Origin of the sequence: Salinisphaera sp. C84B14 (assembly GCF_040361435.1) — a bacterium.
Classification (GTDB): domain Bacteria; phylum Pseudomonadota; class Gammaproteobacteria; order Nevskiales; family Salinisphaeraceae; genus Salinisphaera.
The window spans coordinates 56,274-112,336 of record NZ_APNL01000012.1; the positions used below are offsets into that span (position 1 = coordinate 56,274).

57 protein-coding genes and 2 rRNA genes (2 of these 59 cut by a window edge) are annotated in these 56,063 nt (G+C 63.6%); 21 read left to right on the forward strand and 38 right to left on the reverse strand.

The window, feature by feature from the left end; translation table 11 throughout:
* The 4 genes from C84B14_RS11650 to ppk1 form a co-directional block, all read right to left on the reverse strand.
* A protein-coding gene (locus C84B14_RS11650) for a hydrolase (RefSeq protein WP_353224265.1) crosses the window boundary here: on the reverse strand, positions 1–378 show its beginning. The gene continues 639 nt to the left of window position 1, outside the view; the window shows 378 of its 1,017 coding nt (coding positions 1–378); its start codon is at positions 376–378; its stop codon lies beyond the left edge, outside the window.
* Between the two features lie 45 nt (positions 379–423).
* Positions 424–1,131 (reverse strand): monofunctional biosynthetic peptidoglycan transglycosylase, encoded by a 708-nt coding sequence (gene mtgA / locus C84B14_RS11655; protein ID WP_353224267.1) that lies wholly within the window; start codon positions 1,129–1,131, stop codon positions 424–426.
* Positions 1,128–2,096 carry a lipid-binding SYLF domain-containing protein gene (locus C84B14_RS11660; protein ID WP_353224269.1) on the reverse strand — a complete coding sequence of 323 codons (969 nt, stop codon included), beginning with the start codon at positions 2,094–2,096 and terminating at the stop codon, positions 1,128–1,130. Before C84B14_RS11660 ends, mtgA begins: the two co-directional genes overlap by 4 nt.
* Positions 2,097–2,215: 119 nt before the next feature.
* Positions 2,216–4,303 carry a polyphosphate kinase 1 gene (ppk1, locus tag C84B14_RS11665; protein WP_348766199.1) on the reverse strand — a complete coding sequence of 696 codons (2,088 nt, stop codon included), beginning with the start codon at positions 4,301–4,303 and terminating at the stop codon, positions 2,216–2,218.
* 76 nt (positions 4,304–4,379) lie between these two features.
* On the opposite strand from ppk1, the gene C84B14_RS11670 reads away from it, so the two are divergent.
* The gene (locus tag C84B14_RS11670; protein ID WP_353224271.1) at positions 4,380–5,216 is read left to right on the forward strand and encodes a PhzF family phenazine biosynthesis protein; all 837 of its coding nucleotides are present in this window, start codon (positions 4,380–4,382) and stop codon (positions 5,214–5,216) included.
* Positions 5,213–5,584, forward strand: a complete 372-nt coding sequence (locus tag C84B14_RS11675) for a DUF423 domain-containing protein (RefSeq protein WP_353224273.1) — start codon at positions 5,213–5,215, stop codon at positions 5,582–5,584. The genes C84B14_RS11670 and C84B14_RS11675 overlap by 4 nt, the downstream gene beginning before the upstream one ends.
* Here C84B14_RS11675 and C84B14_RS11680 read toward each other — a convergent pair.
* Both C84B14_RS11680 and C84B14_RS11685 read right to left on the reverse strand, forming a co-directional pair.
* Positions 5,581–6,042, reverse strand: a complete 462-nt coding sequence (locus tag C84B14_RS11680) for a peroxiredoxin (protein ID WP_353224275.1) — start codon at positions 6,040–6,042, stop codon at positions 5,581–5,583. The genes C84B14_RS11675 and C84B14_RS11680 overlap by 4 nt on opposite strands.
* 5 nt (positions 6,043–6,047) lie before the next feature.
* A complete protein-coding gene (locus C84B14_RS11685; RefSeq protein ID WP_348766195.1) occupies positions 6,048–6,524 on the reverse strand; it encodes a DUF4112 domain-containing protein in 477 nt (158 codons plus the stop codon).
* Between the two features lie 125 nt (positions 6,525–6,649).
* Here C84B14_RS11685 and C84B14_RS11690 point away from each other — a divergent pair, with 125 nt between their 5' ends.
* Genes C84B14_RS11690 through C84B14_RS11700 form a run of 3 tightly spaced genes read left to right on the forward strand, consistent with a single transcriptional unit; the run spans position 6,650 to position 8,710 of the window.
* On the forward strand, positions 6,650–7,819 hold the full coding sequence (locus C84B14_RS11690; protein ID WP_353224277.1) for an SMP-30/gluconolactonase/LRE family protein: 1,170 nt from the start codon (positions 6,650–6,652) through the stop codon (positions 7,817–7,819).
* Positions 7,816–8,505, forward strand: a complete 690-nt coding sequence (locus C84B14_RS11695) for an FFLEELY motif protein (protein WP_353224279.1) — start codon at positions 7,816–7,818, stop codon at positions 8,503–8,505. The genes C84B14_RS11690 and C84B14_RS11695 overlap by 4 nt, the downstream gene beginning before the upstream one ends.
* A gap of 58 nt (positions 8,506–8,563) precedes the next feature.
* Positions 8,564–8,710 (forward strand): DUF3096 domain-containing protein, encoded by a 147-nt coding sequence (locus tag C84B14_RS11700; protein ID WP_293623448.1) that lies wholly within the window; start codon positions 8,564–8,566, stop codon positions 8,708–8,710.
* A 97-nt stretch (positions 8,711–8,807) separates the two neighbouring features.
* Here C84B14_RS11700 and sufT read toward each other — a convergent pair whose 3' ends face one another.
* Entirely contained in the window at positions 8,808–9,359 is a 552-nt protein-coding gene (gene sufT, locus C84B14_RS11705) for a putative Fe-S cluster assembly protein SufT (RefSeq protein ID WP_006912817.1), read from the reverse strand.
* 99 nt (positions 9,360–9,458) lie between these two features.
* Here sufT and C84B14_RS11710 point away from each other — a divergent pair, with 99 nt between their 5' ends.
* Genes C84B14_RS11710 through C84B14_RS11730 form a run of 5 tightly spaced genes read left to right on the forward strand, consistent with a single transcriptional unit; the run spans position 9,459 to position 12,348 of the window.
* Entirely contained in the window at positions 9,459–9,842 is a 384-nt protein-coding gene (locus C84B14_RS11710; protein ID WP_348766192.1) for a sirohydrochlorin chelatase, read from the forward strand.
* A complete protein-coding gene (locus tag C84B14_RS11715; protein WP_348766191.1) occupies positions 9,843–10,124 on the forward strand; it encodes a hypothetical protein in 282 nt (93 codons plus the stop codon).
* On the forward strand, positions 10,117–10,590 hold the full coding sequence (locus C84B14_RS11720) for a TspO/MBR family protein (protein WP_353224281.1): 474 nt from the start codon (positions 10,117–10,119) through the stop codon (positions 10,588–10,590). The genes C84B14_RS11715 and C84B14_RS11720 overlap by 8 nt, the downstream gene beginning before the upstream one ends.
* Positions 10,591–10,628: 38 nt before the next feature.
* Positions 10,629–11,447, forward strand: coding sequence for an SDR family NAD(P)-dependent oxidoreductase (locus C84B14_RS11725; RefSeq protein ID WP_353224283.1), 819 nt, complete (start codon positions 10,629–10,631; stop codon positions 11,445–11,447).
* Between the two features lie 22 nt (positions 11,448–11,469).
* Positions 11,470–12,348, forward strand: coding sequence for an SDR family oxidoreductase (locus C84B14_RS11730; RefSeq protein WP_353224285.1), 879 nt, complete (start codon positions 11,470–11,472; stop codon positions 12,346–12,348).
* Between the two features lie 52 nt (positions 12,349–12,400).
* Here C84B14_RS11730 and C84B14_RS11735 read toward each other — a convergent pair whose 3' ends face one another.
* The 9 genes from C84B14_RS11735 to C84B14_RS11775 form a co-directional block, all read right to left on the reverse strand.
* The gene (locus C84B14_RS11735) at positions 12,401–13,771 is read right to left on the reverse strand and encodes an alginate export family protein (protein ID WP_353224287.1); all 1,371 of its coding nucleotides are present in this window, start codon (positions 13,769–13,771) and stop codon (positions 12,401–12,403) included.
* Between the two features lie 70 nt (positions 13,772–13,841).
* Positions 13,842–14,384: a cytochrome C gene (locus C84B14_RS11740; RefSeq protein ID WP_353224289.1), complete on the reverse strand. Its 543-nt coding sequence runs from the start codon at positions 14,382–14,384 to the stop codon at positions 13,842–13,844.
* A 4-nt stretch (positions 14,385–14,388) separates the two neighbouring features.
* Positions 14,389–14,913, reverse strand: a complete 525-nt coding sequence (locus tag C84B14_RS11745) for a methylamine dehydrogenase light chain (protein WP_348766185.1) — start codon at positions 14,911–14,913, stop codon at positions 14,389–14,391.
* 15 nt (positions 14,914–14,928) lie between these two features.
* Positions 14,929–15,528: a methylamine dehydrogenase accessory protein MauD gene (gene mauD / locus C84B14_RS11750; protein ID WP_353224291.1), complete on the reverse strand. Its 600-nt coding sequence runs from the start codon at positions 15,526–15,528 to the stop codon at positions 14,929–14,931.
* 2 nt (positions 15,529–15,530) lie between these two features.
* Complete coding sequence (locus C84B14_RS11755; protein WP_353224293.1) at positions 15,531–16,067, reverse strand: MauE/DoxX family redox-associated membrane protein; 537 nt, start codon at positions 16,065–16,067, stop codon at positions 15,531–15,533.
* 9 nt (positions 16,068–16,076) lie between these two features.
* Positions 16,077–17,222 (reverse strand): amine dehydrogenase large subunit, encoded by a 1,146-nt coding sequence (locus tag C84B14_RS11760; RefSeq protein WP_353224295.1) that lies wholly within the window; start codon positions 17,220–17,222, stop codon positions 16,077–16,079.
* Between the two features lie 347 nt (positions 17,223–17,569).
* On the reverse strand, positions 17,570–19,687 hold the full coding sequence (locus tag C84B14_RS11765) for a PQQ-dependent dehydrogenase, methanol/ethanol family (protein WP_353224297.1): 2,118 nt from the start codon (positions 19,685–19,687) through the stop codon (positions 17,570–17,572).
* Positions 19,688–19,870: 183 nt separating this feature from the next.
* Positions 19,871–21,571, reverse strand: a complete 1,701-nt coding sequence (locus C84B14_RS11770) for an amidohydrolase (RefSeq protein ID WP_353224299.1) — start codon at positions 21,569–21,571, stop codon at positions 19,871–19,873.
* Between the two features lie 68 nt (positions 21,572–21,639).
* Positions 21,640–23,094: an aldehyde dehydrogenase family protein gene (locus C84B14_RS11775; RefSeq protein ID WP_353224301.1), complete on the reverse strand. Its 1,455-nt coding sequence runs from the start codon at positions 23,092–23,094 to the stop codon at positions 21,640–21,642.
* Positions 23,095–23,406: 312 nt separating this feature from the next.
* Here C84B14_RS11775 and C84B14_RS11780 point away from each other — a divergent pair, with 312 nt between their 5' ends.
* Positions 23,407–24,360, forward strand: a complete 954-nt coding sequence (locus C84B14_RS11780; RefSeq protein ID WP_353224302.1) for a helix-turn-helix domain-containing protein — start codon at positions 23,407–23,409, stop codon at positions 24,358–24,360.
* Positions 24,361–24,514: 154 nt separating this feature from the next.
* On the opposite strand, the gene paaK is transcribed toward C84B14_RS11780, so the two are convergent.
* The 17 genes from paaK to C84B14_RS11865 form a co-directional block, all read right to left on the reverse strand.
* Positions 24,515–25,831 (reverse strand): phenylacetate--CoA ligase PaaK, encoded by a 1,317-nt coding sequence (paaK, locus tag C84B14_RS11785; RefSeq protein WP_353224304.1) that lies wholly within the window; start codon positions 25,829–25,831, stop codon positions 24,515–24,517.
* 113 nt (positions 25,832–25,944) lie between these two features.
* Positions 25,945–26,421, reverse strand: coding sequence for a hydroxyphenylacetyl-CoA thioesterase PaaI (gene paaI, locus C84B14_RS11790; RefSeq protein ID WP_353224306.1), 477 nt, complete (start codon positions 26,419–26,421; stop codon positions 25,945–25,947).
* 85 nt (positions 26,422–26,506) lie between these two features.
* On the reverse strand, positions 26,507–27,298 hold the full coding sequence (gene paaG / locus C84B14_RS11795) for a 2-(1,2-epoxy-1,2-dihydrophenyl)acetyl-CoA isomerase PaaG (RefSeq protein ID WP_353224308.1): 792 nt from the start codon (positions 27,296–27,298) through the stop codon (positions 26,507–26,509).
* Positions 27,299–27,308: 10 nt separating this feature from the next.
* Complete coding sequence (paaZ, locus tag C84B14_RS11800; protein WP_353224310.1) at positions 27,309–29,369, reverse strand: phenylacetic acid degradation bifunctional protein PaaZ; 2,061 nt, start codon at positions 29,367–29,369, stop codon at positions 27,309–27,311.
* Between the two features lie 135 nt (positions 29,370–29,504).
* Positions 29,505–30,275, reverse strand: coding sequence for a Phenylacetic acid catabolic protein (locus tag C84B14_RS11805; protein WP_353224312.1), 771 nt, complete (start codon positions 30,273–30,275; stop codon positions 29,505–29,507).
* On the reverse strand, positions 30,265–31,341 hold the full coding sequence (gene paaE, locus C84B14_RS11810) for a 1,2-phenylacetyl-CoA epoxidase subunit PaaE (protein ID WP_353224314.1): 1,077 nt from the start codon (positions 31,339–31,341) through the stop codon (positions 30,265–30,267). The genes C84B14_RS11805 and paaE overlap by 11 nt, the downstream gene beginning before the upstream one ends.
* Before the next feature lie 27 nt (positions 31,342–31,368).
* Positions 31,369–31,905 (reverse strand): 1,2-phenylacetyl-CoA epoxidase subunit PaaD, encoded by a 537-nt coding sequence (gene paaD, locus C84B14_RS11815; protein WP_353224316.1) that lies wholly within the window; start codon positions 31,903–31,905, stop codon positions 31,369–31,371.
* A gap of 18 nt (positions 31,906–31,923) precedes the next feature.
* Complete coding sequence (gene paaC / locus C84B14_RS11820) at positions 31,924–32,775, reverse strand: 1,2-phenylacetyl-CoA epoxidase subunit PaaC (RefSeq protein WP_353224318.1); 852 nt, start codon at positions 32,773–32,775, stop codon at positions 31,924–31,926.
* Positions 32,775–33,059, reverse strand: coding sequence for a 1,2-phenylacetyl-CoA epoxidase subunit PaaB (gene paaB, locus C84B14_RS11825; protein ID WP_006913747.1), 285 nt, complete (start codon positions 33,057–33,059; stop codon positions 32,775–32,777). Before paaB ends, paaC begins: the two co-directional genes overlap by 1 nt.
* A gap of 42 nt (positions 33,060–33,101) precedes the next feature.
* Positions 33,102–34,091 carry a 1,2-phenylacetyl-CoA epoxidase subunit PaaA gene (gene paaA, locus C84B14_RS11830; protein ID WP_348766671.1) on the reverse strand — a complete coding sequence of 330 codons (990 nt, stop codon included), beginning with the start codon at positions 34,089–34,091 and terminating at the stop codon, positions 33,102–33,104.
* A 364-nt stretch (positions 34,092–34,455) separates the two neighbouring features.
* Complete coding sequence (gene paaX, locus C84B14_RS11835) at positions 34,456–35,376, reverse strand: phenylacetic acid degradation operon negative regulatory protein PaaX (protein WP_348766672.1); 921 nt, start codon at positions 35,374–35,376, stop codon at positions 34,456–34,458.
* Positions 35,377–35,545: 169 nt separating this feature from the next.
* A complete protein-coding gene (locus tag C84B14_RS11840) occupies positions 35,546–36,700 on the reverse strand; it encodes an ABC transporter substrate-binding protein (protein WP_353224320.1) in 1,155 nt (384 codons plus the stop codon).
* A 58-nt stretch (positions 36,701–36,758) separates the two neighbouring features.
* Complete coding sequence (locus tag C84B14_RS11845) at positions 36,759–37,517, reverse strand: ABC transporter ATP-binding protein (protein ID WP_353224322.1); 759 nt, start codon at positions 37,515–37,517, stop codon at positions 36,759–36,761.
* Positions 37,514–38,275 (reverse strand): ABC transporter ATP-binding protein, encoded by a 762-nt coding sequence (locus tag C84B14_RS11850; protein WP_353224323.1) that lies wholly within the window; start codon positions 38,273–38,275, stop codon positions 37,514–37,516. Before C84B14_RS11850 ends, C84B14_RS11845 begins: the two co-directional genes overlap by 4 nt.
* A complete protein-coding gene (locus C84B14_RS11855) occupies positions 38,272–39,216 on the reverse strand; it encodes a branched-chain amino acid ABC transporter permease (protein ID WP_353224325.1) in 945 nt (314 codons plus the stop codon). Before C84B14_RS11855 ends, C84B14_RS11850 begins: the two co-directional genes overlap by 4 nt.
* Positions 39,216–40,091: a branched-chain amino acid ABC transporter permease gene (locus C84B14_RS11860; protein ID WP_348766677.1), complete on the reverse strand. Its 876-nt coding sequence runs from the start codon at positions 40,089–40,091 to the stop codon at positions 39,216–39,218. The genes C84B14_RS11855 and C84B14_RS11860 overlap by 1 nt, the downstream gene beginning before the upstream one ends.
* Positions 40,081–40,209 (reverse strand): hypothetical protein, encoded by a 129-nt coding sequence (locus tag C84B14_RS11865; protein WP_348766678.1) that lies wholly within the window; start codon positions 40,207–40,209, stop codon positions 40,081–40,083. The genes C84B14_RS11860 and C84B14_RS11865 overlap by 11 nt, the downstream gene beginning before the upstream one ends.
* A 679-nt stretch (positions 40,210–40,888) precedes the next feature.
* Here C84B14_RS11865 and hpaD point away from each other — a divergent pair.
* From hpaD to C84B14_RS11915, 10 genes are all read left to right on the forward strand, one after another.
* Complete coding sequence (gene hpaD, locus C84B14_RS11870) at positions 40,889–42,028, forward strand: 3,4-dihydroxyphenylacetate 2,3-dioxygenase (RefSeq protein WP_353224328.1); 1,140 nt, start codon at positions 40,889–40,891, stop codon at positions 42,026–42,028.
* A 276-nt stretch (positions 42,029–42,304) separates the two neighbouring features.
* A complete protein-coding gene (hpaR, locus tag C84B14_RS11875; protein ID WP_348766680.1) occupies positions 42,305–42,772 on the forward strand; it encodes a homoprotocatechuate degradation operon regulator HpaR in 468 nt (155 codons plus the stop codon).
* Positions 42,773–42,965: 193 nt separating this feature from the next.
* On the forward strand, positions 42,966–43,355 hold the full coding sequence (locus tag C84B14_RS11880) for a 5-carboxymethyl-2-hydroxymuconate Delta-isomerase (protein ID WP_348766681.1): 390 nt from the start codon (positions 42,966–42,968) through the stop codon (positions 43,353–43,355).
* Positions 43,356–43,367: 12 nt separating this feature from the next.
* Complete coding sequence (gene hpaE, locus C84B14_RS11885) at positions 43,368–44,894, forward strand: 5-carboxymethyl-2-hydroxymuconate semialdehyde dehydrogenase (protein WP_353224330.1); 1,527 nt, start codon at positions 43,368–43,370, stop codon at positions 44,892–44,894.
* A 78-nt stretch (positions 44,895–44,972) separates the two neighbouring features.
* A complete protein-coding gene (locus C84B14_RS11890; RefSeq protein WP_353224332.1) occupies positions 44,973–45,851 on the forward strand; it encodes a fumarylacetoacetate hydrolase family protein in 879 nt (292 codons plus the stop codon).
* Entirely contained in the window at positions 45,848–46,651 is an 804-nt protein-coding gene (hpaH, locus tag C84B14_RS11895; protein ID WP_353224334.1) for a 2-oxo-hept-4-ene-1,7-dioate hydratase, read from the forward strand. Before C84B14_RS11890 ends, hpaH begins: the two co-directional genes overlap by 4 nt.
* Positions 46,652–46,658: 7 nt before the next feature.
* A complete protein-coding gene (locus C84B14_RS11900; protein ID WP_353224336.1) occupies positions 46,659–47,429 on the forward strand; it encodes an aldolase/citrate lyase family protein in 771 nt (256 codons plus the stop codon).
* Between the two features lie 102 nt (positions 47,430–47,531).
* The gene (locus tag C84B14_RS11905; protein ID WP_353224337.1) at positions 47,532–49,436 is read left to right on the forward strand and encodes an FAD-binding monooxygenase; all 1,905 of its coding nucleotides are present in this window, start codon (positions 47,532–47,534) and stop codon (positions 49,434–49,436) included.
* 140 nt (positions 49,437–49,576) lie between these two features.
* Positions 49,577–50,071 (forward strand): transcription elongation factor GreB, encoded by a 495-nt coding sequence (greB, locus tag C84B14_RS11910; protein WP_353224339.1) that lies wholly within the window; start codon positions 49,577–49,579, stop codon positions 50,069–50,071.
* Positions 50,072–50,108: 37 nt separating this feature from the next.
* Entirely contained in the window at positions 50,109–51,371 is a 1,263-nt protein-coding gene (locus C84B14_RS11915) for an MFS transporter (protein WP_353224341.1), read from the forward strand.
* Here the strand turns inward: C84B14_RS11915 and C84B14_RS11920 are convergent.
* The 5 genes from C84B14_RS11920 to C84B14_RS11940 all read right to left on the reverse strand — a co-directional run.
* Positions 51,368–52,381: an efflux RND transporter periplasmic adaptor subunit gene (locus C84B14_RS11920; protein WP_353224343.1), complete on the reverse strand. Its 1,014-nt coding sequence runs from the start codon at positions 52,379–52,381 to the stop codon at positions 51,368–51,370. The two genes, C84B14_RS11915 and C84B14_RS11920, sit on opposite strands and share 4 nt — an antisense overlap.
* Positions 52,382–52,429: 48 nt before the next feature.
* Positions 52,430–52,630 (reverse strand): DUF1656 domain-containing protein, encoded by a 201-nt coding sequence (locus tag C84B14_RS11925; RefSeq protein ID WP_502949906.1) that lies wholly within the window; start codon positions 52,628–52,630, stop codon positions 52,430–52,432.
* Positions 52,623–54,725, reverse strand: coding sequence for an FUSC family protein (locus C84B14_RS11930; protein WP_353224345.1), 2,103 nt, complete (start codon positions 54,723–54,725; stop codon positions 52,623–52,625). Before C84B14_RS11930 ends, C84B14_RS11925 begins: the two co-directional genes overlap by 8 nt.
* A 467-nt stretch (positions 54,726–55,192) precedes the next feature.
* Positions 55,193–55,308, reverse strand: a 5S ribosomal RNA gene (rrf, locus tag C84B14_RS11935).
* A gap of 70 nt (positions 55,309–55,378) precedes the next feature.
* Positions 55,379–56,063, reverse strand: a 23S ribosomal RNA gene (locus tag C84B14_RS11940) (it continues 2,212 nt past the right edge of the window).

A 56,063-nucleotide genomic window follows, 5' to 3' on the forward strand; every position in this document is an offset into this window, starting at 1 on the left:
TACGTGGCGTACAACGGTATCGAAATCCTCGGTTTCGCCCGAGTGATAGCTGCGGGCAAGACGGTTGGGCTCGGCCGCGCCGCGAAAATGCATCAGCACGCCACGCGCGCCGTGGGCGTCGGCCTGACGCAACAGCCCCCGTGCGTACTTGGATTCCAGCGAGCCGTTCAAGCCGTGAAGCACGATCACGATGGGTGCATCCGCATCGAGCCCGCGCTCGGGCAGCCACGACAGATCCAGAAAGTCGCCGTCGTCCAGCTCCAGGCGCTCGCGCTCGACTTCCAGCGCCGGCGAAGGCCTTACCTTGGACGCAAACACCGTCTGCGCATGCGCATTGCGTAGCCAGAACGCGGGCTCGAAGTCGCTGCGGGTCAGCATGATGCAGATCGAGGGTCGAAAATCGGGTACATATCGACGCCCAGTCTACCGCCCTAGCGTTTCAGCCAGATAACCATCCCCGAGCTGGCGCATCTGACGCATGATCCAGGCCGCCTGGCCCTGAACATAGGGCCCGGGCGACGCCGCGCTGTAGCGCACCGGGTTCGGCAGCACCGCGGCCAGCCTTGCACACTGGCCGGTACTGAGCCGGGCCGCGCTCACGCCGAACAGGCGCTGGGCCGCGGCGCCCACGCCGAACACCCGGTCGTCGAACTGGGCGATATTGAGATACACCTCGAGAATACGGCGCTTGGGCCAGAGCACTTCAAGCCAGAAGGTCAGATAGGCCTCTACGCCCTTGCGGATATAGCTCTTGGCCGGCCAGAGAAAAAGGTTCTTGGCCGTTTGCTGGCTGATGGTACTGGCACCGCGAATGGTGCCGCCCTCGGCGTTGTCGGCCAGCGCGTCGCCAATCGCAGCCCAGACAAAACCATGATGGGTCGGGAAGGTCTGATCTTCGGATGCGACCGCCGCCAGTGGCATGCAGGCCGCCATGTCGTCAATATCGGTCCAGCGATAGAAGATCGTCGGACCGTTGTCGCTGGCCTGACTTTCGAAGTGCACGCGTAGCATGTACGCGGTGACCGGCGGGTTGACCCAGCGCATGACCAGAATCATCGCTGCCGGCGCGAGCAAGAGCACGCCGACAGCGATCAGCACATAGCGAAAAGGGCGTTTAAACAGGACGCTCAATAGTTGCTGTTGCCGCTACCGTAGCCACCGCTGCCCTGCTGGTAGCTGTCGTCGTTGGCGCTGTTCGGCTGGTTGTAGCTGTTGTCGCCGCTGTTGCCGCTGTTGTCCTGGGCATCGTAGTTGCCCTGGCGTACTTCGACGCCGTTACCGCTATCGTAGGGCACGGCCTGGCCACGGCTGTAGTCGTCCTGCTGGCTGCCGCCGTTGCCGGCGTTGCCGTTGTTACCCGAGTCCATGCTGGTGCCACGGGTGGCGGCTTCGCGATCGAAATCTTCCGAGGCCGGCATGTAGCGATCCAGCGTATACACGAACTTCTGGCCCGCCTGGGGCAGCCCGGACTCGTTGCCGTTACGCAGAATCGAGTAGGCGTCGATGCCGGCCTTGTCGTAGAACAGCCAGTTCGCTTCGCGGTCGATGCTGATCTTGCCGCCTTCCAGGGAAACACCGGCGAACAGGCCACGGGCGCGCGAATAGGAATAAACTTCGGCATCGAAGCCCAGGTTGGTCGACGCCCCGGCGCTACGGCCGACCGGCCCGGCCGCCACGGCAGCATCGGCACCGAGATTGACCTGACCGTTGGCGATCTTGTCGATGCTGCGCTGGGTTTTGAATACCAGGATGATATCCGACGAGGAGGCACCGGCCTGCCAGCCGATCGAGCCGCCGGTCAGCGAGATGAACGTCGGATTCGACCAGCTGCCGTCCGCGGTGCGTACCGACAGCACGCCCTTGCCGTGGCGGCCGCCCAGAATGAAGCCGGCCTTGAATACGCTGGGGATGACGGCGATGCCATAGGCCTGCCCGAGCAGCGCCGGCGGGATGGCGTTTTCCGGGATATCGACGAACTGGCGCACCACGGTGGTGGCGTCGTCGAGCTTTTGCTCCTGTTCACTGGCCGCCAACGCGCCCGAGGTGGTCGACAGCAGCACGACCGCTGCCACGAACGCCGTGATCCATTGTTTCATCTATGCTTCCCCTGCTTTCGGAGTTGAGGTCGGCTCATGTGTGCCGACTCGAATCGAGTGTTACTCGCGATCAGACCGCTGCAACAACCACAGGTTCACACCGGCGGCATGCGCCGCGATCAGCCCGGGCCCTCCATCAGCCGTTTCTGGGCGGCCAGCGGCGCTTCGTCGCCGACGGGCTCGGCTTTCGTATAGCGCCCGTCGTTGCCGAGCAGCCAGGCCTGACTGTTGTCGGCGAGGTAGAGCGCGAGTTCACGCTGAACCCGATCATATAACGCCGGGCTGGTCACGGGAAAGCAGGTCTCGACCCGGCGGAAGAAATTGCGATCCATCCAGTCGGCGCTGGCCAGATACAGCTCGGGCGTATCGTCGTTGGCAAAATAGAATACCCGCGTGTGCTCCAGGAAACGCCCGACGATGGAACGCACCTCGATATTCTCGGATACACCCTCGACGCCGGGGCGCAGGCAGCAGATACCGCGCACGATGAGTTCGATCTTCACCCCGGCCTGGGATGCCGCATAGAGCGCACGAATGGCCTGGGGTTCCACCAGCGAATTCATCTTGGCGATGATATGCGCCGGTTTGCCGGCGCGGGCGTTCTCCGCCTCGCGATTGATCTTGTCGATGATCGCGGTATGCAGCCGAAACGGTGCGTCCAGCAACCGCTCCAGACCCGATACCTTGCCGAGGCTGGTGAGCTGCAGAAACATTTCGTGCACGTCGTTGCCCAGGGCATCGTCGCAGGAGAACAGGCCGTAGTCGGTATACAAACGCGCCGTCTTGGGATGATAGTTGCCCGTGCCCAGATGCACATAGTTGTGCAGGCCGTCGGTTTCGCGACGTACGATCAGCGTCATCTTGGCATGGGTCTTGTAGCCGACTACGCCATAGACCACATGCGCGCCGGCGGCCTGCAGACGGTTGGCCAACTCGATATTGTCGGCTTCGTCGAAGCGGGCGCGCAGTTCGACCACCACGGTGACTTCCTTGCCGGCACGGGCCGCTTCGACCAGGGCGTCCACCACGGCCGAATCCGGGCCGGTGCGATACAGCGTCTGCTTGATCGCCAGCACGCGCGAATCGGAGGCGGCCCGACGCACGAAGTCGATCACCGGCAGGAACGAATCGAAGGGGTGATGCAGCAGCACGTCCGCGGCACGGATTTCTGCAAACAGATCGCCGCTCGGCCCCAGCTCGCTGGGCAGGCGCGGTGAGAACGCCGGGTATTTGAGATCCGGCCGATCGACGGTATCCAGCAACGACATCAGGCGGTTGACGTTGACCGGCCCGTCGACCTGGAACAGATCCTCCTTGGACAGCAGAAACCGGTCGAGCAGGTACTTGCACAGCGATTCCGGGCAGTTGTGCGCCACTTCAAGACGCACACAGTCGCCGTAGCGGCGCGACGGCAGCTCGCCCTCGACCGCACGCAACAGATCGTCGACCTCTTCCTCGTCGACGAACAGATCGGAATTGCGGGTGACCCGGAACTGATAGCAGCCCCGCGTGCCCATGCTCGGAAACAGGTCACCCACGTGCTGATGGATGATCGACGACAGGAATACGAAGTCGTGATCGCCGCTGCCGGCCTCGCGCGGCAGCTGAATCACGCGCGGCAGCGCGCGCGGCGCCTGCACCACGGCATAGTCGATCTTGCGCCCGAAGGCATCGGTGCCGTCCAGCGACACGATGAAATTCAACGACTTGTTGAGAATGCGCGGGAAGGGATGGGCCGGATCGAGTCCCAGCGGGCTGATTACCGGCAGCAGCTCCTCCTCGAAGAACTCGGCCAGCCATGCACGCTGTTCCGGGTTCCATTCCGAACGTCGCAGAAAGCGGATGCCCTCGTGCTGCAAGGCCGGAATCAACTCGTCGTTGAGGGTGCTGTATTGTTTGGCCACCAGTTCATGCGCGCGGCTACTGATGGCACGCAGGGCTTCACTGGGGGTGCGGTTATCGGCTTCGGTCGGCGAGTTGACCAGCTCGGCCTTCTGCTTGAGCCCGGCCACCCGCACTTCGAAGAACTCGTCCAGATTGGTCGAGGAAATACACAGGAATTTCAGCCGTTCGAGCAGCGGCACGCGCCCATCGCGCGCCTGTTCGAGCACCCGGTCGTTAAACTCAAGCAGTGACAGCTCACGGTTGATGAACAGATCGGGGGCATCAAGCGTACGCTCTGCGCCGTCCTCTACATTTGCATTCATGCGTAATCGACTCGCAGCGCTCTGCGCCGACTGGACAAAATGGGCCTAACGGATAACAACAGCAGATGACAATTCCATGACAGACACCGTACTGCAACTTACGGCCTACCATATCGATGCCTTTACAGACCGGGTCTTTCGGGGCAATCCGGCATCGGTCGTTCTGCTCGATGAGTGGCTCGATGATACGACGCTCCAGGCCGTGGCGGCCGAGCATAACCTGGCAGAAACCGCGTTCGTGGTCGCCGGCGAGCCGGCGCACGCCCTGCGCTGGTTCACCCCGACCTGCGAAGTCGAGCTATGCGGCCATGCCACGCTGGCCACCGCCTACGCCCTGCTGCACTGCTGCAACGGCTTCAGCGCGCCGCTGCGGTTTCAGACCCGCCAGGCCGGCGAACTCGGCGTAAGCGAAAACGACGGCATGCTGTGGCTGGATTTCCCCAGCCGCCCGGCCGAGCGGCTCGCCCAGGCGCCAGCCGACGTCGAACAGGCCGTGGGCGCAGCCAGCCTGGAATGGTATGCCGGCGCCAATCATCTGGCCGTATATGAAAGTGCTGCCACGGTCGCCGCGCTTGCGCCTGATATGCGGGCACTGGCCGCCTGCAATCGACAGGACAACCGCGGCGTGATCGCCACCGCCCCCGCAGACGACGGCATCCATGATTTCGTGTCGCGTTATTTCGCCCCGGCCCACGGGATCGACGAAGATCCGGTTACCGGCTCGGCGCATTGCACCCTCGCGCCCTACTGGGCGGCGCGTCTGGGCAAAACGCAGTTGGCCGGCCGCCAGATCTCGCGCCGCGGGGGCACGGTCATCTGCCGGCTGGAAGGCGATCGCGTGCATCTGGGTGGACAGGCAGTACGCTATGCCGAAAGCCAACTATTCATCCCGATCGAAGGCCGCAAGACATGACCCAACTCGCACTCGTTGCCGGCAGCCTTTATGGCCTGATCGGCGTACTGCTGGGCGCATTCGGCGCGCATGCCCTGGCCGCGAGGCTCTCGGCCGACATGCAGGCAATCTGGCATACCGCAGTCCAGTACCAGTTCTATCACGCGCTGGCGCTGCTGGCGGTCGGGTTGCTGGCACGCCAGGGCATGACCGGCGCGGGCGTTGCCACCGCCACCGTCTGTTTTGCCGTCGGCACGCTCATTTTCTCCGGCAGCCTCTACGTACTGGCCTTTTCCGGTATTCGCTGGCTGGGTGCGATCACGCCGATCGGCGGCGTACTGCTGATCGTGGGCTGGGCGGCGCTGCTGTGGTCGATCGTGCGCGGCTAAGCCAGCTCTCGCAGGGTAGCCAACGCCTTGTCGACATGCCGGCCGGCGGCCAGCTGGGCCTGATAGCGCAGGCGTACGATGCCCTGACGATCGATCACGAACGTCACCCGGTTGCCGAGCACGCCCAGCGCCCGGCCGACGTCGAAGGCCTTCGACAGGCGGCCGTCGTGATCGGAAACCAGGGCGAACTCGAGGCCGTGTTTTTCCGCAAAGGCGCGATGGCTGGCATCATCGTCCGCGCTGATGCCGATCACTTCGGCATCAAGCGCGTTGAATGCCTCGAGCTGGTCGCGAAAGCTACAGGCCTGGCGGGTACACACCGGCGTATCGTCGCGCGGGTAGAAATAGACCACCAGCGGGCGCTGTCCGATCAGGGATTCGGTATCGATCGCGCGGCCATCGTGGGCGCTACGCTGAATAGTCGGGGCTCGATCGCCCGTATCCACTTTATGAGCCATGACAATTATCCAAACAGCGCGCGCCAGAGCGCGACGGTGACGATAGAGGCACAGGCGAGCCCGAGACTGATCCCGACCACGCCGCCCCAGCGGGACTTCTTCGTTTGTTCTGCGGTTTCCTGCTCCAGCCAGCGTCTGAGTACGCGCTCATTACGGCGATTGGCCTTCCAGGCGAAATCGAACAGATCGCCGACAAGTGGTACCAGACCGACCACAAAATCCACGCCCACGTTCGCGCCCATACGCATCCATACACGCTTTGGCGCGCCCAGCCGTAGCGCCTCGACAACGATCAGGCTCGAAAGGCCGGTGCCGACCAGGTCGCCGGCAAACGGGACGAGGCCGAAAAGACCGTCCAGACCGACGCGCTTGCGGATGATCGGCAGCTCGAAGGCATCGTCGAGCCACCAGGCCACCCGCTCGATACGACCCAGGCTGGCACGGCGCTTGGCCAGCAGTGCGGGCGAGACGGCATCGTTCATCGGGAACCTCGGGTCTGTCCATTCATGGTCGCGTATGGATAATGCGGCCGCGGATATTTGCGATCATTGTATGCCGATTGCCATGAGCTTAGATGTCCGAAGCCGTTTTCGGGCCAAGGAATGACATGAAGAACCTGTTGACCCTGATCTTGATCGCGCTGGTCGCGTTCGTTGGCTACGCCCTTTTCTGGCCGAGCGATTTCATGCCCCAGCCGTGGACCGTGGCAACGGCCACCACCGGCGATGCGCCGGTGCGAAGCGCGCCTTTGGCGCAGGCCGAACGAATGGGCGAAGACACGGCCACCGGTCCCGAAGACGTGGCGATCGATAACCAGGGACGGCTGTATGCGGGCTATGAAGACGGCACCATCCGCCGCTTCGACCCGGACGGCAGCAATGGCCAGGTATTCGCCACCACTAACGGGCGCCCGCTCGGGCTTGCCTTCAGCAGCAAGCCGGTTGCGCCTACCGATGACCAGGCAAGCACTGAATCGGGCGATGAAACGGGCGAGCAAGAGCAAGCGACCGACGCGCAGCCGCCGCAGACGCTGATCGTGGCCGATGCCGACAAGGGGCTGCTCGCGATCAACCCGGCCGGCGATATCAAAATCCTCGCCAGTGGCGCCGAAGGCCGCCCGTTCAAGTTCACCGACGACGTGGACGTCGGGCCCGATGGCACGATCTATTTCACCGACGCCTCGAGCAAATACGGGCATGACGCCTACCGCACCGATATTCTCGAACACGGCGGCCACGGCCGTCTGATGGAATACGATCCGACCACCGCCACGGTGACGGTCCTGCTGGGCGGCTTGCAGTTCGCCAACGGCGTCGCCGTCAGCGGCGACGGCGCCTATGTGCTGGTGACCGAAACCGGCAGCTATCGCGTGCTGCGCTACTGGCTGAGCGGCGATATGGCCGGCCAGAGCGATATCTTCATCGACCGGCTGCCCGGTTTTCCCGACGGCATTTCCCATGGCGCCGACAGCGACACGTTCTGGGTGGCGCTGTTCGCGCCCCGCAACCGGTTGCTGGACTTTACCGCCGACAAGCCCTGGCTTCGACGCATCATCTACCATCTGCCCAGAGCGCTGCAGCCGGAACCCGCGCATGTCGCCGGGCTGATGGGCATCAAGCCGGACGGTACCGTGGTAACCGATCTGCGGGACGACAGCACAGGCGCGTTTGCGCCGATCACAAGCGTCCAGGAACAGGGCAATAGCCTGTATCTGGGCAGTCTGAGCGCCGATGCGTTCGCGCGTATCCCGCGGCCCACGCCCGAAACCACGCCATGAGTTCGCGCCTGGAACAAGCGCTGGTCGATTTGCGCGAGGCCCGGGCCCGGCTCGAGCGACGCAGCGAGCCGGCGTTCGATGCCCGCCTCAAGGCGCTACGACGATGGCAGTCCGAACGCGCGGCAGCGCTGCACCGGCCGCTGGCCGAACGCTATGACGGTGAAAAGCTGCTGCACTTTCTGACCCGCAGCTTCTATCTCGAAGCCGACTGGTCGGAGCTGACCTCCGACCCGGCCAAGATTTCGTCGCGAATCGGGCGCATCATCGACGACGACCGGCCGCTGGTGATCGCGGTCCGCCTGCAACACACCGCGGACAGCCTCGATGCCGACATGGCCGCAGCGCTCGAGACCCGCCTGCCAGCGCGACCGATCACGCCGACCGCGTATGTGCGTGCCTTTCGCGAGGTCGGCCAGTTCGACGTTCGCGAACAACAGATCGGCTGGGTACGCGAACTGGTGGATCTGCTCGGCGGGTTTGCCGACAACCGGGCCGCCTACTGGGCGTTCAAGCTGGCCGGTTCGCCAGCCAAGGCACTCGGCATGGGACAGACCTATGGCCTGTTGGCAGAAGGCTTTGCCGCCATGCGCAGCACCCGCGACCTGGAAAACGCGACGCGCGAAGTCGTCACCGTTCAGCGCCGCGAACTCGATCGTCTCACCCGGCGCGCAGGCCCGGATCGATGATTGCGCGCGGCCGTGCCTTGACGCATTCTCAGCACAAACTCATCACCGCAACTATCCGATGACCATTACCATTTCCGACGCCAGCCTTGTGCCGATCGTTTCGCTGGCCGCGGGCATCGCCATTCTTGTCGTGCCGCGCCTGCTCAATTACATCGTCGCCGGCTATCTGATCCTGATCGGCGTGCTGGGGATCGTGAACTTCTAACCCAGGCCTTGTCCCGCCTGCCCGCGGCCTGGCTTAGAGCCGCAGCGCCCGCATCAGACGCCGCTGCCCACCGGCCCGAGCGCTGTGCCGGGCGACTTTAGAGCATGCCGACCTGAAGCTTGGCGGCATCGCTCATCATTTCCATCGTCCAGGGCGGGTCGAACACCAGTTCCACGCGTACCTGGGCAATGGTAGGCACCATTTTCACCTTGTTGCGCACATCGTCGACGAGAATATCGCCCATGCCACAGCCGGGGGCGGTCAGGGTCATGTCGATATCGACAATACGCGCCTGCGGGTCGCTGTGATCGAAATCGCACTGATAGACCAGGCCGAGATCGACCAAGTTGATGGGGATTTCGGGGTCGAAGACGGTGCGCATCTGCTCCCAGACCATGGCTTCGACATCGTCGTTGCCCGCGCCTTCGGGCAGGCGCAACGGCTCGGGCGGCTCCTGGCCGATGGCATCGGCATTCTCGCCGGCAATACGAATCAGGTTGCCGGCGATATAGACGGTGAACGATCCACCCAGCGCCTGGGTGATGTTGCCGTGGGTACCCACCGGAATTTCGACCGTGTCGCCGGCCGGGATCAGCACCGCCTCACAGTCGCGCTGGAAGGTTACGGGTTCATTGGAGGGCATCTGCATGGCGCGATACCTGCGTTGATGTATATCAACATAGTCTACCAACCGCGCTGTTAGCTGTCCGAAAGCCTTTGGCCGCCACGCTCTGATACGATTACCCCTATGAAGAAATCACTGCTTGTCGTCGCCCACGGCAGCCGCCGTCAGGCCTCCAATGATGAAGTGCGCGCGCTCACCGAACGCGTGCGCGCGGAGTCCAACGAACGCTTCGCGGCCATCGAATGCGCGTTCCTCGAACTCGCGGAGCCGTCCATCCCCGATGGGCTCGCCCGTCTGATCGCCGATGGCGCCGCGCATGTCACGGTTTTGCCTTATTTTCTGTCGGCCGGCCGTCATGTGGCCGAAGATATTCCTGAAGAGGTCGAGGCCGTACAGGCCGCACACCCGGACGTGCATATCGAGATTGCCCCTTATCTGGGCACCTCGGACGTCATGCCACGGCTGCTGCTGACCATGCTGGGCGACAGCGCGGCCGCGAGCGCCTGAATGATGGACCGGATCGCGGATAACCGCCGTTTCTGGCTCGGCCTCAACCTGTTGCTGCTGGTACTGCACGGCTTTGGCGTGTACTGCTACGTGATCGGCGGCTTCGCCCATCCGGTCACCCAGCTCTGGGCGATCGTGCTGCTGATTCATATCCTGGAATTCCCGCTGGCATTCATCGCGGTGCAGGGTCGTGGGGTCGGCTGGGGCACGACCATCATGGCCACCCTTATCTTCGGCTTCACCTGGTGGGTGCCGGCCCGCCGCGGCGTGTTTCATGCGTGAGTCGTTCAATGCCACGCGCGCCGCGCTGGTATGCGGCATTGCGGTAGCGCTCGTCTCGCTGACCGGCGCCGTGTTTCCGCCCGGGGCGTGGTACGAACAGCTCAACCAGCCCGCCGGCACCCCGCCCGATATCGCCTTCCCCATCGCCTGGACGCTGCTCTATATCGGCATGGCGGTCGCGGCATGGCGCGTCTGGCGTGCTGCCGGCATCGGTCGTGCACTGGCGTTGTTTGCGGCCCAACTGCTGCTCAACGCCCTGTGGATGCCGGTGGCGTTCGGTGCCCATGCCCTCGTCTGGGCCTTGATCGTGATCGTCGCGCTCTGGCTCGTGCTTGCGGCCACGTTCGCTGCATTCTGGCGGATCGACCGGCTGGCCGGCGCGCTGCTCGTGCCCTATCTGGCCTGGGTGAGCTATGCGGTCTATCTCAATGCCGGCCTGTTGCTGCTCAACTGGGGCAGCCTGTAATTCCTGATCGCGTCGCTCTATTCACCTAGGAGTTGTTCATGGCCTTTGTCGACAAATACGGCCCCTGGGCTCTGATTACCGGCGCATCGGCCGGCATCGGCGCGGAATTCGCCCGCCAGATCGCCGCCAAGGGCGTCAACGTGGCCCTGGTCGCACGCCGCCGCGAGCGCCTGGAAGCACTGGGCGCAGAACTGGAGTCCGAATACGGCGTGCGTTCCCTGGCCATCGCGGCCGACCTGTGCGCCGACGATTTTCTGACCACGATCACCGAAGCACTCGGCACCCGCCACGTCGGCCTGCTGGTCAACAACGCCGGCTCGGGCATGACCGGCGAATTCCTGGATCACGACCTCGACGCCGAGCTGCAGATGCTGGCGCTGAACTGCCGCGCGCCGCTGGTGCTGGCGCACCATTTCGGCCGGCGCATGCGCGACGATCGTCGTGGCGGCATCATCATGCTGGCCTCGGTGGCCGGCATCGTGCCCACACCGATGTTCGCCAACTACAGCGCCACCAAGGCATGGAACCGTTTTCTGGGCGAAGGGCTGCACGAGGAACTGGCGCGCGACGGGGTGGATGTCGTATCGCTGTGCCCGGGCCTGACCCAGAGCGAGTTCTTCGACCACGCCAACGTCGACCCCAGCAACTGGCCCGCGCCCATGCGGGCCACGATCATGAGCGCCGAAGACGTGGTCAAAGCCGCGCTGAAAGGTCTGGGCCGGCATTCGCAGGTGGTGCCCGGCCTGTCTTATCGCATGCTCATGCGCCTGTCGCGTCTGTCGCCCGGCTCACTCACGCCGTGGATGATCGATCGCGTCATGCGCCTGGCCCTGCCCAAGAGCGACAACTCACGCTAAAGCCGTCTAAAGGAGCCATACGATGGCCGATCTGAAGGACAAGACCCTGTTCATTTCCGGCGCCTCGCGGGGCATCGGTCTGGCGATCGCGCTGCGCGCGGCCGCCGACGGGGCCAACGTCGCCATTGCAGCCAAGACCGATACCCCGCACCCGAAGCTGCCGGGTACGATCCATACCGCAGCCGAGCAAATCGAGGCGGCCGGCGGCAAGGCGCTGCCGATCGTCTGCGATATTCGGGAAGAGGCGCAGGTCGAAGCCGCGGTGAAAAAGACCGCCGACGAGTTCGGCGGCATCGATATCTGCGTGAACAACGCCAGCGCGATCTCGCTGACCGGCACCGAAGAAACGCCGATGAAGCGCTACGATCTGATGAACCAGATCAACGCCCGCGGCACCTATCTGGTGAGCCAGAAATGCATTCCCTATCTCAAGGAATCGCAGAAAAAGGGCAATAATCCGCATGTGCTGATGCTGTCGCCGCCGCTGGACATGAAGCCCAAGTGGTTCGGCCCGCATGTGGCCTACTCGATCGCCAAGTACGGCATGAGCCTGTGCGTGCTCGGCATGGCCGAGGAATTCGCCGAAGACGGCATCGCCTTCAACGCGCTGTGGCCGCGCACCGGCATCGCCACCGCCGCGATCAACCTCATCGGCGGCGAAGAGATGATGGCGCATTGCCGCAAGCCCGAAATCATGGCCGACGCGGCCCACATCATCCTGACCCAGAACAGCCGCGACTTCACCGGCCGGTTCTGTATGGACGACGTCCTGCTGCACGAACACGGCGTCAACGATTTCGATCAGTACGCGGTGGACCCGAGCAAGGAACTCTGGCCCGACTTCTTCGTGCCGGACGACGTGCCGCCGCCGCCCGGCTCCATGGGCAATCGCACCGACTGACAGGCAACCGATCCGGGCCGGCAGACGGGTTCGTCTGCCGGCCCGAATTGCCTCAGAAACTCACGATCGCGATGACCTGCGAATAGATATTGGTATCGTCGTCGCCGAGCTGCGTGCCGCCTTCCGCCGCCGAGTTGTCCGGGGTGTAAAAGCCGACCAACGGACTGATCACGAGATGGTCGTTGACGACCCACTGGGCATAGAGATCGAACTCGTTGCCGTCCAGGAAACCGCGCCCTGCGTTGTCGAATTCAAAGAACAGTGCGCCCAGCTCGACGGTATCCGACGGCGCGAGTGAAACGCCGACGTGGTGTACATCGGTATCGCTGTTGAACGGCCCGGCATAGTTGGCGGCTACTTCCCCCTGGAACCAGGTGCCGTAGCCGCGGTTGAAGCCGAAGAACAGCGGATCGAAACCGCCCGAGAAGCTCGAGAAACGATAGCTGAGCTTCGGCGACCACGGCACGTCGGCAAAGGTCCAGCCCGCTTCGCCATACCAGGCATGATCGTCGCCGCCGCCCAGATAGTCGTCTCCGTTGTCCTGATCGACATATTCCGCCGACAGGAACAGGTTTTCCACGCCGAGGCTGCCGTTGGCCCGGAAGGCCAGCGTTTCCTGACCGTCGCGATGCTGGTAGCCAAGAAATTCAGCCGATTCGTCGTCGACGTCCAGGCCCTTGAGATAGGTCACGCCCAGCGTGCCGTAGGTTTCGCTGCGGTATTCCAGATTGGCCCCGGCGAGCTCCATTTCGGCCTGTGCCTTGTTGTCGGAGTCGAGCCAGAAACCATCGAGATGAAAGCCGTTCTCGCCGCCCAGGCGCAGGATGGCGGTCTTGTCGAACGCCTTGCGCGCCGCCAACCAGTAGGCGCCGCCTCGGCTGAGGCCGCTCGGCGCAATGCCGGCATCGGCCAACGGCTGGAAGCCTTCGCCAAAGTTCAGTGAGTCGCCGTTGATGAGGAAACCGTCGCCGATGGTAAAGCTCTGGCTGCCAACGGACAGGTCGATACCGTCTTCGCCGAGCCACGGCACGAGATCGCCCGAGGTCCAGCCGATATAGGCATCCTCGACCTGGGTGTCCTCCTCCTTGCCGGTACTGAAGCCACCGGCATCGCCGTCACCGCGGGTGGCCGAACTCAGCAGGTTGAACGCACCGTACACGCTGCCCGCCCCATCGAGAGCGTGGGCCGCACTCAGCCCGTATTTGGCATAGCCTTCCTGCCAGGTCGGGCTGGCGTCTTCCGCGATCAGAACCTGGTTATAGGCCTTCTGGCTGTTGAACACGCCCAGTGCCGCTTCGATATCGAAATTGAGCAGCGTCTCGTCGCTTTCGTACAGAATATGAGCGCCAGCCTGGGCCGAGCCCAGCAAGGCCGCTGCCGCCAGAACCGTTGGCACCGCGCGCCGGCTGTTCGATGTCTTCATGAGTCCCCCTTGGATGATGGGCACAGTGCGCCCGGTTTGATTGCAGACTCGAACGCGTCGAGCCAGCGGCCTATGGCCGGTCCTCAAGACCGTCACGAATGGCAATCTGGCGATCGCGCATGCGCTGCAGCAGCACATCGCGCGTGGTGTGGATCTGGTCCAGCGGCTCGGCGCGCAGGCCCGCCACCTCTTGCGCGCTGTACGGCTTGAAGTGGGCGGGGGTGCTGTCGCCGGCAATATCGCTGGTCAGCATCCAGTTCATCAGATCGGCCAGCTGTGCATCGGTGAAACTGGATAGCGATACCCCCGGCACGCGCACCAGAAACTCGCGGCCCCCCTCGACTTCCAGAAAATGGCCCACGAAGTCCTTCATCCGTGGCACGTCGTTCTTGCGCGAGCCCTCGCCGTCCACGTGATGACAGCCGGAGCATTGCAGCTGGTAATTCACCCGCGGACGGTAGCCCGCTTCGCGCGGCGTGACCGCCGGCACCTCGTTGCCGGGCGCCGGCCTGTTGTCCGGACCCGGCAGGCTCTGGGCCTGCCCCACACCAAACGGCAGCACGAGGCCCGCCACCAGCACCAGCCGTGCGGCGATGCATGCCGACCGACGCATGGCGCTAGCTGGCCACATCCCGAATCGTGGCAATGGTGCAGTTGTAGGTGAGATGCTCGGCACCCAGGCACCAGTTGATGTCGTTATTGTTGAACGGCCGATACAGCGGCTGTTCGCTGTCGTTGCGGTTGCAGGCACACTGGCCGCAGGCCTGCTTGCCGCAGCAGTCGTTGTAAGCGATCACATAGTCGCGCCCGTCGGCCGGGTTGTGACAGGTGCCCACCCAGGTGACTTCCGATACATCGGTGCCCGGCGGGCAGGCGTTGATGGTGCCCCCGCAGCAGGTACACAGAAAGCCGTCGACCGAGCAGTAGCGCCAGTAATCACAGCTTTGCGGATCGCCCGGGTCGCCCGGCGTGCCGGGCTCTGCTGCATGCGCGTTGCCGCTGCTGCGATCCACCGGCAGGATCAACGGCAGCGCGCTGCCGACCACCACCCAGGAACCAAAGCGCACCAGGGCGTTGCGGCGCGACGTCGAATAGGCGACATGACGGGCCGAGCGTTCGAAGAAACGATCTAGAAATTTCATGGGGTCCCCCGGTGGTTATTGCGCTGCACGCTTCTGGCCGTGCATGTATTCCTGGAGCGAGCCCACGCCCATGGACTGGGCTTCGAACAGGCTTTCCAGATGTTCGCGGTTGTTGACCAGACCCTTGGCCCGCAGCACGCCCTCGGCATCGATGAGCACGGCATAGGGCAATTTGCCGATCTGATAGGTCATGCCGATTTCGGGGCCGACCACATAGGTGGCCTCCTCGAGACCGTGCTCACGCACCAGCGCCTGCTGCGAGGCCGCGTCGCCGTCGCTGACATACACCACGTCCAGATCGCGCCGATAGCTGCGCGCCAGCGAGCGCAGGCTGGGCAGCAACGACTTGCAGATCGGGCAGGTGGGCGACATGAAGAACAGCAGCTGGCCCTTGTCGCTCTTGTAGCCGACATTCACCGGGCGCTCGTTGCGGTCGGTGGCGGTGACCTGGGGCGCGGGGCTATTCACGGCCACGCCCTTGTCGAGCATGAGCGCGCCGGCCGGCGCAATACGCGAATGCAGCACACCCACCTGTCGAACCAGCGCCATGACCACGAAGGCCAGGGCCACGACCACGATCCAGAGCAGGATCTGGGATAACACAGCAACTTCCATGACTATCTCCCGGAAAGCGACTTCAAGCGCGGCTGATTGGTGAGCAGCCCCTCGGTCGCGGTGTAAAGGATGAGGACCGCCGCCACGCTGGCGCCGATCAGAAACAGGCCGAATCCGGTCAGGGCCACGGCGCCGGTGGGCAGGCCGGCAAGCACGGCCATCATCATCAGCACACCGTTGCGCGCCAGCAGCGCCGACGAGAGAGGACGCTCCAGGCCCGGCCCACTACAGCCGCAGTCGATATCGCGGCGTCCGCGCCAGAGATTGATGGCAATCGCAGCGGTATACAGGGCCAGTAGCGCACCGGCGCCCGCCGCGCCCCAAACCCGCAGCCCCGGCACCAGCAGCAAGATCGCAACGAGCCCTTCGACGAAGGGCAGCGCACGGGCCACCCACGAGATCGCAGCACCAGAGAGCAGCGCATAGTCCTCGATCTGGCGCGCAAAGCGATGCGGCGCGCGCAGCTTGTGGCTGGCGCCGGTTAACAGAATGACCGCCAGCACCAGCGCACAGGACACGGCCACGATCGGATGAATCATCGTCGCCTCCTAGTGGCTGCTGAGCACCAGCGCGGGGATCGCACTTATGCCCTCGACGGTATGCATGTATTCCATTTCGGTAAGATCGAACACATCCAGCCCGCCTTCGATGTTCACGCCCAGCAGCAACGGCTCGTCGTCAGAGGTGGCGTTCAGGCTCCAGACGTAGTTCTCTGTCTTGAGCTCGCCGACTTTCTCGTGGGTGTCGAGATCGAACACCCAAATGGTGTCGCTGGGGTCTTCCCAGTTGCGATCGCTGTGGTCCTGGTGGACGAGCACGTACATCTGGTTGAGTGCCGGCGAAATGGTCATCAGCTGCCAGCCGCCCACGCCCCAGCCGGCTTCGCGCTGGGCATCGGTAAACAGCGACCAGCGCTTGCCGACCCGGGTCTTGCCACCGGAGACGTCGATCGGCTGAATCACGCCGTCGAGAGTGGTGAAGTAGTACATGTCGCCGTTGCGCGCGGCACGTTCGTTCATGGCAGTTTCGTTCGGGTCGAAGAACTGCGTGCGCGAGCGCGAAACCTCGTTGCCGCTGTCGTCGAGCTTGACGCGCTGGAACGTGCCGTCGCCGCATACCGAGCCGAAGGCGCGCTTGCCGATCGGGTAGTTGAGCACGCAGCCGGCAATATCGATCTCGCTGGCCACGCTCTGGTTCTTCGTATCCACCACCGTCACCGAAGTGGACGGCGTGAAGTTGTAGATGTACACGAAGCGATCGTCGCCGCTCAGGGTCAGCATGTTGCGTTCCATGAGGATGTTGGCGCGCTTCTTGGGAATCTCGACTTCCCACGCCGGGGACAACGTGCGCGTATCCCAGGCCGTAAGCACGTCGGTACGCTCGCCACGCACGCCGCGCGACCAGAACGTATCGGCCGAATACAGCCGGGTATCATCGTGGGAGAGTACCGACGGCGCCAGATAGCCGGTCGGAATCATGCCCAGCATCTTCTTTTGTTCCGGATCCACCACGACCACCTTGCCCGTGGTGGCGTTATCGAACTGGGTATCGATGATGTAGGCGCGATGCGGGCCCGGCTTGTCGAGCGTGATCTGGCCGATTTCGTCGGGCGGCAGCTGCGACCAGGCGCTGGCACTCCATGCCAATACAGCCATCGCGGCAATGCCACCGGCACGAAACAGTCTTTTATTCATAGTCGTCCCTCGCTTGAGCGGTTCGATGCGAACGGTGGCGGCGTTGCACGCCACGCCGATCGCCTGCGCGCCACGCCGAGCTGCGCCCCCGATATGTCGTGTCGCCTGTTTCAGCGATAACTCAAGACTGCGCCGCGACGGGCCGGGCCTGCATGTCTGCCGGTGCAATTTCGTTTGTCGTGACGTGCATCAAGGCGAATTCCATGCGGGTCGTGGCAGACCGCCCCAGCGGACAACCTCGCAAGGCCGCGCGAATCGATCACAGCAAAAGAGCCGGCGGGTAGAACCCGACCGGCTCGGATGGCCTTGGCGTATGAAGATCGGCGGAACCCGGCCAGATGCGCCGTCTACGAGCCGCCTGCGCCCATCTCTTTGGCCAGATCGTGCTGGCGCTTGATGAGGTATTGATGGATGGCACGGATCTGCGACTGCGACAGCCGGTCGGCAAACGACGGCATGCCCTGGCCGATCAACGTGCCGCCGGCGACGATACGCAAAAAGTCGTCGTGTGTTTGCGCATCCATATTGCGCAGGTTCGGCACCACGCCGCCGCTGTAGGCGCTGAAACCGTGGCAGGCGCCGCAGTGCGTATTGAACAGATCGCGTCCCTGGGCGATCGTGTCGGCGTCGGCTTTGAGCGGCGGAATATCATCGGCGATTTCAAGCTTGCGCTTGGGCTCATCCGGCAGCGTGGCCTGGCCGCCCAGTTTGTAAGTGAGCACCCGCGCGCGCGGCTCGACCTGCGTATTCTTCGCCAGGCCGCCGAAGCCGGTGGGGAAGATACCGCCCCAGCCGACCATGAAGCTCACGTACTGTTCGCCGTCCACGGCATAGGTTACCGGGCCGGCCATCACGCCGGTATTCGCCGGCGCGCGCCAGAGCAGTTCGCCGTCGTCGGCCGCATACGCCCGTACTTCGCCGTTGGCGGTGCCCTGAAATACCAGCCCACCGGCGGTCGCCAGGGTGCCGCCGTTCCAGATCGTCGGGTAATCCTGGCTCCAGACCTCGCGCTGGGCGATCGGATCCCAGGCCAGCAGCTTGCCGCGATACATATCCACGACTTCGGCGCGCGCCTTGGGGTCTTCGGGCAGCGCCACCGGCTGCGTACCCAGCTGCAACGTACCGCGCCCCTGCCAGGTCGCTTCATTGTCGGGCTCGAGCAGGGCCGGCGCCACCTGGGCCGGGATATAGACCAGCCCCGTATCCGGGCTGAACGACATGGGCATCCAGTTATGCCCGCCCAGCGGTCCCGGCATCAATAGCCGCGGGCCTTTCGTCCAGTCGGCCTTTTCCATGTCCACGACCGGCCGACCGGTCTTCATGTCGATACGTTTGGCCCAGTTCACCGGCACGTACTTCTCGGCCGAGATCAGTTCGCCGTTGGTCCGGTCGATCACATAGTAAAAGCCGTTCTTCGGCGCCTGCATGAGCACCTGGCGTGTCTTGCCGTCGATTTCGAGATCGGCCAGCGTGATTGTCTGGGTGGCGGTAAAGTCCCATTGGTCGCCGGGCGTCTGCTGGTAGTGCCAGACGTACTCGCCGGTGTCCGGGCGAATGGCCACGATGGAAGCCACGAAAAGGTTGTCGCCCTTGCCCTGGCTGCGCGCCTGGTGATTCCAGAGACTGGCATTTCCAACCCCGATATAGAGCAGATCCAGTTCGGGGTCGTAGGCCATAGAATCCCAGACCGTGCCGCCGCCGCCCTGCTTCCAGTACTGGTCCCCGAACCAGGTCTTGCGGGCCATTTCCATGGCCTTGCTTTCTGCCGGCTTGGACGGATCGCCGGGCACGGTGAAAAAGCGCCAGGCCTGTTCGCCCGTATCGGCATCATAGGCGGTGATATAACCGCGCACGCCCATTTCGGCGCCGCCGTTGCCGATGATCACGCGGCCTTTGACCACCCGCGGCGCGCCCGTGATCGTCTGGCTGCGCTCGTCGTCGATGAGCGTATTCACGCGCCACACCTCGTCGCCGGTTTCGGCGTCGAGGGCGATCAGTCGGCCATCGAACGCACCGACGAACACCTTGCCGTTCCAGACCGCCACACCGCGGTTGACCGGCCCGCAACAGCCGTCACGTGCGGCCGTTTTAGCGACTTTCGGGTCGTACTTCCAGAGCAACTTGCCGCTGGCGGCATCGAAGGCATAGACGATGCTGAAGGCGCTGGTGGTGTACATCACGCCATCCACCACGATCGGCGTGGCTTCCACTCCGCGATCGATATCGAGCCGGTACGACCAGGCCAGCCCCAGTTCATCGACGTTGTCCTGATCGATCTGGTCGAGACGACTGAAGCGCTGTTCCTGATAGGTGCCGCCGTGGGTCATCCAGTTCGCCGGCTCCTGCGCCGCGGATCGCAAACGCTTAGCATCGACCGACGCCGGCGTGGACGCCGCTTGGGCGCCGACGGCCCATACGAGCGACGACGCCAGACCCAGCGTCGCGGCCGCCAATAATCTCGACATGGCTTTCTCCTCGAGTTTTATTTTTATTGCTGTGTGCGCTCGCGCGACGACCGATCGCGCCAAGCTTTTTCTTTTATCGCGGCCGAGCCGCTGCGCCACGGCTCGTGGCCCACTGCCAGACCATCCCGTTGCCCCGGCATGACTTCAGCCACGGCACCCGGCACCCCGGCCGATAGCGAACGATCAACGCGGCTCGGCTTCGTATACCGTCTTACCCCGAAATACCGTTCTAAGGGCTTTTGTCTGCGCGATTTCGGCGTTCGGAACATCGAAAATATTGCGGTCGAGCACCACGAGATCGGCAGACTTGCCCACTTCAATCGACCCGATCTGATCGGACAGGTTGAGCGTGTACGCCGCGCCCCGAGTCATGGTGTCCATGGCCGCCTGCAGCGGAATACTCTCCTCGGGGCCGATCTCGCGCTCGACCATGGAGGCCAGATGCGGCCAGGGGTTGATCGAACTCGATATCGAGGGCCAGTCGGAGCCGTAGGCGATCACGGCGCCCGCATCGAGCAACTCTTTCGTCGGCGGGGTCTTGTCGTAGCGATGGCCGATCGCGTTGCGCATGGCCGAACTGTACGGCCCGCGAATCCACAGCGGCGGCGCAACGTCGGCCGCCACATCGAGCTCGGCAAACCGTGCCAGATCGGCTTCGTCGACCACGCTGGCATGGGCAATCGAATGATGCAGCTCGCGCGCTCCGATGGCCTCGCGCGCTGCCTCGAACGCGTCGAGCGCGGCCCGTACGGAGCCATCGCCGGTGGCATGCATCTTCACCGTCACGCCCTGGCGGGCCAGTTCGATCGCATCCTGCGTGATGGCATCCGCTGTCATGCGTAATTCGCCTTCATAGTCGGCCGGCAGCCCTTTTGCTTCCAGTGCGCCGGCCTCGTACGGTTCCAGCAGCGAGGCGGTCAACGCAGGCGGCACGCCGTCGAGATAGAGCTTGGCGAAATCGGTATGGACGTTGTCCGAGCGGTAGCGGGCACGGTCGGCCAGCGTCTTGCGCTGTTCGGCTGCGGTTTCGTTGAAGTCGGTGTCGTACTGCAGGAAGGTCGCCACCCGAGCGTGCAGCCCGTCGTTGCGATCGACGTCATGATAGGCACGCACCGTCGGCCGGTCGGTACGTGCTTCGACAAACGTGGTGATACCAAACCGGTTGGCCTCGTCCACCGCGTGTCGAACCGTTTGCTGATACTTCGCGTCGCTCATCGGCGGAATCGTGCGCGTCAGCTCACCGGCGGCCTGCTCGAACAGAATGCCGTTGGGCTCGCCCGCCGCATCGGTCTGAATGGCCGCCATCTCGTCCGCACGTTCCTTGTCGAAGCCGGCCGCCTGCAGCGCCTTCGAGTTCACGTAGCCGTTATGGCCGGTGTCATCGAGCAGATATACGGGATTGTCGGGCGACACGGCATCGAGCCGCTTCTTGTCGATCTTGCCGGAGTCGGCATAGGCCGAAGCCCAGGCGCCGCCCACCACCCATTCGCCCGGTTTGGCGTCGGCGACGCACCCTGCGACCCGCTCGCTTATTTCATCCGGCGTGGCGCTACTGGGGAAATCACAGCTGAAAAGCTGGCGCTTGAAACCGCGCACGTAGTGGCCGTGCCCGTCGATGATGCCGGGCACGACCGTGCTGCCACCCAGATCGACGATACGGGTATCGTCGTCGGCGTGCTTGCGAACGGCTTCGCTATCGCCCACCGCAATGAAGCGGCCGTTGGCGATCGCCACCGCCTGTACCATGGAACGATCGTCGTCCTGTGTATGGATGCGTGCGTTCAGATAGATCGTGTCGGCGCCGGGCGCCGCCGTCGCGGCGCCGCCCAGGCATAGACCCGCCAGCGCGAGCACCGCGCTCGTCGCGCGTAGGACTGTATGCATAGCCTCTCCTCTTTATTTTGGTTGTATTGGCTAATGCAGGCGCTTATCGCGCCTTGATCCTGTGTCGATCAGCCAAGCATGACGGTGGTGACCTTTTCTTCGGTATAGGCCAGCACTCCGGCCAGGCCGCATTCGCGCCCCAGCCCGCTCTCCTTGAAGCCGCCCCAGGGCAGCTGCGGGTCGATAGGCGCCCAGGCGTTGATGCCGATCGCGCCGGCTTCCACCTGGCGGGCGACGCGATGGGCGCGAGCCACGTCGGCCGTCCACACGGTCGCGGCAAGGCCATAGCGGGTGTCGTTGGCGATGGCGATGGCCTCGGCCTCGTCACGGAACGTCATCACCGTGCCGACCGGGCCGAAGATTTCATCGCGTGCGATGCTCATGTCGTTGTTGGCCTCGACGAATACGGTCGGGCGGACATACCAGCCGGCGTTGGCCGCCTCCGAGGGCCCGCCGGCGAGCAGCTTTGCGCCCTCCTCGCTACCGCGACGGATATAGTCGTTGATCTTGTCGTACTGGCCCTGGCTGGCAACGGCACCCATCTGCGTGCCTTCCTGATCGGGATCGCCCACCTGAATGCTGCGTGCGACCTCGGCCAGCTTCTCGCTGAACATCTCGGCTACGTCTTCGTGCACCAGGATGCGCGTGCCCGCAGCACAGACCTGGCCCTGATTGAAGAACAGCCCCATGGCGCAACCGCCCACGGCCGCTTCGAGGTCGGCATCGTCGAACACGATCTGCGGGCTCTTGCCGCCCAGCTCGAGCGCCACATGCTTGAACAGTGGCGCCGCCAGGCGCTGAATGGCCGCCCCGGTTTCCGGGCTGCCGGTGAACGTGATCTTGGCTACCTTCGGGTGCTCGCACAGCACCGGCCCTAGCGTTGCACCGTAACCGGTCACCACGTTGACCACGCCATCGGGAATACCAGCCTCCTGACACAGCTTTGCCAGGTGCAGGGCCGACATCGGCGTCTGTTCGGCTGGCTTGATCACGGTCGTGCAGCCGGCCGCGAGCAGCGCGCCGAGCTTCCAGCAGGTGATCATCAACGGCGTATTCCAGGGCACGATGGCAGCCACCACGCCGACCGGCAGGCGTTCGGTATACGACAGCGTGGGCTGGCCCATATAGCCGGCCGTGGGAATGGTGCGACCTTCGAGCTTGTCGGCCCAGCCGGCGGCATGGCGCAGCGTGGCGATGGCGTTGGGCAGGTCGAGCATGCGCGGTTCTGCGGGCGGGCGGCCGATCGCGTTCGCGTCCATGTCGGCCAGCTGTTCGGCATCGCGCTCGACCAGATCGGCGAGCCGATGGATGCACAGCCCACGCGCCGCGCCGCTCATCTGCGACCATTCGCCGCCCTTGAGCTGGGCATGAGCGGCCTCGATGGCCCGCGTGGCGTCGTCTGCGGTGCCGGCAGCCGATGTCGCCAGCGTTTCGCCGGTCGCCGGATCCGGCAGGGTCAGGGTCGCACCGTCGGAGGCGTCGACCGCCTGACCGGCTATGAAATGTTGGAATGCCTGATTCACGCGTGCTCCTCGAACAGTAAACGTCCGCCGTCTCGCACGCTCGCGACAAACGTGCTGCACGGCTGCAGTGGTCGGTTGTATCTCGTCCCGAGCCTGCGCCGGCTGACCACGCCACGCATGCTGTTACGTGCATATCGATTTGTCGCTGTGTGCAGCTTGGCGGCGCTTGCCGGGCGATCTTTGACAGCGCGCGGACAACGGCGTAAACACAAATAAAAGCGTTGCAGCGCCACGAGCGAACCTGGCATGCGCATTGCAACCTAATTCGACCCGAAACAATCGGGCGCCACGGGCTGGAGACCGTCGAATCACATGCCGTATTTGCAACATCGATCGCAGGCCCCGGAAGCGGGCCGCTTTTCCAATCTCGGCGGCTGGCAGGATTACGTCAACGCGCATTTCCCACCGCTGGAGATGAGCCGCCCCGGCGCCGAGCCGTTTTATGCACAGGCCAACAGCTGCCGGCTTGGCGAATGCACGCTCACGCATATCAGCAGCGCGGCCTCGGATGTTGCGCGAACCGCCTATCTGGCACGGCGTGCCAATGCCGGGTATCTGAAAGTGCTGTGGCAGCTTGCGGGCACTCTCGAACTCACCCAGGATCGCCGCTCGGTGCGCCTGCAGGCCGGCCGCGCCAGTCTTTGCGATACCACCCGGCCCTACCGAATTCGCGTAAGCGACGGTGCACGCCTGGCCGTACTGCTGATTCCCTATGACGTCGACAGCCGGCTGCCGCGCTATGCCGAACGCGTGAGCGCGACCGAACTTACGGATATGCCGACCATGCAGGCTGCACTCGGTGCGATCACCGGTCTGGCACGCGCGCAGCCGCGCTTTGACGACCCGGGCGTGAGCGACGTGATGCAGGGTGTGGGCGCAATGCTGGCTGCGACCTTCGCACGGGCGGCCGAGCCGGAGGAGGCCGATGTGGATGCACAACGCATGCAGCGCGCGCGCCATTATATCGCCACCCATCTCGCCAGCAGCGATCTCACGCCGGAGCGCCTGGCCAGCGTGCTGTGCGTTTCACGACGCACGCTCTACGGTTTGCTGGCACGCCACAACACCACGCCGGCCCGTTTGATCAGCGAAACCCGGCTGCAGTGTGCTCGCGATGCGCTGGCCCGCGATTCGGCGGGCCAGCATTCGATCACCGATATCGCCCTCGCCCACGGCTTTGGCGACAGCGCGCGCTTCAGTCACGCATTCAAGGATCGCTTCGGCGAAGCGCCCAGCCTGTGGCGGACCCGCTACGCCCGGAACTGAGGCCGGCCGTCGGCGTGCCCGCCCGGCGCTTGGAAAGCGCCTTGGGGCGCCTCGCCGCGTTGCCGCGCAACTCGCGCCAGACAAGGCGCGTGGCGCCGGCCCTGGTTATTCCAGGGCCAAGCGCGGCGCGACAATTTCGGCGCGTTAACAGGCGCTAGCCGCGATGGCTCAGCCGGCGGTCGATGACATGCTTGGCCTTGCCCAGAGAGCGCTCCAGCGTACCCACGGCCGACAGCGTGATCTTGGTGCTGATACCGATATAGGACTTGATGTGCTGCTGCAGATTGCTCAGCGTTTCGTCCTCAGTGCTGTGGTCGTCGAAATCATGACCGCGCTCGACCGTTAACGCCACGTGATCGAGATTGCCGTCGCGGGTCAGCTCGATCAGATAATGCGGTGCCAGGCCTTTCTGCTTGCAGATGATCTCCTCGATCTGGGTCGGGAAGACGTTCACGCCGCGAATGATGAGCATATCGTCCGAGCGACCGGTGATCTTGTCGATACGGCGCATGGAACGCGCGGTCGGTGCCAGCAGGCGGGTGAGATCGCGGGTTCGATAACGCACGATCGGCAGCGCTTCCTTGGTCAGCGAGGTGAACACCAGCTCCCCGGGCTCGCCGTCCGGCATGACTTCGCCGGTTTCCGGGTCGATGATCTCGGGATAGAAATGATCCTCCCAGATCACGGGGCCATCCTTGGTTTCGACGCATTCGTTGGCCACGCCCGGGCCCATGACTTCCGACAGACCGTAGATATCCACCGCATCGATACCGGCGCGGCGTTCGATCTCTTCGCGCATGGCGTTGGTCCAGGGCTCGGCGCCGAAGATACCGATTTCCAGCGAGGACTCGCGCGGGTCCAGCCCCTGGCGCTCGAACTCTTCAATGATGTTGAGCATGTACGAGGGCGTCACCATGATGATGCGCGGCTTGAAGTCCTGGATCAGCTGCACCTGTTTTTCGGTCTGGCCACCCGACATCGGTATCACGGTACAGCCGAGCTTTTCGGCGCCGTAGTGGGCACCGAGACCGCCGGTGAACAGACCGTAGCCATAGGCGACATGCACGATATCGCCCGGCTTGCCGCCAGCGGCACGGATAGAGCGGGCGACGAGGTTGGCCCAGGTCTCGATATCGTTGGCGGTATAGCCCACCACCGTCGGTTTGCCGGTGGTCCCGCTGGAGGCATGGATACGCGACACCTGCTCGCGCGGCACGGCGAACATATCGAACGGATAGGCGTCGCGCAGATCCTGCTTGGTGGTGAACGGAAACTTCGCCAGATCGGCCAGCGTTTCCAGATCGCTCGGATGCACGCCGGCCTCGTCAAACTTGGCCTTGTAACGCGGCACGTTGTCGTAGGCGTGCTGCAGGGACCATTTCAGCCGTTCCAGCTGTAGCGCCTGCAGTTCGTTGCGGCTCGCGGTCTCGATCGGTTCGAGCAGCGATGCGGGTTCCATCAATGCAGCCATGTTCGTCTCCTCCGTCTCGTTTGTGTAAGAAAGCGTCTGCGGTATGGGCCCCCGAGCGCTTTTTCATGTTTTCGGGGCCGTGCCAGACGACGCAGGCACACCCAACTTGATTTTCACGACGCCATCACGTCCAGCACGTCGCCTCGCACCTGGTGCGCACGCCCGCGAAACAGCACCACCGTTTCGTCGTTCTGATTGCGCACGGTGACGTCGTAAACGCCGGTTCGCCCCGAGCGCGAGCGTTGCTCGGCTTCGGCCACCAGCACGTCGCCGGCAAACGCCGGGCGCAGGTAATCCACGTTGCAGGCCGCGCCCACGGTGTTGTGGTTACCGCTGTTGCAGGCAAAGGCAAACGCGCTGTCGGCCAGCGAAAAGATCAGCCCGCCGTGGCAGGTCTTGTGGCCGTTGACCATGTCGTCGCGTACCGGCATGGATACGCGGGCATAGCCGGGCGCCATGGCGTCGATATGCATGCCGAGCATGCGCGAGGCCTCGTCGCGGGCAAACATTGCCTCGCCGACGCGCTCGGCCAGCGCCTGGGCATCCGTATCCTCGGGCGCGGCAGCCGCGCCGTTCTGGCTGGATTGCATTGAGTTGTCTCCTTCCGAAAAAGCCTGTTCGGGCCGGCGCGCTGCTTTTTTATATTCGTTGCAGCGTCGCCGGCGTGTTGGTTATTCAGCGACCTTTGAATTCGGGCGTGCGTTTTTCGCTGAACGCAGCCACGCCTTCGGCATAGTCGGCGCTGCGGCCGAGCTCGCCCATGGCATCGCGTTCGGCATCCAGCTGCGCATCGAGATTGTTGTTCGCGCCGGCGTACATCAGCTCCTTGGTACGGGCCAGGCCGCGGGTCGGGGCTTTCGATAAATGCTCGACGAGCTGGTCGAGTTCGGTGTCGAAGGCGTCGTCGTCCACGCAGCGCCAGATCAGGCCCCAGTCGGCGGCGGTCGGCGCATCGATGGGTTCGCCGAGCATGGCCAGGCCCATGGCCCGGGCCATACCGATGCGTCGCGCCAGAAAATAGGTGCCGCCGGTATCCGGAATCAGGCCGAGCTTGCAGAAGCTTTCGATGAACTTGGCCGAGCGGCGGGCGATGACCAGATCGCAGGCCAGCGCAAGATTCGCACCCGCACCCGCGGCCACGCCGTTGACGCCGCAGACCACAGGCATGGGCAGTGCGCGCAGGCGGCGTACCAGCGGTGCGTAATAGGTTTCGACCGAATAGGCCAGATCGGGCGCTTCGCCGGAGGTCGATACTGCGCGATCGCCCAGATCCTGGCCGGCACAGAAGCCCTTGCCGGCGCCGGTGAGCAGCAGCACGCGCACCGAATCATCGGCTTCGACCGTGTCGAGCGCTTCGGCCAGGGCTTCGTGCATGGCCACGTTGAAGCTGTTGAGCTTGTTCGGACGGTTGAGCGTGATCCGGGCGATGCCGGAATCGATGCTCAGGATGATGGAATCGTCTGCCATGGAAATCTCCTTAAGCGGCGGCCGTTTCTTCGGCCTCCGGCGTCCAGTCGGTGGTGGCGACCATGGTCAGCACGTCGTACTGGGCCACGGCCTCGTCGTTCTGGTTGGTCACGGTGGCGTCCCAGCGCACTTCGCCGTATTCGGTGTTCTCGCGCTTGGTCTTGTGCTTGCAGGTGAGCGCGACCTTGAGCGCGTCGCCCGGATAGGCCGGGGTCATGAAACGCAGGTTGTCGACGCCGTAGTTGGCCAGCACCGGGCCCGGGTTGGGCTCGACGAACAGGCCGGCTGCCAGCGACACGATGTAGTAGCCGTGGGCCACGCGCCCGTCGAAGAACGGATTGGCCTTGGCGGCCTCTTCGTCCATATGGGCATAGAAGGTATCGCCGGTGAAGTTGGCGAAATGCTCGATATCCTCAAGGGTGACCTCGCGGGCATCGGTGAGAATCGCGTCGCCGATTTCGAGCTCGTCGAAGTGCTTCTGGAACGGGTGGCGATCGGTTTGTACACGCTTGCCGCCCGGCAGCCAGTGGTCGATCACATCGGCCAGCATGTCGGGCGAGCCCTGCAGGGCACTGCGCTGCATGTAATGAAACACGGCACGCATGCCGCCCAGCTCTTCGCCGCCGCCGGCACGCCCCGGCCCGCCGTGGACCAGCATGGGCATGGGCGAGCCGTGGCCGGTGGACTCCTTGGCGCAGTCGCGATCGAGCACGAGCAGACGACCATGGAACGGCGCGCAGCCCAGCGTCATCGCCCGCGCGAAGCCGGCATCGTAGGTCACGATCGAGCCGACCAGGCTGCCCCCGCCCAGACGGGCAAGCGCCACGGCTTCTTCGGTGGTTTCGTAGGGCATGACGGTCGCGACCGGGCCGAAGGCCTCGATCGTATGGATCGCCGTATTGTCGAACGGTGCATCGGCCGAGAGCACGACCGGGCCGACGAACGCGCCCTTGTCGGCATCGGCATCAACGACCTCGCAACGCGCCGGATCGCCGTAAACGATCCTGGCGCCCTGGGCCAGATCGGCAATGCGTGCACGCACTTCCTCGACCTGGTCGCGGCTGGCCAGCGCACCCATGGTCACGCCTTCGGCTTCGGGATTGCCGACCACCACCTTGTCGAGCTTTTCCGAGAGCGCATCGATGAACGCCTGCTGGTGATCGCGGGCGACCAGCACGCGCCGGATGGCGGTACATTTCTGCCCGGCCTTGACCGTCATCTCGCGCATGACCTCTTTTACGGCCAGCTTGAATTCGGGCGTGTCCGGGCCGGCGTCGGGGCCGAGCGCGAGGAAGTTGAGCGAATCGGCTTCCATGGAGAAGCGGGTGGCGTTCTCGACGATCGCCGGGTGCTGCTTCAACTTGCGGCCGGTGTTCGCCGAGCCCGTGAAGGTGACCACGTCCTGGCAGGTCACATGGTCGAGCAGATCGCCCACGCCGCCGCTGATCAGCTGCAACGCGCCGTCTTCGATCAGCCCGGAATCGACGATCGCGCGCACCATGTCTTCGGTGACGAAAGCGGTCTGGGTGGCCGGTTTGACGATCGCCGGCAGGCCGGCCAGATAGTTGGCCGCGAATTTTTCCAGCATGCCCCAAACGGGGAAGTTGAAGGCGTTGATATGCACGGCCACGCCTTCCAGCGAGGTGTGGATATGCTGGCCGATAAAGCTGCCATGGCGCGACATGGGCTCGGGGTTGCCGTCGAGCGCGAAGGTGGCATTGGGCAGCTCGCGCCGGCCCTTGCTGGCATAGGTGAACAGCGTGCCGATACCGCCGTCGATATCCACCCAGGAATCGGTCCGGGTCGCACCGGTAGCAGTCGAAAGCTTGTAGAAGCGTTCCTTGTCGGCCATCAGCGTCTGCGCGAGCGCCTTGAGCTGCAGCGCGCGCTGGTGGAAGGTCAACGCCCGCAGCTTCGGGCCGACTTCGGTCCGGGCATAGTCGAGCATGGCCGCGAAATCGATGCCGTCGCTGGATACGCGGGCGACGGGTTCACCGGTCACCGCGTTCAATACCGTCTTGCCACCTTCGCCGGTGACCCACTGGCCTTGAACATAGCTGCTGGATTGCATTACACGCTCCTGATTCTTGTCGTCGGTGTCTTGGCACCCTGAATATCTGGCCCGGCCGATCGATCGGATCTTCGGCGCGGGTTCGCGCCTGAATATCGAGCCCGGCGCCGAGTACGGACTGCTTTCGCGTTGTTGTCAGACCAGCTGCAGACGCGACAACTGGGTGCGCGCCCGGTTCTGCCAGGCGGCGCGCAGTTCTTCATTGGTTGTATGTCGCAGCCCCATTCGGGCCAGCCGCGTAAAGCGCTCCGACTGGGCGCTGCCAAAAGTTTCTGCGACCCGTGGATACCAGTAGGCCACGCAGGCTCTGGCCTCGTCTTGGCCCGTTTCGTTGGCAACGATGCGATCGAGACCCTCGAAGCCCAGCTCCATGTGGCGTTGCTCACGCGGCAGCACCGCGCGTACGACATCGGCGAACGGCGCGTATGAGCACTCGCGCAGTTCTTCGAGCTGCACCACGGTCGCCAGGCCCATGAGCACGTTCATGACCACGGCATCGGTCCAGTTTTCCAGCGGATAGTGGAAGACCGACAGCCGCATGTCGCCGCCCTGGCGCGCCGGGTCGATAGCGGCATCGCGGCTGGCGCGCGCCGACCAGTTGTGGGCGTTGTTGTAGAGCGCCTTGTCGGTACCGAAATCGCTCATGAGGTCGAGCACGCGTTCGGCATGGTCGGCTTTTTCCAGCACGATCCGGCTGGCTGCGATGCGTTCCTTGATACCAGGGGCCCAGTTGATGGAATCGGCAAACCCGGCCGAGCCGGCCAGCTCGCTGTCCACGAAGGACGACATCAGCCGCAGCAGTTCGCCGCGATAGCGTGGCGGCGGGTTGTCCGGCGAGGTCAGCTTGCCGCCGCGGGCCAGATAATCCTCGATCGGCATGGTCTGATCGAACGGTTCACTCGTCATAGCTGAGTACCACCGTGTCGGTGATCGGCACGCTCTGGCAGGTCAGCACATAACCGGCCTTGACCTCATAATCCTCGAGCGCCTGGTTGTTCAGCATCTCGACTTCGCCTTCCAGCACCCGCGCCCGGCAGGTCGAACACACGCCGGCCTTGCAGGAATACGGGGCGTCCATGGCGTTGGCGAGCGCGCCGTCGAGCACCGCGGTGCCGTCGTTGGGCATTTCGATCGTACGCGTAGTGCCATCGAGGGTGACCGAAACCTTGCAGGTCGCCCCGGCGCGTGCGTCCTGGCGCGAAACGGCCGGTTTCTTCGCCCGGCCCGGCTGCGAGGAGGCGAACAGCTCGAACTTGATTCGATCGTCGCTCAGGCCGTGCTGCTTGAGCGAATCGGCGATCGTGAGCATCATCGGTTCCGGGCCACAGATGAACGCGGTATCCACCGAGCTCGCGTCGATCCAGTACTTGAACAGCTGCTCCATCTTCTCGGCGTCGATCCGGCCCGAGAACAGATCGATGTCCTGGCCTTCGCTGGTGAGCACGTGGATGACCGAAAAGCGCCCGAGATGCAGGTTCTTGAGGTCTTCCAGCTCCTCGCGAAACATGATCGACGTCATCTGGCGGTTGGCGTAGAGCAGCGTGAACTGGGATTTGGGCTCACGCGCGAGCACTGTCTTGATGATCGACAACAGCGGCGTGATGCCCGAGCCGCCGGCGAACCCGAGATAGTGTTTTTCGGCGCTCGGTTCGAGCGGCGTATGAAACTTGCCCATCGGCGGCATCGCTTCGATGACGTCGCCGCGGCTGAGCTGTTCGTTGGCCCAGGTCGAGAACGCGCCGCCGTCGACACGCTTGATGCCGACTTTGAGCACGCCCTCGTCGGTACCGGCACAGATCGAATAGGACCGGCGCAGTTCTTCGCCGTCGAAATCGCGACGGAAGGTCAGATACTGGCCCTGGGTGAATTCGAAGGCCTCGGCGTTGTCCGCCGGCAGATTGAGCGTGACAACGACGGCGTCGCGCGTATCGCGGCGAACGTCGACAACTTCGAGAGGATGAAAGCGTGGCATGCAAAACTTTCCGTTAGGCTCTGGCGCTCAGAGGCACTTGAAATAGTCGAAGGGCTCCAGACAATCCTTGCAGCGATACGACGCCTTGCAGGGGGTGGAACCGAACTGGCTGATCTTTTCGGTGTTCTTGGATTCGCAGCGCGGACAGGCGATCGCCGGCCCTGTCACACCGGCCAGACGCGACGCGCGACTGGCCATCTGGCCGCTCGCGGCGGTGCCATCGACCGGCGGGGCAATACCGAAAGCGCGCAGCTTGTCGCGTGCCGAATCGGTAATCCAGTCGGTCGTCCAGGGCGGCGACAGCCGTCGTTCGACGCGCAATGCGTCGACGCCTTTCGAGCGCAGCTGTTCGACAATCATCTGGTTGATGACCAGGGTCGCCGGGCAGCCGGAGTACGTGGGTGTCACCGTGACCACCAGCGTGTCATCCCGGTAGCCCACCTCGCGGACAATGCCGAGCTCGGTCACGGATACGACCGGGATTTCCGGGTCCGGCACGTCGGCGAGCCATTCCCAGACTTGCCGGGTGGTCGGCCGGGTGTTTAGCGCCTGTTGCTGTTTCATGGGGCACCGCGCCGGCGGCTACCAGCTGGCGCCCGGATAGGCGCGCTGCAGAAACTGCATATCGGACAGGATATAGCCCAGATGCTCCGTGTGTTTGCCGGTCTTGCCGCCGGTATGCACGAACGCGTTATCGGGGACTTTCAGGGTCGCTTCGTCGAGCACGTCCTCGACCCGGGCCAGCCAGGCCTCGCGCAGCGTATCCGGCGACGGGGCGATACCTGCATCCGCCATTGTGGCGTCGACGCCGTCGCTGACGAACATGTCGCCGGTGTACGACCACAATATGTCCAACGCCTGCTGCATCCGATCATGGCTTTCCGGGGTGCCATCGCCCAGACGCACCACCAGATCGGTGGACCGTTCGACGTGATACGACACTTCCTTGAGCGCCTTGGCCGCGATCTCGGCGACGCGCGGGCTACTCGATTCGGTCAGCCGCTGCAGCAGTTCGTAGTGGAAAGCGTCGAACAGGAACTGGCGCATGGTAGTCACGCCCATATCGCCGTTGGGCACCTCTACAAGCAGCACGTTGCGAAACTTGAACGCATCGCGCAGGAACGCCAGCTGATCGGCCGAGCGGCCCTCGTTCTCGACCTCGCCGGCCAGACCCAACCACAGCTGGGTATGGCCGATGAGGTCGAGTGCGGTATTGGTGAGCGCAATATCCTCTTCCAGGGCCGGACCGTGACCGCACCATTCCGACAGCCGCTGGCCCAGGATCAGCGTGGTATCGCCCATGCGGCACAGCCATTCGAAGAACGCCGGCCGGGTTTCGACGTTGGTGACGTGCACATCGTGGGTCTGCTCGGCCGCGGCGATGTCAGCCAGCTTCGTGACTTCATCGGTGTTCATGTCGGACAGAGAGGGCATTACATATTCCCCACTTCGTCGGGAATGTTGTAGAACGTGGGATGCCGGTAAATCTTGTCCTCGGCGGGGTCGAACATCGGCCCCTTGTCGGACGGCGTGGACGCCGTGATCTCGGTCGAACGCGCCACCCAGATCGAAACCCCTTCCTTGCGCCGGGTATAGACATCGCGGGCATTGTTGATCGCCATCTCGGCGTCGGGCGCATGCAGGCTACCCACATGACGGTGGTTGAGCCCGTGCTGCCCACGGATGAAGATCTCCCAGAGCGGCCATTCGTTCGCCATCGTTAGCTCCCGTGTTCTGCGTTGATTCAGGGCCTGGACCGCTTATGCGGCGGCCCGGCGCTTGGCCGCTTTCTCGGCGTAGGCCGCCAGGCCGTCGCGGAACCATTCACCGCCTTCCCATGCCTTTATCCGGGCGCCCAGGCGCTCGCGATTGCAGGGGCCGTTGCCCTTGAGTACGGCCTTGAACTCGTCCCAGTCGGGCTGGCTGAAATCGTAGTTGCCGGTTTCTTCGTTCCAGACGAGATCGTCATCGGGAATCGTCAGCCCCAGGTAATGCGCCTGCGGGACGGTTTCGTTGACGAAGCGCTGACGCAGTTCGTCGTTGGTGTTCATCTTGATCTTCCAGGCCATGGACTGGTCGGAATGCACGCTGTCCTTGTCCGACGGGCCGAACATCATCAGCGCCGGATACCAGAACCGGTTCAATGCGTCCTGCGCCATCTCTTTTTGCGCGGGCGTTCCGGAGACCATCGACATCATGATCGAGTAGCCCTGGCGCTGATGAAAACTCTCTTCCTTGCAGATCCGCACCATGGCCCGCGCATACGGCCCGAAGGAGGTCCGCTGCAGGGGCACCTGGTTCATGATCGCGGCGCCGTCCACGAGCCAGCCCACGGCACCCATGTCGGCCCAGGTCAGGGTCGGATAGTTGAAGATCGATGAATACTTCATTTCGCCCGAGTGCAGCTTGTTCATCAGCTCGTCGCGGCTGATACCCAGCGTCTCGGCAGCGCAATACAGATACAGGCCATGGCCGGCTTCGTCCTGCACCTTGGCCAGCAGGATGGCCTTGCGCTCGAGCGTCGGCGCGCGCGTGACCCAGTTGCCTTCGGGAAGCTGGCCCACGATCTCGGAATGGGCATGCTGACCGATCTGGCGGATCAGCGTCTTGCGGTACGCGGCCGGCATCCAGTCCTTGGGCTCGATCTTGATGTTGTCGTCGATACGCGCCTGAAACGCGGCCTCTTCCGGCGACAGTTCGTCCGCGCCGCGAACCCCCTTGCTACCGGTATCTACATTCTGTGCATACATGATTCGCACTCCCGCCCCGAAAAAGGCTGTCTTGGCGTTGTAGTGTCGGGTCGTGCCGACACAGGCGCCGCGGGTGCGGCGCTCGTTTTGATACAGATCAAGTTACATGATCGTACGTTTTGTATCAAATAAATATCGCACGCGTCAGATTCCGGCGAATCAGCACCCAACTGTCTGATTACGCATGAATAATTATGAATTTTCTGAAGTGCCGCGAATCAAGGGAGGGAATGGGCAACGCAAACAAGGGCCATTGCGAGCGTGATAAGCGGCATTGCTGCATTGCAGCGCGATACAGGCGCACTCTTTGTGCGCGCCAAATGTATCGGGTTATTGCGTCCCCCGGACCGGGCCGCCGATGCGTTCAGAGACCGCCGAAACGCTCGTAGAAATACGCGGCCGGCTCGGGCAGCGGCCCATCGGCGGTTTCCAGCACGTCGGCCAGATAGGTTTCAGCCTGTCGGAAGGTGGCCCGATAGAGGTTGCGACACAAAAGCCGCGCCGCCGCCCCGTGCCAATCGCCAGGCAGTACGTCGTCGGGCAGCTGAGGATCGCGCAGCAGCAGCCGGCGGATTTCGTGGATGAGCAGGGTCCTGATCAGAAACGCGGCCTGTGGGTCGAGCCCGCCGTTGCTGTCGATAGCGCGCCAGACCGGTCGGAAACGATCCAGGAATTCGGCGTATTGCACGCCGAGTGCTTCCAGATTCCAGCATTCGCGCACGAGGCGGTTGAGCGGCGCCGAGGTGGGCAGGCCTTCGTTGCGTGCGCGCATGAGTACCACGCGACGCTGAACATCCAGATCCTGCAGCACCGACGTCAACGCCGATCGCGGCGGTAGCGGGTGCGCCAGCATGTCACTCGAGAACGCACCAAAACCGAGTGTCGACAACTCCTTTCGCAGCGTGTCGCGCTTGCGCTGCGGCACCTGCCCCATGAGCACGAGCGTCCATTCGCCGTCCCAGGACACCCGCGGCTCGCTATAGACCCGCTCATAGGCCCGTTCGAAACTGCGCCAGCCGCTACGCGTGAGGCTGTAATAGCTGCGCCGCCCAATCTGCTCGGAACTGAGCCAGCCTTCCTTGGACAGCCGATAGACCGAAGTCCGAACCAGGCGCTCATTGAGGCCCAGCGGTTCGAGTAATTTGATCAGGCTGCCCAGCCAGACGGTGCCGCCCCGCGGCGCGATCGCATCGCCGTAGACCGAAATGATCAACGATGTCGCGCGCAGCGAGCGGCGGGCGCTGAATTCTTCGATCAATGCATCGATAGGCCGGGATCGTGCCAATTCATTCTCCGGGCAAGCGCTGCACGGACCACCCGATTGCGGCCGCTGGATCAGCTGACATGAAAATGCCCGCAGCACAGCGCGGGCACCGTATCGGGTCGAATTCTAGAACCTGCAGCGCAGGGGTGCGAACCGTGCCGCGACTGCCGCACGGTCCGCCCCATCCCGATCAGTCGAGCAGGGTCCAGGTGCCGTTGCGGATTTCGAGCATCCGGAACGCCGACAGGTCCAGCCCCATGTGATCGTCCGGGCTCATATTGAACACGCCGCCCACGCCGACGAACCCGTCGGTGGCCTCGATCTCGTCTCGAATCGCCGCACGGTCGGTACTGCCGGCGGCTTCGATCGCCTTGACCGCGATCATCAGCCCGTCATAGGCATGGCCGCCGAACTGCGAGATGGACTCGTTGAAGGTGTCTTCGTATTCCTTCTTGTAGGCCAGTGCGACCTTCTTCTGCGGATCGTTGTCGTCCAGCTTGGAAGCCACCAGCAACGCGCCGGCCGGCAGACGTACGCCCTCGGCCGCATCGCCCGCGAGTTCGATGTACTTCTCGGACGCCACGCCGTGCGACTGGTAGAACGGCAATTCGAGACCGAGCTGCTTGTAGTTGCGGGTCACGATCGCCGGGCCCTGCCCGAAGCCGAAGTTGAGTACCGCCTGCACCCCCGGGGTGTTGGCGATATTGGTCAACTGGGCGGTCATGTCGGTATCGCTGTTGTTGTAGGTTTCATCGGCCACGATTTCGATATCGAACTCCGAAGCCGCCGCCAGCGTCTGCTCCCGGCCGGACTGGCCGAAGCCGCCGGAACCCGAAATAAGCCCCACCTTGGTGAAACCGCGGCTCTGCATGTCCTTGAGAATCTTGCGGGCCGCCATGCGGTCGGTATGCGGCGTCTTGAACACCCATTTCTTGACCGGGTCGATGATCGGAATACCGCCGGCCAGAGAGATCATCGCCACGCCCGAACGCTCGACCAGCGGTACCGCCGCCATGGTCGTACCCGTGGTGCTACCGCCCACGATCACATCGACCTGATCGGAATTGATCAGACGCTTGACGAAGGTACGCGCCTTGCCGGCGTTTCCCGACGTGTCGTAATGCACGAGCTCCAGCGGACGGCCGAGCACGCCGCCCTCGTCGTTGATCTTGCCCACCCAGTGTTCCAGCGTCTTGAGCTCGGGATCGCCGAGAAACGACGCCGGCCCGGTGACCGACAAGAAGGTGCCGATCTTGATCGGCTTGCCGTCCGGTGCCGCAAACGCGGCCGTGCCGACCGATGCCAGGGTGAGCAGCAATGCCGCTCCGAGTTTCTTGATTCGCATAACGTCTCCTTGGTTTCTCCCACCGTGTGCCCCGTCGATGTCGATCGACGTGTTGTTGTCATTCGTTGTGTTGACCCTGCTCGACCGGCGCCTCGCTGATTCCCAGATAGGCGCGCCTGACCTCGGGATGATCGGCCAGTTCGCGACCGCTGCCGCTGACCGTGATCGCACCGGTCTCCAGCACGAAGCCGCGATCAGCGATCGCCAGCGCCCCCGCGGCATTCTGTTCGACCAGCAGAATGGTGATGCCCTCGGCATTGAGGTTGCGCACGATCTCGAAGATCTCTTCGATCAGCAGCGGCGCCAGCCCCATGCTGGGCTCGTCGAGCAGCAACAGGCGCGGCCGTGCCATGAGCGCCCGCCCGATGGCCAGCATTTGCTGCTGGCCGCCCGAGAGCATGCCGGCCGCCTGACGGCGTTTTTCCGCCAGAATCGGAAACAGCTCGTAGACCCAGTCGATATCGCGATCCACCGCCGGGCCACGGCCGCGTACATAGGCGCCGAGCGTAAGATTGTCGGCCACCGACATGGGCCCGAACACCTGCCGGCCCTCCGGCACCTGGGTAATACCGCGGGCGACCCGTTTCTGTGCCTTGACACGGCAAATGCGCTCGCCATCGAAATGGATCTCGCCCTGGCTGTGCGGCTGAATGCCCGACAGCGTATTGAGCAACGTGGTCTTGCCGGCACCGTTCGCGCCCACCAGCGCCACCAGTTCGCCTTCGGCCACATCGAGATCGATATCGCGCAGCGCGGTGACCGCGCCGTAGCGGGTATGCAGGCCGCGAATACGCAGCAATGGTTCGACGGTATTCATGCGCCCCCCAGATAGGCCGCAACGACCTCGGGATCGTTCTGGACGGCCTGCGGCGTGCCCTGGGCCAGCTTGCGGCCGTAGTTGAGCACCAGCACGTCGTCGGAAATATCCATGACCAGCTTCATGTCGTGTTCGACCAGAACCACCGTCACCCCGCTCGCTGCCACTTCGCGAATGAGCGCACCGATGGCGTGGGTTTCGTTGGCGTTGAGCCCGGCCGCCGGCTCGTCGAGAAACAGCAGCTCGGGCTCGGCCGCCAGTGAGCGGGCGATTTCCAGACGCTTGAGCGCACCGTAGGACATCTCGCTGGGGTGCTGGTCGATCTGGTCTTCCAGGCCCACGAAGCGCATCAGCTCGAGCGCGCGCGCACGACAATCGCGATCGCCCGAGCGTACCGACGGCAGCCTCAGCAGGGCCGATACAAAGCCGCGGTTCAGGCGCAGGTGGCGGCCGACCATCACGTTTTCCACCGCCGACATGTTCATGCAGATCTGCAGATTCTGGAACGTGCGCCCAAGCCCGCGCTGGGCGAGCTTGTAGGGCGCCAGCCCGCGCGTATCGTGGTCGGACAAAAGAATGCTGCCGGCCGTGGGCGTATAGATACCGGTGAGCAGGTTGATCAGCGTGGTCTTGCCGGCGCCGTTGGGGCCGATGATCGAATGGATATGGCCGCGATCGACCGTGAACGACAGATCCGCCACGGCATCGACGCCGCCGAACGATTTGGTCAGCTCGCGGCATTCGAGAATCGCGCTCATCGCCGGCCTCCCGGCACCAGCCGTGCAAGCGTGGGCACCAGCCCCGTGGGCATGAAGATCACCACCACCATCAGGATCGCGCCCAGAATCATCACCTCGAGATCATCGACCCCGGTCAGAAACTGCGGCAGCAACGTCAGAATGACCGCGCCCACGATCGCGCCGTAGGTCGAGGCCATGCCACCCAGCACGACCATGGTCACGAACTCGATCGAGTAGATGAAGTTGGCCAGATCCGGCGTCACGAAGCCCGAGTAGTGGGCCGTTAGCACACCCGCCAGGGCCGCCAGCACCGCCGATACGACAAAAATCAGCACCTTGTAGCCGAGCGTATGCACGCCCACCACCTCGGCAGCCACCTCCGAGCCGTGCACCGCCCGCAGCGCCCGCCCGACGGGCGAGTCGATCAGGTTCAACGCCAGCCAGACGGTCGCCAGCAGCAATACCGCAATCAGCGCATACCAGTAGCGCTCGTCGTAAAGGTTGGTATCGCCGATCGACAGCGGCGGCGCCATCATGCCGTCCGGCCCGCCGGTGATACCGGCCTCGGTACGCAGCACGATGGAAATGAGAATGCCGAGCCCCAGCGTGGCCATGGCCAGATAATGACCGGACAGGCGCAAAATCGGGCGTGCCACCACGAACGCGAGCAGCGCCACCACGACCAGCGCGGCCGGCATGGACAGATAGACCGGCCAGCCGTAGTTGGCGCTGAGTACGGCCGTAACGTAGGCACCGAGCCCGAAGAAACCGGCATGGCCGAGGCTGATCTGACCGGCATAGCCCATCAACAGGTTCAGCCCGACCGCGACCATGGCGTTGATGAGCACGTGAATGGCCACGTCGTACTGGTAAGGGTTGGAAAACACCAGCGGCGCAGCGGCCAGAATCAGCGCCAGCACGATCAGTCCCGGGCGTGGAATACGCTTGAGCATGTCCATCAGACCCGCTCCGTCGCACGCGAGCCGAACAGGCCGCTGGGCAGCAGAAACAACACCAGCAGCACGATTACGAACGGTACCGCGTCCTTGTATTCCGACGAGATATAGCCGGCCGTAAAGGCCTCCATGATGCCGAGAAGCAAGCCGCCCACAACGGCCCCCACCGGGCTGCCGAGACCACCCAGCACCGCCGCCACGAAGCCTTTCAGCCCGAGCATTACGCCGATGTCGTAGGCGGTCAGGGTGATCGGGGCCGCAACTGCGCCGGCGACCGCGCCGAGCGCACCGGCCAACGCGAACGACAGCATCAGGATGAAACGCGGGTTGATGCCGACCAGGCGCGCGGCGTTGGGGTTATGCGATACCGCCAGCATGGCCTTGCCGGTGAGCGTGCGCTTGAAAAACCAGGCCAGCGCGCAGACCACCACTGCGCCGACGCCCAGCACCCACAGGCTTTGCGGCAGGATGGTAGCCCCGGCGATATCGATGGGCGTATTGCCGGTGAATGCCGGCAGGGCATGAATCGACTTGCCCCAGAAGAACTGGGCACCGCCGCGCAGAAACAGCGATGCGCCGATCGTGATGATGATCAGCGGCACGATATCGTTGGTCGCGGCGCGTTCGAGTGCGAGTTTTTCGATCAGGATGCCGGCCAGCACCGCCAGCACGATCGCGCCGACAATCGCCAGCGGCATGGGCAGGCCGTACTGCATGAGCATGACCGAACCCAGCCCGCCGATCATCAGGAACTCGCCCTGGGCGAAATTGATGATATGGCTGGCGTTGTAAATGATGGTGAAACCCAGCGCGACAAGCGCATAGGTCGAGCCCGCGGTCAGGCCTGAGAAAAGATACTGCATGAACTCAGCGAACATGGCAGGCCTGCCCGTCGCTGCGATCGCAGGCCGCGACGAAAACGCCGCCGCCGATCGATGAGCCCGCATATCCGCCGTCGAGCGCATGCACGGCGCGCCCGCGTTCGGTCGCTTTCACTGATTTTCTCCTCTCTCGTACTCGCACCGGCTTTGCCGGCAGTGCCCGATACGTCATCGCGTTCGGGCTTATTGATCTTGCTTGCCGTCGCCGCGATAAACCGGCCACGACGGGGTCGCTCCGCAAGCGCTTCGTGACGGCGCCGCGCGACCTCTTAAACCGATACTACATCAAACCAATCAGCCATCAACAGGTATCATTTTTTAAAAATTAGACGCATGTTACACGAAGAATAAATAAAGCGATTATTTTTTTAATTTGCAAAACAAAAAGATACCACTGCCAATACGCCGACTGAAAAACTCGAACTCAACTCAACACTCAAGCCACTGCCAATAGCCACGTATCAATATAGGCCGTTGATCGAATGCATCGGCATTGTCCGTGCAGTCCGAAAACCTCGGTACCCATACCTGACCTGCAGCAACAGCGGCCGAGGTCGCGCTCGCGTGGCCGGCCCTGCAGCCGCCGTCGATCGCTTGACACCTACACCATTACTTAACATGCTAAACAATACAAGTCGAATGTTGATCCGCTGCGGTAGTAGACGCATGGGCCACCAGCTCGGAGCCGATAGACGATCACGCCCTGGGTGAGCGTCACACGGCGCCGAAACCGACAACAATAAGTCGTTCGCCCGCGGCGTCGAGCGGCAAGTCTTGCGATGAGGAGATATCAGATGAGCGAAAAGACCCTGACATCTGCGGGTTTTTATGTGTCCGCCGAAGCGTTTGTGCCGACGGACAATCCGGTACCCACGCCGACGGCACCGCCACCGGAAATCTTGCGCTGCGCCTATATGGAGATCGTGGTATCCGATCTGGCCGTATCGCGGGCGTTCTATGTCGATGTGCTGAACCTGGTCGTCACCGCGGAAGACGAACACACGATCTATCTGCGCACGACAGAGGAATTCATTCACCACAACGTCGTGCTGCGCCAGGGCCCCGACCCGGCGGTCGCGGCTTTTGCGTATCGGGTGCAATCCCCGGCCGAGCTGGATAAGGCGGTGGCCTTCTATACCGAGCTGGGCTGCCGCGTGGAGCGGCGCAAGGAAGGCTTCGTTCGCGGCGTGGGCGATTCGGTACGAGTACAGGATCCGCTCGGCTTCCCCTGCGAATTCTTCTACGACATCGAACACGTCGAACGCCTGGCCTGGCGCTATGACCTGCACAGTGCCGGCGCGCTGGTGCGCCTGGACCATTTCAATCAGGTCACACCCGACGTGCCACGCGCGACCCGGTTCATGCAGGACCTGGGATTTCGTGTCACCGAGGATATTCAGGACGAACACCAGACCGTCTATGCGGCCTGGATGCGGCGCAAATCCACCGTACACGACACGGCCATGACCGGTGGCGAGGGTCCGCGCATGCATCACATCGCCTTCGCCACCCACGAAAAGCACAACATCCTGCATATCTGCGACAAACTCGGTGCCTTGCGGCTGTCCGATCGTATCGAACGCGGCCCCGGGCGCCACGGTGTTTCGAACGCGTTCTATCTGTATCTACGCGATCCGGACGGGCACCGCATCGAGATCTATACCCAGGACTATTACACCGGCGACCCCGACAACCCGGTCATCACCTGGGACGTACACGACAACCAGCGCCGCGACTGGTGGGGCCATGCCGTCGTACCGTCCTGGTACACGGAAGCATCGCGAGTCCTCGACCTCGACGGCAACCTGCAGCCGCTCGTCGCACGCACCGACAGCTCCGAAATGGCGGTCACCATCGGCGCGGACGGCTTCTCCTATACACGCAAGAACGACCAGGACGACGACGGCGAGTACAAGCTCGGGCATCAGCTCTAGGCTGGCTGCCCAGCCACCAGGCACATCCAACCCGTGACCGGGTTCGGACAGGCTCGCCTTCTGCCCCCCACGGCACGTGTACCCGGTGGTTTGTCGCGTGGCCTGCTAGGCCATGCCACCGGCTTGATGCACAATAAAAACAAGCCTGCTGTGCCGGCCGGCTTGGAATCCGCGCAACGATGCCGCCCCACCGGGCGCTGGCTCGATATGCGCGTTCGACGCATCGATCGCATGCGGGCCGGTGCATCAATCCAGACGACATCGAGACGCCGGCCGATGAGCCAGACACGTAACCCCGCACGCCAGAGAAACTACAACCGCCATCCGCTTGAAACCCGGCACGCCCTGCCGATGACGCTGCTGCGCGCACGCGAGTCGGTGATGGCGCGGTTTCGGCCGATGCTCAACGCCCACGGTATTTCGGAACAGCAATGGCGGGTGATGCGCGTACTCGCCGAAGAAGGCGTGCTCGATGCCACCGAGATTTCCGGGCGGGCCTGTATTTTCGCGTCGAGCCTGTCGCGCATCATCAAGACCCTGGAAAAACAGGGCACGCTCATCCGCGAACGGTGCCCAGACGATGCCCGCCGGGTGCAGCTGCGCCTGAGCGATCAGGGCTATCGCATCGTCAGCGAGATCACGCCGGAGAGCGTGGCGATCTATCGCGCTCTGGAAGACCAGTTCGGCAGCGAGCGTGTCGCCACCCTGATCGACATGCTCAACGAACTCGTCGAAATGGAGTGAGGCACTCGGCTCTGCGCATAGCGCCGGGCTTTTGCTGCAAGCACCGATAGGGCGCATGGGGCACGCGGCGGGCTGCGGACCAGGCCGCCCGCCTGTCACAGACAGTCGTCATACCCAAGCCTGCCTTGACGCACGGTTGACGCCTGTTGTTTTATTTAACATGATAAATAAAACAACAAGAGGAGAAACGCTCATGCCTCATCTGTGCATGGAGTATTCGGCCAACCTGGCCGATCGCGTCGACCTGGCCCATTTGTGCAGCCGGTTGAACGCCACCCTGCTGGACACCGGCTTCTTCGAACCCGGCGCCATTCGCGTACGCACGCTGCGCTGCGACCACTATTCGGTGGCCGACGAACTGCCCGAGAACGCTTTCCTCGATGCCTCGCTTCGTATCGGCGAAGGCCGCAGCGAAAGCGACCGCCAGCAGATCGGCGAGGCGCTATTCGCCTGTCTTCAGGCCGAGCTCGCCGAACTGTTCGATTCCCCGCACTTCTGCCTGTCGCTCGAGGTTCGCCAGATATCGCGCGAGCTGAGCTGGAAGAAGAACGCCATTCACCCGCGCCTGCGCGGCCAGTCCTAGCCCGGAGCTGTCATGGCCTCATTCCAAGACAATCTCGATAAAGCCGAATCCTATCTGGCCCGTTTTCGCCAGGACGGCGTATCCAACCATATCGACGGGCAATCCGTACCGGCCGCGAGCGGCAAGACGTTCGAAACGATCTCGCCGGTCGATCAGTCCAAGCTGGCCGATGTCGCCCGTGGCGGCGCCGAAGATATCGACCGTGCGGCCGAGGCGGCCAAGGCGGCCTTTGGCGCCTGGCGCGATATGGAAGGCGGCGAGCGCAAGAAGATCCTGCACAAGGTGGCCGACGCCATCGAAGCCCGTGCCGAGGAGATCGCGCTGGTCGAATGCATGGACACCGGACAGGCGTTTCGCTTCATGTCCAAGGCAGCCCTGCGCGGCGCGGCGAACTTCCGCTTCTTCGCCGACCGGGCGCCCGGCGCCCGCGATGGCCAGTCGCTGAAAGCACCGGGCCAGATCAATATCACCACGCGTACGCCGATCGGTCCGGTCGGCCTGATCACGCCGTGGAACACGCCGTTCATGCTGTCGACGTGGAAGATCGCCCCGGCACTGGCCGCCGGCTGCACCGTCGTGCACAAGCCGGCCGAGTTTTCGCCGCTGACCGCGCGTCTGCTGGTGGAAATCGCCGAAGACGCCGGCCTGCCCAAGGGCGTATGGAACACGGTCAACGGTTTCGGCGAAGACGCCGGCAAGGCACTCACCGAACATCCCGACATCAAGGCCATCGGCTTTGTCGGCGAAAGCCGTACCGGACAGATGATCCTCGGCCAGGGTGCTGCCACCTTGAAACGGGTGCATTTCGAGCTGGGCGGCAAGAATCCGGTCGTGGTGTTTGCCGATGCCGATCTGGATCGCGCGGCCGATGCCGCGCTGTTCATGATCTATTCCCTGAACGGCGAACGCTGCACCTCGTCGAGCCGTGTGCTCATCGAAGAATCCGTGCACGACGCATTCGTGGCCAAGCTCGCCGAGCGTGCTGCGAAGATCAAGGTCGGCCATCCGCTGGACCCGGCCACGGTCATCGGCCCGTTGATTCACCCCTCGCATGAAGAAAAAGTGCGTTCCTATTTCGAGATCGCACAGCAGGAAGGGGCAACCATTGCCACCGGCGGCGAAAAAGTCACCGACGGTGATCTGGCCAACGGCTGCTACGTAAAACCGACGCTGTTCACCAACGCCCGCGCTTCCATGCGTATCGCACAGGAAGAAATCTTCGGGCCCGTGTTGACCGCCATTCCCTTCGCTGACGAAGCCGAAGCGCTGGAGCTGGCCAACGGGGTGGACTACGGCCTGGCCGGCTATGTCTGGACACGCGATATGACCCGTGCCCTGCGCTTCACCGAAAAGATGGACGCCGGAATGATCTGGGTGAACTCGCAGAACGTGCGCCATTTGCCGGCCCCGTTCGGCGGCATGAAGGACTCGGGCATCGGCCGCGACGGCGGCGATTACTCGTTCGAGTTCTATATGGAAACCAAGAACATCGCACTGGCCACCGACGACCGGCCTATTCCGAGGCTCGACCAGGAATAAGACTCGACCGGTCCACCTACGCCGGCCGGCAGCGGCAACGCCTGCCGGCGTCATCGCAACCCAACAAGGGGATGCCCCATGTCTGAAATCACACGGCCACGTCTTTCAAGCTTCGTTCACCAGAACCGACGCAGCTACGGCGCCGTCGTCGAGGGCGGCATCGTCGACCTGGGCGCCATCCACGGCGCACAGTGGGCCACGCTCGACGATGCCATCGCCGCCGGCGCGCTCGGCCAGCTGGCCGAATCGGCCGCCGGGCGGGCGCCGGATCTTGGCCTCGACGACGTCGCGTTCGATATCCCGGTCACGAACCCCGGCAAGATCATCTGCGTGGGCGTGAACTACCCGGATCGCAACGCCGAATACAAGGACGGCCAGGAACTGCCGCCCTACCCCTCGATCTTCATCCGTTTTCCGGAAAGCTTCGTGGGCCACGGCCAGGCCGTGGTGCGCCCGCCGGAATCGGAAAAGCTCGACTACGAAGGCGAGCTGGTGCTGGTTATCGGCCGCGAAGGCCGGCGCATCCCAGAAGACGCCGCACTCGATCATGTCGCGGCCGTCACGCTGTGCAACGAGGGCACGATCCGCGACTGGGTACGCCATGCCAAGTTCAACGTCACCCAGGGCAAGAACTTCGATCGAACCGGCGCTATCGGCCCCTGGCTCGTCCCGTTCGAGGATGAAAGCCAGATCGCCGATATCGAGCTGACCACGCGCGTGAACGGCGAGGTCCGCCAGAACGACCGCACCTCGCGCATGATGTTCGGCTTCAAGTATCTGATTTCCTATATCTCGACCTTCACCACGCTCAAGCCGGGCGACGTGATCGTCACCGGCACGCCCACGGGCGCGGGCGCCCGACTCGACCCGCCGGTCTGGCTCAAGCCGGGCGATGTGGTGGAAGTCGAGGCCGAAGGCGTGGGCGTTCTGTCCAACCACGTGGAAGACGAACAATGACTCTCGACGCCGCCCAGATCGATGCCGCGGCCCAGGCCCTGCTGGCCGCCGAGGCCGAGCGGCGCCAGATCGGCCTGTTGTCGGTCGCCCACCCGGACATGACGCTCGACGATGCCTATGCGATCCAGACCGCCCAGATGCAGCCGAAGCTCGATGCCGGCCGGCAGATCCTGGGCTGGAAGATCGGGCTGACCTCGAAAGTCATGCAGGACGCGCTGGGCATCGAAACGCCCGACAGCGGCGTGCTCTACGACGACATGCTGTTCGAAAGCGGCGCGCAGGTGCCGAACACCCGCTATATCGAGCCGCGTGTAGAAGCCGAAATCGCTTTCGTGCTGAAAGCACCGCTGGAAGGCGACGTCAGCCGCGAGGACGTATTGGCCGCGACAGACTATGTGGTGCCCGCCCTCGAGATCCTGGATACGCGCATTCTGCGTGCCGATCCGGAAACCGGCCAGCGTCGCCGTATTTTCGACACGGTGGCCGACAACGCCGCCAATGCCGGCATCGTGCTCGGCGAGGCACGCCATGCGCCGGATGCCTTCGATCTGCGCTGGGTCGGTGCCATCGTCAAGAAGAACGGCGAAACCGTGGCGACCGGCCTGGGCGCCGGCGTGCTCGACGACCCGGTCGACGGCCTGGTCTGGCTCGCACGGCGCATGCACACCTACGGCCAGCGCATGAACGCAGGCGATGTCGTGCTCTCCGGCTCTTTCATCAGCCCGATCGAATGCCCGCCCGGCACCGAAATCGCGGCCGATTTCGGCGCGTTCGGTCAGGTGCATATCGACTTCGAATAGGTTCGTCATGTCCGTACCGATCAATACATTCAAGCAGCGACTGACCCAGGGCGACGCCCAGATCGGTCTCTGGGTAGCCTGTGGCGACCCGACCGTGGCCGAAATCTGCTCGCATACCGGTTTCGACTGGCTGGTGATCGACGGCGAACATGGCCCGAACGGGCTGCGCGACGTGCTCGCACAGCTGCGCGCCATGGGCGATACACGCTCGCAGCCGGTGGTCCGTGTGAAAGACGACGATCGCGCGACCATCAAGCAGATGCTGGATATCGGCGCCCAGACACTGCTCGTACCGATGATCGAATCGGCCGAGCAGGCCCGCGCCGCGGTGGCGTCGGTGACGTATCCGCCGGCCGGCAAGCGCGGTATCGGCGCGGCGCTGGCGCGCGCTTCGGGCTACAACACCTACACCGGCTATCTGGATGAAGCCGACGCCCAGATCTGCCTGTTGCTGCAGATCGAGTCGCAGGCCGGACTGGCTGCGCTGGACGACATCCTGGCCGTGGACGGCGTCGATGGCGTGTTCATCGGCCCGGCCGACCTGGCCGCCGACATGGGCCATCGCGGCAACCCGACCCATGGCGATGTGCGCCAGGCCGTGGAAGACGCGGTGAATCGCATCGTGGCCGCCGGCAAACCGGCCGGCATGCTGTCGTCGAACCATGATTTTTCCAGCCGCTGCCTGGAACTCGGCGCGACGTTTGTCGCCGTGGGCAGCGATGTAGGGCTGCTGGTCAATTCGGCGCGCCAGCTTCGTGCCACTTACAAGAACGACTAGAACACTTATACAAGTCGTCGTGCGAGACGACTCAAAACGCCGCTTTCTGCAGCATAAAAAAATTCTTCTTGCAGAAGAGCCGCCGTCTGAGGAGATGCACCAATGCAGTTTCACCATCATGGTTATGTCTCGGGCAACCCGAAAGTCGAACCCGCGGCCGGTGTCGGTATCGACCGCCCGGACGATCTGCCCGACCAGATCGATGTGCTGATCGTCGGCGCGGGCCCCGCCGGCGTGACCGCTGCGGCTCAGCTGTCGCAGTTCCCGAACGTCAATACGCGCTTGATCGAGAGCCGCCCGCATCGTCTCGAAGTCGGTCAGGCGGATGGCATCCAGGCACGCAGCGTGGAGACCTTTCAGGCCTTCGGCTTCGCCGGCGCGATTACCGAAGAAGCCTATCGCATCACGGAAATGGCGGTCTGGCGTCCGGACCCGGACAAGCCATCGCATATCGCCCGCGCATCGGTGCCGGTCGACGATCCGCAGGGCATCAGCGAGTTTCCGCACCTGATCGTCAACCAGGCGCGCGTACAGGATTATTTCGTCGAGTTCATGCAAAACTCGCCGGCGCGCATCAGGCCCGATTACGGTATCGAGTTCGTCCACGTCGAGAACGACGGCGACCCGGATTATCCGCTCACCGTCACGCTGCGCTATACGGCGGCAGGGCGCGAAGGCGAACAGCGCACGGTACGCGCCAAGTATCTGGTCGGCTGCGACGGCGCGCATAGCAAGGTACGCAAGGCGATCGGGCGCGAAATGCGCGGTCAGCAGGCCGCCCATGCCTGGGGCGTGGTCGATGCCCTGGCAGTGAGCGATTTTCCCGATATCCGCAAGAAGTGCATCATCCAGTCCAAGGCCGGCGGCAATATCCTGCATATTCCGCGCGAGGGCGGGCATCTGTTTCGCATGTATGTGGACCTGGGCGAAGTCGCCACCGACGATGCCAGCCGCAGCATCCGCGAGACATCCCTCGAACAGACGGTCGCCAAGGCGAACGAAATCCTGCATCCCTACTCGATCGACATACGCGACATCGGCCGCTACAGCGTGTATGAAGTCGGCCATCGGCTGACCAACAAGTTCGACGACGTCGATGACCCGGCCACCCAGACGCCGAACGTGCTGATCACCGGTGATGCCTGCCACACCCACAGCGCCAAGGCCGGCCAGGGCATGAACGTCTCGATACAGGACGGCTTCAACCTGGGCTGGAAACTCGGCTACGTGGTCGATGGCCGCAGCCCGGCGGCCTTGCTCAACACCTATTCCGAGGAACGACAGGAAGTCGCCCAGAACCTCATCGACTTCGACCGCGAATGGTCGACGCTGATGGCCACCCGCGAAGAGGACTTCGACGACCCCGGCCAGCTCGAGGACTTCTACGTCAAGACCGCCGAGTTTCCGGCCGGCTTCATGACCGAATACAAGCCGTCGTTGATTACCGGCGAAACCACCTATCAGGCACTGGCGAGCGGTTTTCCGATTGGCAAACGCTTTAAGTCCGCACCGGTGGTGCGCGTATGCGATGCCAACCCGCTGCAGCTGGGTCACCAGGCCCGCGCCGACGGCCGCTGGCGGATCTACGTATTCGCCGATTCGAAGGCAGCCGGCTCCGACACGGCGCTCGCCGATTGGGCCGACTGGCTTACCAGCTCGCCCCGGTCGCCGGTCGTGGCGTATACGCCGAAAGACCGCGACACCAACCATATCTTCGATGTGAAAGTGGTTTATCCGCAGGCGCATGCCGATGTGGCCATCGAAACCGTACCCAAGGCATTCATGCCGCGCACCGGGCCTTTCGAGCTGGTCGACTACGAAAACGTGTTCGCCCTCGACCCGGCAGCGGATATTTTCGAGCGGCGCGGTATCGACCCCGCCAAGGGCGCGCTGGTGATCGTGCGGCCCGACCAGTACGTGGCCCACGTGCTGCCGCTGGGCGCGACCGACGAGCTGGCTGCGTTCTTCGAGCCGATCCTGCTCGAGCCTGGCGCTTCACGCAGCTAGACCGTTGCGCGCCAGCCGATTATTCGTGCGAATTAGACGATCGCCGTCAAAAGCGAGCCCTGTCGAATGTAAAGGCTCTGAAAGCGGGTTCGCCACGATCTACCAAGTGGCTGGCGGCGGGCACCCGTACAATAGGTGCCATGACCGCAGCGAAGAAACGCGACTACATCACCCGCGCTGGCTGGCAGCGGCTGGCCGACGAACTGGATTATCTCTGGCGCGAAAAACGCCCGCACGTCACCCGCGAACTGTCCGCGGCAGCCGCCGAGGGCGATCGTTCCGAGAACGCCGAATATATCTATCGCAAGAAGGAGCTGCGCGAGATCGACCGGCGGGTCCGCTATCTCGGCAAACGCCTGGATGAGCTGACCGTGGTCGAGACCACGCCCGACGATCCGGACAAGGTATTCTTCGGCGCCTGGATCGATGTCGTCGACGAAGATGACAGCCACCATCGATACCGAATCGTCGGCGCCGACGAAACCGAGGCAGCGACCGGCGCCATCAGCCTGAACTCGCCGGTGGCCCGTGCGCTGATCGGCAAGCGTCTTGGCGATATCGTCGACATCGCACTTCCGCAGGGTCGGCGTGAACTCGAGATCCTGGCGATTCACTACGTCCAGCCCGAAGACTGAACCATCCAGGCCGCCGTCGGTGTAGGATGCATCGACTATGGCAGGATTCTTTACCCTGGACGCCGACAGCGTATTGCGCGACCGCGCCTTCATGCTGTTGTTGACCGGACGTATCACGGCCACGCTGGCGACGCAGATTCAGTCTGTCGTCGTCGGCTGGCAGCTGTATGCCATGACCCGCGACCCGCTCACCCTTGGCTGGGTCGGACTCGCCCAGTTCCTGCCCATGGCGTTGCTGGTATTACCGGCCGGCGATGCCGCTGACCGACTGCCGCGACGATTGATCCTGACCGCGAGTTGGCTGGTGCAGGCGATAGCCGGCGTGCTGTTTCTGGTACTGACCCTGTCGGGCACCGAGTCGCCGGTCGGTTTCTTCGCCGTGCTGGTGCTGTTCGGCATGGCCCGCGCCTTCGCCGGTCCGGGTATGCAATCCCTGCTGCCCCAGGTGGTCGGCGAACGCCGTCTGCCCAAGGCGATTGCCTGGAATTCCTCGGCCTTTCAGGTCGCGGTGATTGGCGGCCCGGCGCTCGGCGGCGGGGTTTATCTGGCCGGACCGGCGTTTGCCTACGGCCTCTGTGCCGCCTTGTTTGCCAGCGCGGCGTTGGCGATTGCCTCGATTCGCCGGCGCCTGCCGGTGCGTGCCGATACCAGCCGTGCCAGCGCGTTCGCACGGTTTACCGCCGGCATCGTCTATGTACGCACCCGCCCGATCATCCTGGGGGCCATCTCGCTGGACCTGTTCGCGGTGTTATTGGGCGGTGCGACCGCCCTGTTGCCGGTATATGCCCACGAGATTCTGCACGTGGGCCCGGCAGGGCTGGGCCTGCTGCGCAGTGCGGTGGCGATCGGCGCGTTTTCGATGGGTATCTATCTCGGGCGCAACGCGCTCGAACGACGTGCCGGCGCGATCATGTTCGCGGCGGTCGCGGTGTTCGGCGTGGCCACCATCGTGTTCGGCGTGTCGACGAGCTTCGTGCTGTCGTTCGCCGCACTTATGGTGATGGGCGCGGCCGACATGATCAGCGTGTTCGTGCGTTCGTCGCTAATCCAGCTGGCAACGCCGGATTCCATGCGCGGCCGGGTGAACGCCGTGAACATGCTCTTCATCGGCGCCTCCAACGAGCTCGGCGAATTCGAATCGGGCGTGACGGCGGCGCTGTTCGGCACCGTCGGCGCGGTAGTGTTCGGCGGCGTTGGCACGCTCGCCGTAGTCGGCATCTGGATGGCGCTGTTCCCGGCGTTGCGGCGCGTAGACCGCCTGAACGATGTCGCGACCAGCGCGCCGGCGGACCGACGCTAGCCACCCGAGCCGCGCATAACCGGGGTATCGACGGGCTGCGCCAGCCCTTCGGCCCGCGCTTTCTCCAGCCTGGGCGCGGCTACTGGCGTGTCATTACTGTCGTTCGCCGAGGTCGAGCGCTGCGTATCCGCCTGCTCCGGGCGTACGTGCACGGTGGCCGACAGGCCCACGGTCAGCACGCGCATATCCGGCCGGGAGTTGAAGTCGATGGTGACCGGCACGCGCTGGGCCAGGCGCACCCATTGAAAGACCGGATCGACGTTGGGCAGGTTGCGCTCACCGGGTGCGTTATTGGCCACCGCAATACCGCGGCCGATGCTCGCGACGCGCCCATGCAACCGCTCGGGGCTGGCCATGAGGTCGATATCCACCGGGTCGCCGATATCGATATGCGAAAGCTTGGTCTCCTCGAAATACGCGGTCACACGAAACGTATCGGCGTTGACCAGCGTCATCATCGATTGACCCTGGGTGGCATAGTCGCCTTCGTCGAGCAGCAGATGGGTGACATAGCCATCGACCGGCGAGCGTACCGTGGCCCAGTCCAGATCCTGCTTTGCCTGGGCAAGACGGGCCTCGGCCTGGCTGACCGAGGCGGCCGCGGAGGCAGCTTCCGATTCGGCCTGTTGCAGGTCCTGGGTCGATACACCGCCACGCGGCAGGCGTTCCAGCCGGCGCGCGTTGCGCCTCGCGAAGTTTTCCTGGGCCTTGGCCTGCTCGAGTGCGGCGCGGGCTTCGGCCACGGCGTTTTCGAAACGCACCGGCTCGATCGCGAACAGCAGATCCCCCTTGTGGACATAGCTGTCGTCGGCGACCGCGACCCGGCCCACGGTGCCGGAAACTTCCGGTGCGATATTGACGACGTTGGCCTGTACACGCGCATCGCGCGTCCACGGCGCATAGACGTAGTGCTGCCAGGCAAACCAGCCCAGCAGCACCGCGATCGCGACGACGGTCAGCGTGGCAATAACGCGTAGCGTGACCGCAAAAACTCGTTTCGAATTCGCCATTCAGGAAAACCTTGGATAAACCTCGTTATACCGCGTCGACCGGCGCGTTCATGGCCCGAACGCCAGCATCAAACTGGCCAGCAGAATGATGAAGAACGCCGCACCCGCCAGGGCCGGATGCCAGAACAGCCGATGCGCACGACTGCGCAGCAACAGCGGTTGAACCACTAGATAGATCAAGCCGGTCGCGGCGAGAAACGCCAGAAACAGCGGCAGGTAAATGCCCCCGAATGCAATCTGCTCAGACAACACGATCGGCCTCTCCCAGACGAATAGCTGTGCCGTCGGCATTCTCGCGCGCTAGCCCATAGTCGGCCAGCGCCGCGGCCACCAACTCTGCGGCCACCGCGGCGCGTACGCCGTGGCGTAGACGCAGTCTTGGCGTGAACGACAGCGCCTGGGTCAGCATCTGCTGGGCCAGCGCATTGGCCCGCGTCTGCATGGCGAATACGTCCTTCACCGGGGGATAGCCGTGAGCAAACATACGCTCGAGTTCTTCGAGCTCCTCATGCACGGATTGCTGGATTGCATCGTCGAACCCGGCGCGGGTCGTCAGTAGGCGTAGCGATCGTGCCTCGATACCCATATTCACCGCAGAGAACGCCGCCTGCCGGGCGCTGACATGGGTGCGGCCCTGGTCAGCGGCTACTGGCAAGCGCAGCAGGCGATCGTAAACGCGCGTTTCAAAACGCTCGCGCGAGCCGGTAAAGCCTTTGGCAAGCTCACCGAACATGCCCGCCAGGCGTTCGCGCAACAGATCGCGTGGCGTGACCGGCAGGATAATGGCAAAGGCCGCCAGCGCCAGAATCACGGCGAGCTCCGCGCCCATGAACGCTTCCGCAAAGCTCACAAAATCCTGGCGTGCGCCGTTGGCCGGGTTCACCAGTAGCGCAAACTGCACGAGGCTGATGCGTCCAATCAAGGCCCACTGGGGCGTGGCCATGGCGAGGCTCGCCACGAACACGAACGGCATCAGCACCACCATCAGCATCACGAACCCGTTGACCGCGGGCAGCAACGCGAAATTGGCTATGAACGCGGCAACCCCGGCACAAAGGCCGCCAATACCAAATCCTTTGGCACCGCCGGCAGGGTCGTCACCGAGCGCAAACAAGGTCGTAAGCACGGCCAGCAACACCATCATGCCGCTTAGCGCCGGTTCGTCGTGGGTCGCCCAGATGGCGGCGCCGACCGCGATGGCGGTGGCAGCGCGCGCCGTAGTCCGCAGCGATTCTCGCAGCGAGACAGGCGTCTGGAATTCCGTACGCCGAGGCGTATCGCGAACGCTCTTCTTTTCGGCCAGCAGCAGGCCGTGCTTGATGACCGCAGCTCGCATGCGATTGGCAAGATCCAGCGCGCGCGTGATGATTACCCAGTCCACCAGCGACCGCTCGTGATCGCGCTCCCGGTCGGCGCGGGCGTTCGTGAGTACCGCATTGTAAGCCTTGCTGAAGGCCAGCTTGATCGCGGACGTATTGTTCGGATCCTTTTCGAGCAGCGCTGCGGCCTCGTCGAGGCGCTGTAACGGGGTACGGTCGATACGATCCCCGAACTTGCCGAGATAGACCTGCAGCGACGCCATGGCGCTGACCAGCGACAACAGTTCGTAGTCGAGGCGGCGAGCCAGTCGATCGTACTCGGCAAAAGCGGGCTCGTCGTAGCGCGCGTATTGCCGTGTTTGCTCCAGGGCCAGCGTTTTATTGACCAGCTCATGGAGCTGCGGGTGCGGCGTATTCGGATCGCCCGGATCGCCCTGTTGCGCATCGCCTGGCTGCGGTTTGCGATCGATACGCCTGAATTGGGCGCCGATGGCCTTGAGCGCTTCGATGCGGGCGGCGCGATACTTACGCGCCGTGGTACCCGGCGCGAGCAATACACTCACGAACGCAGCGACCACGGCGGCGAGTGCGGTTTCGGCGGTACGCGCCACGGCCACCGAGAATACGGTCGACGGGTCGCCCATTGCCCGTACGCCCACGATCATCGTCACGTAGCCGGCCAGCACGAAGCCGTACGACATGTTGTTTCGAAACAGGCTCGCACAGAAGACCATTAAGCCCACCCAGAGCACCAGACTGGTACAGAACAGGGTGTAGCTCTGGGCAAAAAGCGCGATCAGCGTAATCGATACGATGCCGGCGACGAAGGTACCGAGCAGGCGCGAAAACGCCCTGACCACCAGGAAGCCCGGCAGCGGCTGGATAAGGATCGCGACGTTGATGAACGCCCAGTAGGCGTTGTCGAGCTGGAGCCAGAATGCAAGATAGAGCACCAGCGCAACCGAAATACAACAACGAATCGCGAACGACAGGTTTTCGGCGCTCGGCGCCAGTAGCCAGGCCACTCGATTCATTTGTGTATTGTACAACCATATTGGCCACAGCCATACCCTGTGGACGCGTTGTTATGCCGGTGACTCTGACAAGCCTATTCGTTTGCACTTGCTCGTCCGTCGCGCCGGCGCACTATTCCCGACGCTGCGCGTTTCGCGCGGGTCGCCGCCCGTAGCTGCAACGTACGAGCCTGTCGGTTTGCGGCGGCCGCATAGCTCCAAGGGCGCGCTCGAATAGCCAGCGCATGCGACTGCCGGCACCATGCGTACGCACGAACAGGCGAAGCCGGCCGTTGTTGGAGCACGCCAGCAGACCTGCCCTAGCCGTGGGCGGCGCACTGCTCGCGCAACGCGCATCGTCCGCGTGGAACGCGGCATCGTGCCCGCGAACTTACGGCACAAACACCGAGGCCACAAAACCACGAAAAAAGCGCGCATAAAAAAAGCCCCGAGCTTATGCTCGGGGCTTTCTATTAAGAGCCTGGCGGTGACCTACTCTCGCACGGGGAGACCCCGCACTACCATCGGCGCTGAGTAGTTTCACTTCCGAGTTCGGAATGGGATCGGGTGGTTCCTACTCGCTATGGCCGCCAGGCAAACTGGAAACAATCTATATGCAATCGAACACTGCTTTGTATAGGCACGTAAAAGCGCTTGAGCGTTATATGACCAAGCCTCACGGGCAATTAGTACCAGTAAGCTGAACACGTTGCCGTGCTTACACATCTGGCCTATCAACGTCCTCGTCTTGGACGACCCTTAAGAGCCCTCAAGGGGCTAGCGAGATCTCATCTTGAGGTGGGCTTCGCGCTTAGATGCTTTCAGCGCTTATCCCTTCCGCACGTAGCTACCCGGCAATGCCACTGGCGTGACAACCGGAACACCAGAGGTGCGTCCATCCCGGTCCTCTCGTACTAAGGACAGATCCTCTCAAATCTCGAACGCCTACGGCAGATAGGGACCGAACTGTCTCACGACGTTCTAAACCCAGCTCGCGTACCACTTTAAATGGCGAACAGCCATACCCTTGGGACCTGCTTCAGCCCCAGGATGTGATGAGCCGACATCGAGGTGCCAAACTCCTCCGTCGATGTGGACTCTTGGGAGGAATCAGCCTGTTATCCCCGGCGTACCTTTTATCCGTTGAGCGATGGCCCTTCCATACAGAACCACCGGATCACTAAGACCTACTTTCGTACCTGCTCGACCCGTCGGTCTCACAGTTAAGCACCCTTTTGCCTTTGCACTCGTTGCGCGATTTCCGACCGCGCTGAGGGTACCTTTGCACTCCTCCGTTACTCTTTGGGAGGAGACCGCCCCAGTCAAACTACCCACCATACACTGTCCCTG

What these genes read in the sequence shown, in the direction of transcription:
- C84B14_RS11685 (WP_348766195.1), bottom strand. Translation starts at nt 6,524, where the DNA reads ATGAACGATGCCGTCTCGCCCGCACTGCTGGCCAAGCGCCGTGCCAGC.
- C84B14_RS11770 (WP_353224299.1), bottom strand. Translation starts at nt 21,571, where the DNA reads ATGCATACAGTCCTACGCGCGACGAGCGCGGTGCTCGCGCTGGCGGGT.
- hpaD (WP_353224328.1), top strand. Translation starts at nt 40,889, where the DNA reads ATGAGCGAAAAGACCCTGACATCTGCGGGTTTTTATGTGTCCGCCGAA.
- mauD (WP_353224291.1), bottom strand. Translation starts at nt 15,528, where the DNA reads ATGGAAGTTGCTGTGTTATCCCAGATCCTGCTCTGGATCGTGGTCGTG.
- paaK (WP_353224304.1), bottom strand. Translation starts at nt 25,831, where the DNA reads ATGGCTGCATTGATGGAACCCGCATCGCTGCTCGAACCGATCGAGACC.
- C84B14_RS11860 (WP_348766677.1), bottom strand. Translation starts at nt 40,091, where the DNA reads ATGTTCGCTGAGTTCATGCAGTATCTTTTCTCAGGCCTGACCGCGGGC.
- hpaH (WP_353224334.1), top strand. Translation starts at nt 45,848, where the DNA reads ATGACTCTCGACGCCGCCCAGATCGATGCCGCGGCCCAGGCCCTGCTG.
- C84B14_RS11715 (WP_348766191.1), top strand. Translation starts at nt 9,843, where the DNA reads ATGATGGACCGGATCGCGGATAACCGCCGTTTCTGGCTCGGCCTCAAC.
- C84B14_RS11915 (WP_353224341.1), top strand. Translation starts at nt 50,109, where the DNA reads ATGGCAGGATTCTTTACCCTGGACGCCGACAGCGTATTGCGCGACCGC.
- C84B14_RS11920 (WP_353224343.1), bottom strand. Translation starts at nt 52,381, where the DNA reads ATGGCGAATTCGAAACGAGTTTTTGCGGTCACGCTACGCGTTATTGCC.
- C84B14_RS11700 (WP_293623448.1), top strand. Translation starts at nt 8,564, where the DNA reads ATGACCATTACCATTTCCGACGCCAGCCTTGTGCCGATCGTTTCGCTG.
- C84B14_RS11690 (WP_353224277.1), top strand. Translation starts at nt 6,650, where the DNA reads ATGAAGAACCTGTTGACCCTGATCTTGATCGCGCTGGTCGCGTTCGTT.
- C84B14_RS11725 (WP_353224283.1), top strand. Translation starts at nt 10,629, where the DNA reads ATGGCCTTTGTCGACAAATACGGCCCCTGGGCTCTGATTACCGGCGCA.
- ppk1 (WP_348766199.1), bottom strand. Translation starts at nt 4,303, where the DNA reads ATGAATGCAAATGTAGAGGACGGCGCAGAGCGTACGCTTGATGCCCCC.
- C84B14_RS11660 (WP_353224269.1), bottom strand. Translation starts at nt 2,096, where the DNA reads ATGAAACAATGGATCACGGCGTTCGTGGCAGCGGTCGTGCTGCTGTCG.
- C84B14_RS11675 (WP_353224273.1), top strand. Translation starts at nt 5,213, where the DNA reads ATGACCCAACTCGCACTCGTTGCCGGCAGCCTTTATGGCCTGATCGGC.
- C84B14_RS11670 (WP_353224271.1), top strand. Translation starts at nt 4,380, where the DNA reads ATGACAGACACCGTACTGCAACTTACGGCCTACCATATCGATGCCTTT.
- C84B14_RS11745 (WP_348766185.1), bottom strand. Translation starts at nt 14,913, where the DNA reads ATGAAATTTCTAGATCGTTTCTTCGAACGCTCGGCCCGTCATGTCGCC.
- C84B14_RS11680 (WP_353224275.1), bottom strand. Translation starts at nt 6,042, where the DNA reads ATGGCTCATAAAGTGGATACGGGCGATCGAGCCCCGACTATTCAGCGT.
- C84B14_RS11695 (WP_353224279.1), top strand. Translation starts at nt 7,816, where the DNA reads ATGAGTTCGCGCCTGGAACAAGCGCTGGTCGATTTGCGCGAGGCCCGG.
- paaE (WP_353224314.1), bottom strand. Translation starts at nt 31,341, where the DNA reads ATGCCACGCTTTCATCCTCTCGAAGTTGTCGACGTTCGCCGCGATACG.
- hpaR (WP_348766680.1), top strand. Translation starts at nt 42,305, where the DNA reads ATGAGCCAGACACGTAACCCCGCACGCCAGAGAAACTACAACCGCCAT.
- paaZ (WP_353224310.1), bottom strand. Translation starts at nt 29,369, where the DNA reads ATGCAATCCAGCAGCTATGTTCAAGGCCAGTGGGTCACCGGCGAAGGT.
- C84B14_RS11720 (WP_353224281.1), top strand. Translation starts at nt 10,117, where the DNA reads ATGCGTGAGTCGTTCAATGCCACGCGCGCCGCGCTGGTATGCGGCATT.
- C84B14_RS11740 (WP_353224289.1), bottom strand. Translation starts at nt 14,384, where the DNA reads ATGCGTCGGTCGGCATGCATCGCCGCACGGCTGGTGCTGGTGGCGGGC.
- C84B14_RS11880 (WP_348766681.1), top strand. Translation starts at nt 42,966, where the DNA reads ATGCCTCATCTGTGCATGGAGTATTCGGCCAACCTGGCCGATCGCGTC.
- paaC (WP_353224318.1), bottom strand. Translation starts at nt 32,775, where the DNA reads ATGCCCTCTCTGTCCGACATGAACACCGATGAAGTCACGAAGCTGGCT.
- C84B14_RS11710 (WP_348766192.1), top strand. Translation starts at nt 9,459, where the DNA reads ATGAAGAAATCACTGCTTGTCGTCGCCCACGGCAGCCGCCGTCAGGCC.
- C84B14_RS11755 (WP_353224293.1), bottom strand. Translation starts at nt 16,067, where the DNA reads ATGATTCATCCGATCGTGGCCGTGTCCTGTGCGCTGGTGCTGGCGGTC.
- C84B14_RS11735 (WP_353224287.1), bottom strand. Translation starts at nt 13,771, where the DNA reads ATGAAGACATCGAACAGCCGGCGCGCGGTGCCAACGGTTCTGGCGGCA.
- C84B14_RS11855 (WP_353224325.1), bottom strand. Translation starts at nt 39,216, where the DNA reads ATGGACATGCTCAAGCGTATTCCACGCCCGGGACTGATCGTGCTGGCG.
- paaG (WP_353224308.1), bottom strand. Translation starts at nt 27,298, where the DNA reads ATGGCAGACGATTCCATCATCCTGAGCATCGATTCCGGCATCGCCCGG.
- paaI (WP_353224306.1), bottom strand. Translation starts at nt 26,421, where the DNA reads ATGCAATCCAGCCAGAACGGCGCGGCTGCCGCGCCCGAGGATACGGAT.
- paaD (WP_353224316.1), bottom strand. Translation starts at nt 31,905, where the DNA reads ATGAAACAGCAACAGGCGCTAAACACCCGGCCGACCACCCGGCAAGTC.
- C84B14_RS11780 (WP_353224302.1), top strand. Translation starts at nt 23,407, where the DNA reads ATGCCGTATTTGCAACATCGATCGCAGGCCCCGGAAGCGGGCCGCTTT.
- C84B14_RS11805 (WP_353224312.1), bottom strand. Translation starts at nt 30,275, where the DNA reads ATGACGAGTGAACCGTTCGATCAGACCATGCCGATCGAGGATTATCTG.
- C84B14_RS11765 (WP_353224297.1), bottom strand. Translation starts at nt 19,687, where the DNA reads ATGTCGAGATTATTGGCGGCCGCGACGCTGGGTCTGGCGTCGTCGCTC.
- C84B14_RS11850 (WP_353224323.1), bottom strand. Translation starts at nt 38,275, where the DNA reads ATGAGCGCGATTCTCGAATGCCGCGAGCTGACCAAATCGTTCGGCGGC.
- C84B14_RS11840 (WP_353224320.1), bottom strand. Translation starts at nt 36,700, where the DNA reads ATGCGAATCAAGAAACTCGGAGCGGCATTGCTGCTCACCCTGGCATCG.
- C84B14_RS11905 (WP_353224337.1), top strand. Translation starts at nt 47,532, where the DNA reads ATGCAGTTTCACCATCATGGTTATGTCTCGGGCAACCCGAAAGTCGAA.
- hpaE (WP_353224330.1), top strand. Translation starts at nt 43,368, where the DNA reads ATGGCCTCATTCCAAGACAATCTCGATAAAGCCGAATCCTATCTGGCC.
- greB (WP_353224339.1), top strand. Translation starts at nt 49,577, where the DNA reads ATGACCGCAGCGAAGAAACGCGACTACATCACCCGCGCTGGCTGGCAG.
- paaB (WP_006913747.1), bottom strand. Translation starts at nt 33,059, where the DNA reads ATGGCGAACGAATGGCCGCTCTGGGAGATCTTCATCCGTGGGCAGCAC.
- paaA (WP_348766671.1), bottom strand. Translation starts at nt 34,091, where the DNA reads ATGTATGCACAGAATGTAGATACCGGTAGCAAGGGGGTTCGCGGCGCG.
- C84B14_RS11900 (WP_353224336.1), top strand. Translation starts at nt 46,659, where the DNA reads ATGTCCGTACCGATCAATACATTCAAGCAGCGACTGACCCAGGGCGAC.
- sufT (WP_006912817.1), bottom strand. Translation starts at nt 9,359, where the DNA reads ATGCAGATGCCCTCCAATGAACCCGTAACCTTCCAGCGCGACTGTGAG.
- C84B14_RS11845 (WP_353224322.1), bottom strand. Translation starts at nt 37,517, where the DNA reads ATGAATACCGTCGAACCATTGCTGCGTATTCGCGGCCTGCATACCCGC.
- C84B14_RS11890 (WP_353224332.1), top strand. Translation starts at nt 44,973, where the DNA reads ATGTCTGAAATCACACGGCCACGTCTTTCAAGCTTCGTTCACCAGAAC.
- C84B14_RS11730 (WP_353224285.1), top strand. Translation starts at nt 11,470, where the DNA reads ATGGCCGATCTGAAGGACAAGACCCTGTTCATTTCCGGCGCCTCGCGG.
- C84B14_RS11760 (WP_353224295.1), bottom strand. Translation starts at nt 17,222, where the DNA reads ATGAATAAAAGACTGTTTCGTGCCGGTGGCATTGCCGCGATGGCTGTA.